Consider the following 55,386-nt stretch of genomic DNA (forward strand, 5'->3'; position numbering starts at 1 on the left):
TCTCTAACTACGCCACGCTGCCCTACGACAGGGTAGAGAAAGACGGGCGGGTGGTAGGAGTCTCCACCTACACCGGCTACAGCTACAACGAGAGGTCGATGCTCTCTTTGGCGGTAGTAGAAGAAGAACAGGCAGAGCCCGGCACACAGCTCACCCTTCTGTGGGGAGAGGAGCCCAACAGCACCAAGCCCACGGTAGAGGAGCACAGGCAAGTGGAGATAAGGGCCACCGTGCAGCCCGCTCCCCTGGTCGAGTACGCACGCACCGCCTACCGCAGATAATAAAAACGAAATCAGAGCGGCGGACGGATCTTCGCAGAGGTTCCAGTATCTCTATACAGGCGCAGCCTGCCGTCTGCCTGGTTGTCTCTCTTCCCGGTCGTCTCTACCATGAAGAGGCAGATGTCCGGCGGAACGGAAGGAGAACCGGTTGGCTGACGAGCTCGAGGCGGCGATCGAGACGGCGAGGGCGGCGGGAGAGGTGCTGCGCGCCGGCTTCGGTAGGGGAGGGAAAGTCCGGTACAAGGGTGAGGTGGATCTGGTCACGGAGACAGACGAGGAGTCGGAGCGTCTGATCAAGGAGGCCCTTCTCGGCGCTTTCCCCGCCTACGGCATGCTGGCCGAGGAGAGCGGCCAGACGGCCGGGGAGGATGAGGCGCGCTGGATCGTCGATCCTCTCGACGGGACGATCAACTTCGCCCACGACCTGCCCATCTTCGCCGTCTCCATCGCCCTGCAGAGGGGGGACGACCTCGTCCTCGGCGTCGTCTACGATCCTATGAGAGACGAGCTGTTCACCGCCCGGCGTGGCGAAGGAGCCTTCCTGAACGGCAAACCCATCACGCCCACGAAGACCGGCGAGCTCATCCACGCCCTCCTGGCCACCGGTTTTCCCTACGACAGGAGCGAGCTGCCGGAGGCTCTGGAGTTCTTCGGGCGCTTCGCCTCGCGCACGCGCAGCATCAGGAGGCTGGGCTCCGCCGCCATAGACCTCTGCTACGTGGCCTGCGGCCGGCTCGACGGCTACTACGAGCGCGGCGTCTGGCCGTGGGACGTGGCGGCCGGGGCCCTGATCCTGGAGGAGGCCGGCGGGCGGGTGACGGATTACCGCGGTGATCCACCGGACGTGGAGGACCGGGAGATACTCGCGAGCAACGGACCGCTGCACCAGGGGATGCTCGAGGTCATAGGCAACACCTCCGGATAACCCCAGCCGGCCCCCGGGCCAAAGCTGAAGCGGCCTCTCCTCCGGCGTCCCGTCTCTGGCATACCCGAAAGATATATCTGTAACATCGAACCGGTATTGGACCTTGGGTGCGTCGGTACCGCAGAATACGAACGTCGGGTGATGTGGGAGGCTCCGGTGTGTGCGCGGTATTCCGCGGGAGTGACGGATCTCACCGGGGAGGAAGGAGGATCTCATGGAGACGACCGGCGGACGAACCGCACCCTACCCCGGGTACCGGGGGCTCTGGGTCTGGCTCATGCTCGGGTGGGTGGCGAGCGGGCTCGACCGCACGATCACCGGCCCGGTCGTGAGCTACATGATCGACAACAAGGTTCCGCTCTTCCAGGGGGTGCAAAATCCCTACGCGCTCGGCGGGCTGGTCGGAAGCCTGCTCTTCGCCGGGTACGCCCTGATGCAGTTTCCCGGCGGGTATATCGGCGACAGGTTCGGGCACCGTACGGTGGTCGTCATAAGCATCGTGTGGACCGGGGTGGCCACCGTCCTGAGCGGGCTTGCGACTGCGATACTCGGTCTCGTCGCCCTGCGTGCGATCACCGGGCTCGGTACGGGGATGTTCTACTCCAACGACCGCAGCATCATAACCACCCAGACCCCGTTCGAGAAACGCAGCCTCGGCATGGGCGTGGTGATAACAGGGCTCTCCATAGGCATAACCCTTGCGTACCTCACCGTCTCTCCGCTGCTCGGCTTCGGATCTTCGGTGTTCGGGACGGGCGGGGCGTGGAGGATGCCATTCATCGTGCTCGGCGTGATCGCGCTCCTCATCGGGCTCGGGATGCACCGCTTCTTCAGCGGGCAGGGAGAACCTCACCGCTTCTCCCCGGCATACCCCTCTGCCTTCGGGGCTCTGATCGGTTACGCCGTAGCCTTCTTCGTCATCATAATAGCCACCTACTTCTTCGCCATCCGCGCCGGACTGCCGGACTGGGGGGTGGCCGTGATCATAACGGTCGTGGCCCTGGCCCTCGTGGCTCTGGTCTTCGTCCGGCTGGGCGGGCGGATAGGCCCCGTGCTCTACGACCGCTCGCTGTTCCTGATCTACCTCGCCTTCATACCGATACTGTGGAACCTCTGGTTCTTCAGCTTCTGGTCGGTCTCGATCGTCTCGCAGGCGGCCGCCGGCTCCACGTTCCTGCAGGCTGCACTGACCGCGCTCTTCTTCGGTCTCGCCGGGATAATCGGCTACCCGGCCGGAGGCTGGCTCGCCGACTACACCAAGCGGCGGGGGTGGGGGCGCAAGGGGATGCTCATCGCCTTCACCTTCATCCAGGGGGTGCTCACCCTCGCCTTCTCCGTCTACGTGGCGAAGGGCGGCGGCGCACTCGCTGCGCTCGGCGCCCTGATCTTCTTCGCCAGCCTCTTCTTCAACGCCCTCCAGCCGATGGCCCAGGCGCTCGCCGCCGACCTGACGAACCCGGCCTACCTCGGCGCGATGTTCGGGATGATGAACCTGATCGGCGAGATGGGCGCCATACTCTCCCCGTCCATCAGCGGCGCACTCCGCGACGCCACGGGCAACTGGCACGCCGCCCTCTTCCTGGACACCGCGCTCATCTTCTGCGGGTTCATCCTGCTGCTGTTCGTTCGCGAGACCCGCCGGACCCGCAGGGCACCCACGGAGGAGACCTCCAGGGTCTCCGGATACCGAACTCAGGGCTGAACGTCGCAAAGATATACGTCGGCGATATGGCCAGGTTATATGACAGGTATTTGCGCTATGACTCAGCCGGAGAGATACTGATGCCGAAAGGGGCGGAGTAGACCCGCGCGCCCTGTCGGGCTACGGAAGGAGGAGGGCATGTCTCCCGGAGTCTGGCTCCCGGTCGGGTTGGTTCGCCCGCGGTTTTGAAGGTGTGTGATTGGGTGCTGCGGTCGAGGCTGGGTGTGGACCTGCGGATGCCGGGGGCACGCGGATACGGTGAGAAAGAGAGAAAGGTGGGAGAAAGATACGCACTCAGGTAGGCATAGTAGGTGGAGGACCGGCGGGGCTTCTGCTCTCGCACCTCCTGCACCTGCAGGGGATCGAATCGGTGGTTCTCGAGCGCCGCAGCCGCAGGACGCTCGAGACCGAGATCCGGGCCGGCGTGCTCGAGCAGGGGACGGCGGACCTTCTGGAGAGGACCGGCCTCGGAGAACGCATGCGCCGGGAGGGTTCCGTCCACCGCGGGATAAACCTCCAGTTCGGAGGCCGCAGGGAGAGGGTGGACTTCGAGGATCTCGTCGGGAGATCCATCACCATCTACGGCCAGCACGAGGTGGTCAAAGACCTGATAAAAGCCCGGCTCGAGGCGGGTGGGGAGGTTTACTTCGAGGCCCCTGCCGTCTCGATCTCTGACCTCGAGAGCGAGAATCCGAAGGTCCGCTTCGAGAAGGATGGAGAGCAGGAAGAGCTCGTCTGCGACTTCGTGGTCGGGGCGGACGGCTTCCACGGGGTGAGTCGACGTTCGGTTCCGGAGGGGACTCTGCGCGAGTACGAGAGGTTCTATCCCTTCGGGTGGTTCGGGATACTCGTCGAGGCTCCGCCCTCGACGGAGGAGCTCATCTACACCAACCACGAGCGCGGCTTCGCGCTCATAAGCACCCGCTCGCCGCGGATACAGCGAATGTACTTCCAGTGCGACCCTCACGAGGACCCGGATGCATGGAGCGAGGAGAGGATCTGGGAGGAGATGCAGGCGCGGGTCGCGCTCGACGGCTGGCGGCTGGTGGAGGGCCCGATCATCGAGAAGAATGTCGTGGCGATGCGCAGCTACGTCGCCGAGCCGATGCGCCACGGCAGGCTCTTTCTCGCCGGAGACGCCGCGCACATCGTCCCGCCCACCGGGGCCAAGGGGATGAACCTGGCCGCCTCCGACGTCAGGGTGCTCGCGCGGGCCTTGGGCGAGTACTACGCCCGCGGCAGCGAGGAGCTCATCGAGCGCTACTCGGAGGTCTGCCTGCGGCGGGTATGGAAGGCGAGCCGCTTCTCGTGGTGGATGACCTCGATGCTGCACCGCTTCCCCGGGGACGATCCCTTCCAGATTAGGCTGCAGATCGCCGAGCTCGACTACGTCACGGGCTCCCGGGCCGCCTCCGAGAGCCTCGCCGAGAACTACACCGGGTTGCCCTTCGACCCGGAGTTCGAGGAGGTGCTCGGCGGGGAGGAGTACCTTTCGGAGCCGCACACGGGCAGTAGATAGATTTGCCGCCGTTTAGAGGGAAAGGAGAGCGATGATGGAAGAGCGGCAGAGGAGCACATTCTTCCGCTACGAGAACGCGGTAGTTTTGATGATGTTCTTCGTCTTCGGTTTCGTTTTTATGGAGCGTCTGAGCGTGGTCTACCTTTTCCCGTTCATCGCTCCGGATCTCAAGCTCAACAACACCGAGATAGGCCTCATCGTCTCTGTGCTGGCGGTCTGCTGGGCCATCTCGGGGTTTGTGTTTGGGTCTTTCTCGGATCTCATCGGCTCGAGGAAGAAGGTGCTTTTGCCGATCACGCTGGCGTTTTCGCTGTTCTCGTTCCTCTCGGGTCTCGCCAGGAGCTTCATCATGCTGATCGTGGTGAGAGGGCTCATGGGCGTCTCCGAGGGGCCGGTGCTGCCGATAGCGCAGGCCAGCGTGATAGCCGAGTCCTCCGAAGAGAGGCGCGGGTTCAATCTGGGCTTCGTGCAGAGCTCCACGGGGCTCATCGGTTCCACCCTCACACCGATAATCGTCACGGCCATCGCCGTGCACTACTCCTGGCACTACGCGTTCTACCTGGTCGGGGTGCCGGGGCTGGTTATGTTCTTCGTCCTCTTGAAGTACATGCGCGAGCCCGCGAGGACGGCCGGAGTGGAGGAGCACGGCCGCATCCGAAGGAGCGACTTCGGGATGGTCTTCAGAAACCGCAACGTGTGGTTCTGCGTTCTCATCTCGGCGTTCTTCATGACCTGGCTTTTCGCCTTCACCAGCTTCGCGCCGACGTTTCTCACCGAAGGGGCGCACTACTCCCCGACGGACATGGGGCTCATCATGGGTGCTGTGGGCTTCGGGACTTTCGTCTGGGGTTTCGTGGGACCTGCTATCTCCGACCGGGTGGGCCGGAAGCCCACGCTCATAGCCTTCGCCTTCATAACCACGCTCTCGCCCATATGCCTGGCGCTGATACACGCCCCGGTACAGGAGATGATGGTGATAGGCTTTCTGACGGCCCTCGGGCAGGGGGCGTTTCCCATCTTCATGGCGATAATCCCCGGTGAGTCGCTGCCCGCGGCCTACGTTGCGACGGCGGTGGGGCTCACGCAGCTCATAGGGGAGCTCGTGGGCGGGACGGTGGCTCCAACGTTGGCCGGTGTGGCTGCGGACCACTTCGGGATAGCCGCTCCTTTGTGGATAGCTGCGGGTGGTTCTTTCGTGTGTGCGCTTCTGGCCTTCGGGATAAAGGAGACCGCGCCGGTGCGGGTCGGGCGCCGGGAGGTCTCCGCCGGGAAGGTTGTGCATTGAGCCGTGGCGTGAAGAGCTCTATCGGGAGCGGGGGACTAGACTGGACCGTGCGTCCGGGAAGCTCCGCCTTGCTCGTGATCGACATGCAGAACGACTTCGTGCGCGAGGGGGGCGTGATGGAGGTCCCCCTCGCCAGGAAGTGCCTGCCGAACATCCGCCGGTTGGTCGACGCCGCGCGCGACTCGGGCATCCCGGTCGTCTTCACCCGGCACGTGCTCTACGACGCCTTCGACGTCTCGCCGCTCGAGGTCGCCCTCCAGCCCCGGCTCAGGAAGGAGGGCATGAGGGAGGGGAGCCGGGGGGCGCAGGTAGTCGAGGAGCTTCAACCCCGACCGGACGAGTTCGTGGTCAGCAAACACCGCTACGACGCCTTCTACAACACCGACCTTGAGACCATACTGCGCACCGCGTGGGGGCTGAACGCTGTAGACACCCTGATCATCACCGGCACCGTGACGAACATCTGCTGCGAGAGCACCGCCAGAAGCGCCTTCATGCGCGACTTCAAGGTCGTCTTCGCGAGCGACGCCAACGGCGGGCTGGACGAGCCCTCGCACGCCGCGACGCTCGAGAGCATCTCGCGCGCGTTCGGCCGGGTGGCCTCGACCCGGGAGATACTGCAGGAGATCGAATCCTGTATTTGAACCCGTCTGAATGCCCGAAGCAGGGGGCGGTTGCTTGGTCATCGTTGTCCTCTGAAATAACGAACCGCGACTTTTATCCCCAAGACACCAACCGATGTGCCAGAGCGAATGAAAACACGCTGGTTGTCTTATTGAGTGCCGGTTCGCTCATGGTATAAGATAATATCGTTTCTAAATGCCTTCAGTGGAGCGTGGCTTCGTTGAGATAAAAGAACATGGTGGACGAGCGAAGAGATCCCGGGCTCTATGACTTGCATATACCAACAAAATATATCTAGTAGATGTATTTTGTATTTGACCTATAGCTATGGACCAGGCAGAATACCTGCCACAGTTAGAGCGAGAGGTAGAGGGGAAGTGGGGAAATCGAGAGGTTCATGAGAAATTCGGCGAAAACGTTTAGTGAGCTGTCTTTGTCACTTTCTAGGCGTGACGCTGGGCCGCTGAGTTCGTGAGGTTACATGACATTGTTGGGTTGTCTGCAGATGGGTCTTGATAATTCTTTGTAGGTGGACACAGATACGTCGGAGGAAGGAGGAGAAAAGGTGGAGAGGATTGGCGGAGAGGTTGTTCATCCGCCGACGACGATTCGCAAGGTGGCTCTTGCGAGCTTCGTGGGATCCGTCATGGAATGGTACGACTTCTTCATTTACGGGACGGCTACTGCGCTGGTTCTCGGGAAGTTGTTTTTCCCCAATGCCAGCTCTCTCGTTGGAACGTTGGAGGCCTTTGCCACGTTTGGGGTAGGTTTTCTCTTCCGGCCTCTGGGAGGAGCGTTTTTCGGACACTTTGGTGACAAGGTGGGACGCAAGGCCATGCTGGTCATCACACTGGGAGTGATGGGGATTGCGACGGTACTTATCGGTTGTCTTCCGACGTACAGCTCAATAGGCATATGGGCTCCTGTCCTGCTTGTATTACTCCGGTGTTTGCAAGGCTTCTCCGTTGGAGGAGAGTGGGCTGGTGGAGCGCTGATGGTAATCGAGCACGCGCCCGTAGAACGTAGAGGGTTCTACGGGAGTTGGCCGCAGGTTGGGCCGTCTGCGGGAACGCTGCTTTCCACCGGTGTGTTTGCCATATTTTCAGGACTTCCTCAGGATCAGTTTCTGTCCTGGGGATGGCGAGTGCCATTCCTGCTGAGCGCTGTCGTGGTGGCGATCGGGCTCGTGATCCGGCTCAAGATCGCTGAGTCGCCGGTATTCGAGGAGATCAAAGAAGAACACCGTGAGCCGCGGACCCCTCTTCTGGAGCTTTTCCGTAGCGGTGAAGGCAGAAACGTGCTGCTCATCATGGGTATGCGACTGGCCATAAACACGACCTATTATGGGGCGACAGTCTTCGCACTCTCCTATGCAACCGATCAGCTGGGCATCTCCAATACGACGATGCTTGCCTGCATCCTCGTAACCGCCGCGCTGGGATTCGTTAGCAAGCCGATATATGGGGCGATATCCGACCGTATCGGGCGGCGTCCGATATACCTTGCGGGGGCGGTTGTAGGAGCTCTGATCATTTTCCCCTTCTTCTGGGCGCTGCAGACACGTTCGGTGATCCTTATATTCCTGGCATTCTTTTTCATCATAAACATCTCCCACGACCTCAATGATGCCGTGGAGTCGTCTTTCTTCTCTGAACTCTTCGGCTCGAAGGATCGCTACAGCGGGGTTGCGATAGGGCATCAGTTGGGAGGCGCGATCACCGGCTTCACACCACTCATCGCGGGTGCCTTGACTGCTGCGGGGGGCTGGCCGCTCGCTGCCACATACTTCGTTTTTGCCTGTCTGATCTCTTGTATATGTATCTATGTGACCAGAGAGAATTTCCGTCGTGATCTTACGGAGGCGGCGGAGCACGAGTCGCGCGGGATCACAGCCAGGCCGAGAGTTCAGTGAGGAATACCTGGAGCGGCCGGAGGCCTCCGGCCGCTCCTTCTGACATCTCTCGGGAGGTCGCATTGATGAACAGTTGCGCCGCAGCTTGACGACATAAGGGAGGACTCCAGTTGTACGAGGCCATGTACTTGACGCTTGGTGGTTGAGGCTGTGGGTTATGTTCTGAAGAAGTCGAAGGTCAGCCGTTGAAGGCTTTCGTGAAGACCGGTCGCCTCTCGGGAGAGGCTGAGGTTACGGATAGACCGATACCCACCCCGGGGGCTGGTGAGGTCTTGCTCCGGGTGGCAGCGTGTGGGATATGTGGAAGCGATCTGCACGCTTTCAGGTCTGATCCGGGGTTCGAATGGATCCAACCTCCGGTGACGCTGGGCCATGAATTCTCGGGTACCGTTGAGGCGGTTGGGCAGGATGTGCATCTCGTAAGTCCGGGTGATCGAGTCGTTCCTATCGCGATACAGGGCTGCGGTAGTTGTGACTTCTGTCGTTCCGGTGTCACGCAGCTCTGTCCGCAGCGCGAGCTCGTCGGACTATCCTGCGACGGGGGAATGGCCGAGTACGCCGTGGTGCCTGAGTGGCAGCTCGTACCCGTTCCTTCGGAACTCGACCTCGGTTTGGCCGCGCTCTGCGAGCCGCTGGCCGTGGCCGTCCATGCGGTGTTCACGCGAGCTTGTATAAAGCCGGGCCAGAAAGTGGTGGTGTCGGGACCTGGGCCCATCGGGGTGCTTTGCGGGATGTTGGCCGACCTCGGCGGGGCGGAGGTTCTTCTGACAGGGGTGGAGCGGGATTCAGCGTGGCGACTGCCTGCTGCAGAACGTGTGGGGCTGGAAACCGCAAACCTCAGCGAGGCGCCGCTGGAAGCATATTTGCGCGATGGTTTTGGAGGAAACGCTCCAGACTTCTGGATAGAAAGTTCCGGATCCGTCAGAGCGCTCGGCTCGGCGCTGGAATCTGTGCGGCCGGGAGGAAAGATAATAGTGGTCGGCCTCTATGCTGAGCAGATGTCCTTTTATCCGACTTCGGCGGTGCGCAGGGAGCTTGATGTCGTGTTCAGCTATAGTTGCAGCTATGCCGACTATCGTACCGCACTGTCTCTTTTGAGTAGTGGTGCCGTGGATCCTGGACCTCTGATCTCCAGATATCCGCTGCGGGATGCCCGGAAGGCTTTCGAGGTGACTGGTGGGGGACGGGTCGTCAAAGCGATGCTAGTTCCGTGATGCCCGATTTGTACGAGTGAACGCGGTGCGTACCGGTATGGCACCTGGGAGGAACGAATGAGGCCGAAGCGAGAGGTGGGCATGGACCATCTGACGATGCTGGATGTCTCGCCACCCGAACTTGTGGTCATCGCAGCAAAGGCCGGATTCGATTGTGTCGGTCTGCGTGTTTCTGCGGCGGGTCCGGAAGAGAAACCCTGGCCCATGAAGCAGGGGTCGCCCATGTTAGAAGAGACCCTACGTCTGCTGAAGGATACGGGCATCCGGGTTCTCGATGTCGAGGTGTTGCGTATCGGCCCCGAAACGACCCTTGACGACTACGAGCATATCCTTGAGACAGGAGCCCTTCTCGGAGCTCGGTATCTCACCGTCAACAGCGACGATCCAGACCTTGAGCGAGCCTCCGAGACGTTCGCTGTCCTGAGTTCCAACGCACGTTCCTACGGCCTGCGTCCATTGATCGAGCCGATCCCCTACACCAGAGTCTCGAACCTCAAGGATGCAATACACATAGCACGGAGATCCGGAGGTGGAGGGATACTGCTGGACTGTCTGCATTTCCAGCGCTACGGCGGCGACCTCGGAATGCTGCGTGCGCTGGATCCGCAGTTGTTCTCCTACCTGCAGTTGTGCGATGCTCCACTGTCTCCTCCCACCGGCTTGCCACGGCCTCAGAGACTTCCACGCGGACAGTCGACCGATGGTACCGATCTGCAACTTGAGAGTCGGGCTCTGCGTCTGTTGCCGGGGGAAGGTGAATTGCCATTGAGAGAGATCCTTGAGTCTCTACCTCCAGAGATGCCAGTCAGCGTCGAAGCCCCGAATATGGAGCTGCGGAAAACCTTGACCCCGGTGGAGTTCGCTCGCAGGGCATGGCAGGCAGTAGATGAGCTACTTCACCAAGGCCTGGATGTAGGTTGACGCTTAGCGCTCTGCTTCGGGTCGATCTTTGCGGGAACGACTCTTCACGTATTCGAGGATCTGATCCCGTAATCCGGCCTCGAGGGCTTGCGTTAATTTCGGAGCAGACCCGCAGATCACCATCCCCTCTGGAATCGCCACGGTGAGCATGGGGGTGCTGGTCTCCCCATGATACATGTACCCGGATCTGCCCCGGCCCTTCGTCGTGAGGATGTTGCCCAGGGAATCAGCAGACAGAGGGGTGGACCATTCGAACGGTATCACTCTCGCGAAGACCAGATATTCGGCAAAGGCGAAGTGTGCCGGCATCTCCACACTCGGGTGCGCACTCTCCCGCTCGAAGAGCCCTTCAAACCGGCTCGTGAACTCCTCTACGTTTTCGGACACCAGGCAGGCCGCCAGGCTGTGCGTGACGCGGCCGAGTGGGATGTCCGCCAGCCACAGCAAACCCAGCCTTTCCGGGAGGGGATCAGGATCCTGGTAAAGATAAGAGTTTCCTCCGAGAGACCTGGAAGGCACGACGATGAAATGCGCCGAGAGACCACTGCCATTGTCTGCAATCGTGGTCTCATATACCTGTGAGAGGTCGAGCGACGTTCCGAATCCGTACCAGTAATCCATGTCCGACGAGTATGTCATATTCCAGTCCCGCGTTTCAACGCTTTCTGTTCGTGGGGATGCGGATCTCGATAAAGGTATACTCACAGCATATGGCCAGAACATTCATTCGGTATTTGTGTTATGGCTTGTCGGCTGACAAAATGGTAAACAGAGGTGGAGAGTGGGATCTCGAAATCCACGCGAGTCGAGAGAACGACCCCGTCAGGGGTTTCTGGCGCAAGGCTGGACAGGGGGATACGCCGGGCGATCTGATACAGCTGAAAGGCAGAAACAAGGAATAATAGATTGATGGAGATTCACGGTGGATAAGATAGCAGCTCTTGGTGAAGCCATCTCCTCCCTGATCTCGGACGGGGATTCGGTCGCGCTGGAGGGGTTCACGCACCTGATACCCTTCGCCGCCGCCCACGAGATCATCCGCCAGCAAAAGAAGGACCTCACCCTGATCAGGATGACCCCCGACCTCGTCTACGACCAGATGATCGGGATGGGGTGCGCGGGGAAGCTCATCTTCAGCTGGGGCGGCAACCCCGGGGTGGGCTCGCTGCACCGCTTCCGGGACGCGGTGGAGAATGGCTGGCCCTGCCCCCTGGAGATAGAGGAGCACTCCCACGCGGGGATGGCGAACCGCTACGTGGCCGGCGCCTCCCGCCTTCCCTTCGCCGTTCTGCGGGGCTACAAGGGTACGGACCTCTCCCGGGTCACCGAGACGATAGCCCCCATAGAGTGTCCGTTCACCGGGGAAGAGCTCGTGGCGGTGCCGGCCATAAACCCGGACGTCGCCGTGATCCACGCCCAGCAGTCGGATAGAAAGGGCAACGTGGCCCTCTGGGGGATAGTCGGCATCCAGAAGGAGGCCGCGCTCTCGGCGGAGAGGGTGATCGTCACGGTGGAGGAGGTCGTCGACGAGATAGAGCCGCATCACTTCCAGACGGTGATCCCGCACGTTGCCGTAGACGCGGTGTGCGTGGTCCCGAGGGGGGCCTACCCATCCTACGCCCACGGCTACTACGACCGCGACAACACCTTCTACGAGGCGTGGGACGGGATAAGCCGTGACAGGGAGACCTTCATGGAGTGGATGGAACGCCACGTGATGGGGGTCGAAGACTACGCCTCCCACCTGAAGAGCATAGAAAAGGAGGGGATCGTCTCCCGATGAGAAGCCATCAGGAAGAAAAGTCCTCCCGGATGGACTACGCGGCGGACGAGATGATGTCCATCGCCGCCGCGAGGGAGCTCAGAGATGGGGTGCTGTGCTTCGTCGGGATAGGGCTGCCCTCCGAGGCCGCGAACCTGGCCAGGAAGACCCACGCCCCCAACTGCATGCTCATCTACGAGTCCGGGACCATAGGGGCAAAACCCGAGGTGTTGCCGCTCAGCATAGGAGACGGGGAGCTCGCCGAGCACGCGGACTCGGTGGTCACGGTGCCGGAGATCTTCAACTACTGGTTGCAGGGCGGTCGCATAGACGTGGGGTTCCTGGGCGCGGCCCAGATAGACCGCTACGCCAACATAAACACCACCGTCATAGGCGACTACCAGAAGCCCAAAGTGAGGCTGCCCGGGGCCGGGGGCGCACCCGAGATAGCCGCCTCGGCGAAAGAGGTGATCATAATCCTGAGGCACAAGAGGCGCGCCTTCGTCGAGAACCTGGACTTCCTCACCTCCGTCGGGCACTACAAGGGCGGGAAGTCCAGAGAAGGGCTCGGCTACACCGGGGCGGGCCCCACCATGGTCATAACCGACCTCGGCATCCTGAGGCCCCGGGAGGAGAGCAGGGAGCTCGAGCTCGTCGCCGTCCACCCCGGCGTGGAGGTCGATCAGGTGAGAGAGCAGACCGGCTGGGATCTCGCCGTCTCCGACGACCTGAAGACCACCGCTCCTCCCACCGAAGAGGAGCTTGGGGTCCTGCGCGAGCTCAGGAGGAAGACCGAGGCGGCGAGGAAAGAAGGAGCGGGATGAGAGAGAGGAGCCTGTAGCGGATGGCATACGGAGGAGCAAACGAAGCCTGGATCGTCGGGGCGGTGAGGACGCCCGTCGGCAGGCACGGCGGGGCCCTCTCCCCGGTACGCCCCGACGACCTCGGGGCCATAGCCCTCTCCGAGCTCATGCGGCGCACCGGCGTCCCGCCCTCCGAGGTCGAGGACGTCTACTTCGGGTGCGCCAACCAGGCCGGAGAGGACAACCGCAACGTCGCGAGGATGAGCCTGATCCTGGCGGGCTTTCCCCTGGAGGTGGCGGGGGCCACGGTGAACAGGCTGTGCGGCTCCGGGCTCGAGGCCGTGGCGCAGGCCGCCCGCGCCGTCATGCTCGGGGAGGCCGACGTCTACGTCGGCGGCGGGGTCGAGTCGATGAGCCGCGCGCCGTGGGTGATGCCGAAGCCCGAGAGGGCGTACCCCACCGGGCACACCACGATGTACGACACGACTCTGGGCTGGCGGCTCACCAACCCGAAGATGGAGGAGTGGGGCCACACCGACTCTCTGGGGATGACCGCCGAGAACCTCGTCGAGGACCTCGCCGGGAAGTACGAGATCTCGCGCGAGAGGCAGGACCGATTCGCCCTCGGCAGCCACAGGAAGGCCATCGCCGCCCAGGACGAAAAGCGGCTGCGCGAGGAGATAGTCCCCGTCACGGTGAAGACCAGAAAAGAGGAGCGTCTCGTCGAGGCCGACGAGGGGCCGAGGCGCGACACCTCCCTGGAGAAACTCGCCAGACTGAAGCCCGTCTTCAAGCCGGGAGGGACGGTCACCGCCGGGAACTCCTCACCCCTCAACGACGGGGCGGCGGCGGTGCTCGTCGTCTCGAAGGAGTACGCGAAGGCTCACGGCCTCGAGCCCCTGGCGAGGATAAGGAGCATAGGCGTCGCCGGGGTGCCGCCGCGGGTGATGGGCATCGGGCCCGTTCCCGCGACGCGGAAGGCGCTCGAGCGGGCGGGCATAACGCTGGACGACATCGACCTCGTCGAGCTGAACGAAGCGTTCGCGGCGCAGGTCCTCGCCGTGCTCTACGAGTGGGGGATGGACCCCGAGGACGAGAGGCTCAACCCCAACGGCGGAGCGATCGCGCTCGGACACCCTTTGGGATGCTCCGGGGCGCGCCTCCTCACCACGCTCGTGCACGAGATGCGGCGCAGGGAGGACGCGACGCTGGGGCTCGCGACGATGTGCATCGGGGTGGGCCAGGGTATCGCCATGGTCCTCGAGAAGGTGGACTAGAGAGGAGGCCGGAAGGACGGTGCAGCATAAACCAGCGGAGAACCGGAGCAAGATCCTCGTCCCGCAGGAGGACGAGATCGAGCAGCCGCCATACCTCTATCCCGACTACGTCGGGACGCGGCTCCGGGCGCCGAAGGAGCCCCTGATCATCCTGCCCAAGACCCTCTCGGACGTCACCGGTCCGGTCTACGGGCACCACAGGCCGGGCGAGCTCGACAACGACCTCACCCGCCAGCACGAGGGCGAGCCGCAGGGGCAGAAGATCATCGTGCACGGCCGGGTCCTCGACGGCGACGGGCGCCCGGTCAGGAACACCCTCGTCGAGATCTGGCAGGCCAACGCCGCCGGGCGCTACCGGCACAAAGTCGACCAGCACCCGGCCCCGATAGACCCGAACTTCAGCGGGGCGGGAAGGACCCTGACCGACGATGACGGCTACTACCGCTTCGTCACCATAAAGCCCGGGGCCTACCCCTGGCAGAACCACTACAACGCCTGGCGCCCGGCGCACATCCACTTCTCGCTGTTCGGGCGGGCGTTCAGGAGCCGGCTCGTGACCCAGATGTACTTCCCCGGGGATCCGCTCTTCTACCAGGATCCGATCTTCAACTCCGTGCGCGACGAGAAGGCGCGGGAGCGCATGATCTCGACCTTCGACCTCGACGCGACCATCCCGGAGGAGGCGCTCGGCTTCCGCTTCGACATCGTGCTCGAGGGCCGCTACGCCACCCCGTTCGAGAGGCCGCACGCATGACGGAGGAGAAGGTGCAAAAGCTGCGTCTCACCCCCTCGCAGACGGTCGGCCCCTACCTGAGCCTGGGTCTGCTGCGCGAGGACTGGTCGGAGCTCGTCTCCCCGGATCATCCGCAGGCCATAAGGATCGAGGGCACCCTCTACGACGGCGCGGGCGACCCCGTGACGGACGGGCTCGTCGAGATCTGGCAGGCCGCACCCTCCGGCCGCTACGACCACCCCACAGACGACCGGGAGGATCTCCCGCTCGAAGAAGGCTTCCACGGCTTCGGCCGCTCAGGTACTGTGGATGGGGGGCGCTTCTCGTTCGTCACCCTCAAGCCCGGCCCCGTTCCCGGCCCCGAAGGGACGACCCAGGCGCCGCACATCATGGTCGCGGTCTTCGCCCGGGGGCTCCTGAAGCAGCTCATAACCCGCATCTACTTCGAAGACGAGGCGGAGGCGAACGCCGGAGACCCCGTGCTCCGCTCGATAGCGGACGAGAGGATGAGGAACACCCTCATCGCCCACAGGGAGGGCGGGAACCTCTACCGCTTCGACATCCGCCTGCAGGGCGAGGGGCAGACGGCCTTCTTCAAGCTCTCCGAATGAGCGGGGAGCTCTTCGGGCCCATCTTCGTCCCCGAGCGCTTCCGCGAGGCCGTCTCCGACCGGGCGTGGCTGCAGGCGATGCTCGACGCGGAGGCGGCCCTCGCCCGCGCCGAGGCGGAGGCCGGGCTCATCGGCGAACGGGACGCCGGGGCCATAGCCGCCTGCTGCCGGGCCGAGCTCTACGACCCGCGGGTGATCGGGGAGAGGGCCGCTGCCGCCGGGAATCCCGTGCCGGCCCTGGTGAAGGAGCTCACCGCACGGGTCTCGGGGGTCTCGGAGGAGGCCGCCCGCCACGTCCACCGGGGCGCGACGAGCCAGGACATCACCGACACGGCGGCGATGCTCCTCCTCCGGCGCACCCTCGACATGCTCCTGCCCGAGGTGGACGCCGTCTGCGCAGCGTGCGCCCGGCTCGCCGGGGAGCACCGGGAGACCCTCATGCCCGCGAGGACGCTCCTGCAGCAGGCCCTCCCTACGACCTTCGGGCTCAAGGCCGCCGGCTGGCTCGCCGGGGTGCTCGAGGCGCGCCGGGCTCTGCTGGAGGTGCGCCGCACCGGGCTCGCGGCTCAGCTCGGGGGTGCGGCCGGGACGCTCGCCTCGCTCGGGGAAGCGGGGGGCGTGGTGCTCGAGAACTTCGCCCGGCTGCTCGACCTTGCGGAGCCCGCGCTCCCCTGGCACGCCGAGCGCTCGCGCATCGCCCGCACCGGCGGGACGCTCTCCCTGCTCGCGGGCGCGCTGGAGAAGATCTCCCGAGATGTCATCCTCATGGCGCAGACCGAGGTGGGGGAGGTCGCTGAGCCCGCCGGAGAGGGGCGCGGGGGCTCCTCTACGCTCCCGCACAAGCGCAACCCCATCCTCTGCGTGACCGCCGCGGCGAGCTGCCGCCGGGTGCGGGCCTTCTGTAGTACCCTGCAGGAGGCGATGGCGACCGAGCACGAGCGGCCGGCCTTCGGTTCCTGGCACGCCGAGTGGGAGGCACTCGGCGGAGCGCTCGCCCACGCCGGCGGGGCCGTGTGCGCGGTGCGCGAGGTGGTGGAGGGGCTTGAGGTCCACCCGGAGAGGATGCGGCAGAACCTGGGCGCGACCGAGGGGCTAATCCTCGCCGAGCGGGTCGTCACGGCGGCCGCGGGGCGCATCGGGCGGCTCGCGGCGCACGAGGCCGTCGAGCGGGCGGCGCGCCGGACCGCCTCTGGGGGCGGGGCCTTCCGGGAGGAGCTTCTCGCCGAGGAGGCCATCGCCGGGGCGCTCTCCGGGGAGGAGCTCGATCGGGCTCTCGACCCGGCGGGGTATCTCGGGTCTGCGAGGGCTTTCGTGGACCGGGCTCTGGAGCTATACCGCAAGGAGGTGCAGGGTTGAGCGTGGAGGTGCATTACGAGCTGGAGGGTCCCGAGGACGCGCCGGTACTGGTGCTGTCCAATTCCCTGGGCACGACGCTCGAGATGTGGGACGATCAGGCGGAGGTGCTGCGGGAGCGCTTCCGCCTCGTGCGCTACGACTACCGGGGGCACGACGGCTCCCCGGTCCCGCCGGGACCGTACACGATCGACGATCTGGGCGGGGACGTGCTCGCACTTCTGGACCGGCTCGGGATCGACCGGTTCTCCTTCTGCGGGCTCTCGATCGGGGGTATGGTCGGGATGTGGGTCGCGAGCGAGGTCCCCGGGCGCGTCGAGCGGCTCGTGCTCTGCTGCACCTCGGCGCTCCTCGGGCCGAAGGAGACCTGGACCGAGCGGGCCGAGACGGCCCGCGAGCACGGCGTCGCCGTGATGGAGGAGATGGTGCTCGAGCGCTGGTTCACCCCCCGCTTCCGCCGGGAGCACCCGGAGAAGGTCGAGAGGGTCGGTCGGATGCTGCGCGAGACCCCGGCCGAGGGGTACGCGGGCTGCTGCGAGGCGATCCGGGAGATGGATCTGCGCGGCCGCCTCGGCCGGATAAAGGCCCCGACGCTCGTCATCGCCGCGGCCGACGACCCCTCGACCCCACCGGAGCACGGCGAGGCCATCCGGGACGCCATCCCCGACGCGCGGATGATCGTGGTGGAGGATTCCGCGCACCTGGTGAACATCGAGCATCCCGAGGAGGTCACCCGGGCCATAATGGAGCACCTCACCTCGTGAGCGGAAGGGACTACGAGGAGGGGCTCAGGGTACGCCGGGAGGTGCTCGGGGACGAGCACGTCGACCGGGCGCTCGCGAGCGCGGACGACCTCACCGCGGACTTCCAGGAGTTCATCACCCGTTACGCGTGGGGCGGGATCTGGACCCGCCCCGGCCTCGACCGCAAGACCCGCCGGTGCATGACCATCACCGCGCTCGTCGCGCTCGGGCACCTCGAGGAGCTGAAGATGCACATCCGGGCCGCGCTCGAGGACGGGATGAGCCTCGCGGAGATAAAGGAGGTCCTGCTGCAGAGCGCCGTCTACTGCGGGGTGCCCGCCGCCAACGCCGCCTTCGCCGCGGCGCGCGAGGTGGTCTCCGGGATGAGGGGTCCTGACGGGAGCGGACACGTAGGTTAAACTCTCCCGCGGAGAGGTGGCAGAGCGGACTAATGCGGCGGTCTCGAAAACCGTAGCGCCGGTTATCCCGGCGCCGGGGGTTCGAATCCCCCCCTCTCCGCTTCGCTGAACGCCGCTTCTCTGGTGGCGTATGATTGCCCCGTATGATCCGGTGCCAGAGGAAACCCGCAACCCTCCTCGATGCGCTGGTGCTCGCCGCCGCCGTGGCGGCGTTCGTGCTCGGCTCGTGGGTCAACGTGCACTCCGGGGGGATGACGCTCTCCCGGATCGCCACGACCTCCATGAAGGTCCACGTGGACTTCCAGACCTTCTGGCTCTCGGCTGAGGCGGTGTGGGGTGGGGGCGACATCTACCACACGGGCGCCACCCTCCCGAACCTGAACCCGCCGTTCTGGACCCTGGTGTTCTCCCCGCTCGGCCTGCTCGAGCCGCTCGATGCCTACCGCATCTTCGTCCTGCTGACGCTGCTTCTGTTCGTCTGCTACACGGCCTGGACGGCCCACGAGCTGCGCCTGGGCGGGGGATGGGCCTCCTTCGCCGCGGGGGCACTCTTTCTCTCCTCGCCGCTGCTCGCCACGCTCGCGCTGGGACAGATATACGCGGTCGTCACCCTCGCGCTCGTCGCTTCCTGGGTCGCCGACAGGCGCGGGCGCCGGGTCCTCTCCGGCGTCGCCCTCGGCCTTGCGGTGGCGGTGAAGCCCTCGCTCGCGCCGGCGTTGTTGTGGTACGTGATGCGCGGCCGGTGGGCCTCCTTCGGGTCGGCGGTGGCGGCCGGGGCGCTGGCGACGCTGGGTGCGGCCCTCTCCCTCGGGCCGCGGAGCACCATGGAGTGGCTGCGGGTGGCGTTCGGGAACTCGGTCGACCCTTACTGGGACAACGCCTCGCTCCCGGGGACCGCGGCGAGGCTCTTCACCAGGAATCCCTACTCCCGCGCGCTCGCCGAAGCGCCGGTGATGATCTACGTGGCGTACGCCGTCGCGATCCTGCTGCTCCTGTACACCTGCTACCGGGTGTGGAAGGGCTCGGAGGCGGGTTTGTGGGCCATGGTCGCAGCCTCGCTGCTCCTCTCCCCGATCTCCTGGAACAACTACCTGATGCTCCTCACCCCGGGCATCCTGGTGCTCCTCGCCCGCCGGCGCTACGCTCCGGCGCTGCTTCTGCTGGCGTTGCAGTACATCCCGCCCGAGTGGCCGCTGCTCTGGGCCGGGAAGGGCACGGTCGCGGCCGCGCTCGCGATGGGCCTCTACCTCTACAGCCTCCTCATCCACTGGGCGGCGTTCACCTTCTCCCCGCGGGCTGAGATGGAGAAGGGGGCCTGAGCCGCCCGGGCCTACCTCCCTTCCAGGCCCTTCAGGGCGCGCTCGGCGGCGCGGCGCAGGCGGCGGTCCGAGTCGGCGTGGAAGACGGCGCGCAGGTCGCTTGTAGCGAGGTCTCTCTCGCCGAGCGCTGCGTGCGCCGAGGCCCGGTTGTAGTAGGCGATCCCGAGCTTCGGGTCGAGCTTCACCGCCCGGTCCGCGGCGTCCAGGGCGGCATGGTGGTTTCCGGCGGCGTCCAGGCAGGCGGCGAGCGCCGAGTAGTAGCGGGGCAGGGGCCTTTCCTTGAGCAGCTGTTCGTAGATCGAAGCCGCCTTCTCGTACTCCTCCCGGCGGAAAGCCCGGGCCGCCCGGCGTTCCGCCGGAGAGACCCCGAGCGCCATGAGTGCGATGATCACGACGGATCCCACCAGGTAGACGGCGAGCACCTGCATGTAGTTGGTGCCGGGGATGGCCTGCTGCATCACGAAGGGCAGGAGGACGAGGAGTACGCCCGTGGTGCAGAATGGGATGAGCCTCCAGACGAAGTCCATGTAGGCTCGGGCGCGCAGCAGGTCCCGGGACTGGCGGGCCGCGACGAGGGCGAGGAAAAACAGGATGACCAGCCCGCCGAGCGCCGGGTAGAGGAAGCTCAAGAGGTCATCTCCTCCAGAACCGCGTGTACGTTTCCCTTGAAGCGGCGTGGGAGGTCGGCCTCCAGCGAGCGGCGGAGGTCCTTTATCGCGCGGCCCTTGTGCCCGAGCCGGCGCTCGACCATCGCCCGGTTGTAGTAGGCGAGCCCGTACTCGGGGTCGCGCCTTATCGCCTCGGTGGCCGCCTCGGCCGCCTCCTCGTAGCGTTCGGTCGCCGCGAGGGCGGCGGAGAGGAAGGTGTAGTGGCGGGCGAGGGGGGCGCTCTGGACCAGGAGCCGGTACTGCTCTGCGGCGTCCTCGTAGTCCTTGCGCCGGAAGGCCCGGCTCGCGCGTCTCTCGGCTGCCGGCGAGGAGAATATGTTCGACGCTATGACCGCGACGGCGAAGACGCCGGCCCACGTCATGAGCGCCCACTGCTGCTGCACGGAGCGGATGAAGAAGAGGCTCAGCGCCATGAGGACCAGTATCGCGTAGGGGAGCAGTCTCCTCCCGAGGTAACCCCAGGCCCTGACCCGCACCAGGTCTTTGTTCGCCGTGTAGACGAGCTGCCAGCTCACGGCCAGGACGATGAGGAGGAGTATGATCGGGAGCGCCGCGCCCGAGCCCATGCTAATCTCCTTCCTCTACGAGGTGCCCACGGACGCGGGCTCGAGATCTTGCAGGACCTCGAGCGCCGGCGCCGCGAGTTCCTCGAAGTCACGCTCGTCGAGGGCGGGTGTGGCTCCTTCGATCGGGACCTGACTCTCCAGCTCCACCCAGCTCTTGCACCCGCCGTAGGATTCGCTGTAGGGGAGCTCCACCGGCTCGGGGAGCAGGTGGGTGCGCAGGACCAGCACGGTGAGCGGCTTCTTCGGGCGCCACCTGAAACGTTTCTCCGCGTACTCCCGGCTCCACATGTGGTGGGGCTCCAGCGCGGCGAGCGCTTCGGGTTCGGAGATCTCGTACGCCCCGACGACCTCGGCGAAGGAGGTGAGGACGATCGGCTCGTCGTCGCGTCGGGAGGGGCTGTCCCGCAACAGGTCGCGGTAGGCGAGTTTGAGAAGCTCGGGCCTCTGGTGCTCGTAGCTCTTGTAGAGCAAAAAGCGCGCCTCGGGGACGGCGAAGGACTTCTCCCGGATGCCGCCCTTGCGTATCAGGAGCGCCGTACGGCCCCGTTCGAGCGCCTCTATGGCCACCGCCCACTCCTTGAGCGCGTGCTTGAGGGAATCCAAAGGGCTCACCTCCCTAATATAATGCGATGCGGTTGCCCAGCGCAATTATATGACGTAGAGGCCAACAGGCTCCGCTCTTACAGGAGGGATGTATGTCGGATCAGGAGAGGGGATTCAGGATCGAGCGGGACTCGATGGGCGAGGTGAAGGTCCCGGAGGACGCGCTCTACGGCGCGCAGACCCAGCGGGCGAAGGAGAACTTCCCGATAAGCGACCTGCGTTTCCCGCGACGTTTCATCCAGGCCCTCGGCGCGATAAAACTCGAGGCGGCTAACGTCAACCACGAACTCGGGCTGCTCGACGGCAGGATCAAAGACGCGATAGTCGCCGCGGCGGAAGAGGTCGTCGAGGGCAGGCTCGACGACCAGTTTGTCCTGGACGTCTTCCAGACCGGCAGCGGCACCTCGACCAACATGAACGCCAACGAGGTCATCTCCAACCGCGCGATAGAGATCCTCGGCGGCGAACGCGGCTCCAGGGACCCTGTGCACCCCAACGACCACGTCAACAAGGGCCAGTCCTCCAACGACGTGATCCCCACCGCTATCCACCTCTCCGCCCTCCTGGCCGTGAACGAGGATCTCATCCCGGCGCTCGAGGGGCTGCAGCGTGCGCTGGAGGAGAAAGCACGCGAGTTCGACGACGTGGTGAAGACCGGACGCACCCACCTGCAGGATGCCACCCCGATCCGGCTCGGCCAGGAGTTCCAGGGCTACGCCGGGCAGATAGAGCGCGGCATCGAGCGGGTGAGGAAGGCCGCCGAAGGTCTCTCGGAGGTCGCCCTCGGCGGGACCGCCGTCGGGACCGGCGTCAACACCCACCCCGAGTTCGCGAGCAGGGTCTGCGAGCGTCTCAGCCGGCGCTTCGGGATCGAGATCAGAGAGACCGGGAACCACTTCCAGGCGCAGAGCGCGATGGACGCGGCGGTGTTCGCGAGCGGGGCGATGAAGACGGTCGCGGCCTCCCTCATGAAGATCTCGAACGACATCCGCTGGATGGGATGCGGTCCGCGGGCGGGCTTCGCCGAGATAGCGCTCCCGGAGCTGCAGCCGGGCTCCTCGATCATGCCGGGCAAGGTCAACCCGGTGATCGCCGAGAGCGTGACGATGGTCTGCGCGCAGGTCTACGGCGACGACGCCACGATAGCCCTCGCCGGACAGAGCGGCAACTTCGAGCTCAACGTCATGCTGCCGGTCATCGCCCACAACCTCCTCGAGGAGATCACGCTGCTCGCCAACGCCTCCGCGAACCTCACCACCCGCTGCGTGACCGGCATAAAGGCGACCGAACGCGGCCCCGAGCTCGTCGAGAAAGGGCTCATGCTCGCCACCGCCCTCGCCCCCGAGATCGGCTACGACAAGGCCGCCGAGATCGCCAAGGAGGCGTACAGGACCGGAAAGACCATCCGCGAGCTCGCCCGCGAGAAGACCGACCTCTCCGAAGAGAGGATCGCCGAGCTCCTCGACGCCCGCAGGATGACCGAGGTGTAGGAAGACATTCCGAAGGAGGTCGCAGCCTCCGCACGGGGTGGAGTGGGGGGCTACGGTGCCAGCGGGCGTGAGCGAACTCTTCTCGCTGGATGGCAGGGTGGCGGTGGTCACCGGGGCGACCGGTGTCCTCGGCGGGGCGATGGCCCGCGGACTCGCCCGTGCCGGGGCGAAGGTGGCCATCCTGGGCAGGCGCGAGCAGCGGGCCCGCGAGGTCGCCTTCGGGATAGAGAAGGAAGAGGGCGAGGCGATTCCCCTCCCGGCGGACGTCCTCGACGGCTCGTCTCTCGAGCGGGCGAGGGAAGAGGTGCTGCGAGAGTGGGGGCGGGTGGACATCCTCGTAAACGCCGCCGGCGGCAACGCCCCCGAGGCCATAACCTCCCCACGCAAGAGCTTCTTCGAGGTGGAGAAGGCGGCCATCGAGCAGGTCGTGGACCTCAACCTGATGGGGACGATCCTGCCCTCGAAGATCTTCGGGGAGGCGATGGTCCGCGCGGAGGAGCCCGAGGGTTCGATCGTCAATGTCTCCTCGATGGCCGCGCAGAGGCCGCTCAGCGGGGTCGCGGCCTACGCCGCGGCGAAGGCGGCGGTGGAGAACTTCACCCGCTGGCTCGCGGTGGAGCTCGCGCGCGCTTACGGGGAGGGGTTGAGGGTCAACGCGATAGCGCCCGGGTTCTTCGTCGGGGAGCAGAACAGAAGGCTGTTGCTCGACGAAGAGGGCAACCTCACCGCCAGGGGAGAGAAGATCATAGAGCACACCCCGGCGGGGCGCTTCGGGGAGCCGGATGATCTGGTCGGGACCGTGGTGTGGCTCTGCGGCCCCTCGGCCAGGTTCGTGAGCGGGGCCGTGATCCCGGTCGACGGTGGGTTCGGAGCCTTCGCGGGCGTCTGAGCTCCGGCCGCGGCGGGATAGAATAAGGTGGAGAACGTGTTCTGTGCTCCCGGCGGCGAGGAGGTATCTGAATGTCCGAGAAGGCTACGCTCGCGGGTGGGTGTTTCTGGTGTCTCGAGGCGGTCTTCGAGGAGCTGCGAGGCATCGAGAAGGTCGAATCCGGTTACTCCGGGGGGCACGTACCGAACCCCACCTACGAGCAGGTGTGCACGGGGACCACGGGGCACGCCGAGGTGGTGCAGCTTACCTATGACCCGGGCGTGATCTCCTACCGGGAGATACTGGAGGTCTTCTTCACCGTCCACGACCCGACCACGCTCAACCGCCAGGGACCGGACGTGGGGACCCAGTACCGCTCGGCGATCTTCTACCACGACGAGGAGCAGCGGCGCACCGCCGAGGAGGTCATCTCCGAGTTCGAGGAGAAGGGTGTCTGGGAGGACCCCATAGTGACCGAGGTCACGCCCTTCGAGGCGTTCTACCCGGCTGAGGAGTACCACCGCGAATATTTCCGCAACCACCCGGACCAGCCGTACTGCCGGGTCGTGATCGCACCGAAGGTGGCCAAGTTCCGCAAGCAGTACCTGGAGAGGCTCAAGGCGTAGGCTACCTGTAGCCGAAAATTTAGCTTCCCTTAACAGTACCTTAAGGTTTCGGAGGGGTGCGGGATGTAAGGTGAGGGGGGTCCGTAAAGGAGCCGGAAGGAGGCGAAAGTGGGACTCTTGCGCGCCGTTTTCGGGCTCATCGTCCTCGTCATCCTGGCACACCTCGCGCTGCTCTACGTGGGGTATACAGCCCCGCAGAACGTGGTGGTCTCCGCGATCTACCGGCTCGGGCCGCTGTTCGAATCGCCGGCGCACCGCTTCGTGACGGCCGGGTTCTACGAGACCGCCCTCGCCGCCGCCGGCGGATACTTCGTCGTCTACCTCCTGCTCGGGGCGCTGCGCCGCAGGATCTTCTAGGGGAGTATGGCGTCCTCCAGGCGCTTCGGGAAGCGCGTCAGGTTGCGGCATCCGTCGTCGGTGACGACCACGAGGTCCTCGATACGCACCCCGCCGAGCCGCGGGTCGTAGAGCCCCGGCTCGACGCTCACGACGTCGCCGGGCAAAAGCTCCTGGTCTGCGGTACCCATGCTCGGGGACTCGTGGATCTCGAGCCCCACCCCGTGTCCGGTGCCGTGGAAGAACCCTTCGGTCAGGGGCTCGCCCTCCCTGCGGTCGTGCAGCATGGTCCTGTAGCCGGCCTCGTGCAGCACCTCCGAGACCTTCGCGTGTACCTCGCGGCCGTTTATCCCGGCCCGGATCATGCCGAGCGCCTCCTCCTGTGCTGCAAGGACCGTCTCGTACATCCGGCGTAGCTCCTGTGCGGGTTCACCCTTGAAGAAGGTGCGGGTCATGTCCGCGTAGTAGCCGCTCGACTGATCCTTCGGGAAGATGTCCAGGACCACGGGTTCCCCCGCCCTCAGGGGGCCAGTGCCGCGCTCGTGCGGGTCGGCGGACTGCGAACCTCCGGCGACGATGGTCGTCCCGCCGGAGCTCGATCCATGGTGCAGGAGCTCTATCTCCATCTCCGAACGCAGGGTATCGCTGGTGAGCGTCTCGCCGCGCCAGAGGAGCGTGCCGTCGTCCGCGACCCCGGCCTCGCACAGGATCTCGACCGCGCGGGCGCAGGCCGCCTCGGTATCGCGCTGGGCCTTCTCGATGTGTGAGATCTCCTCCTCCGTCTTCTGCCGGCGGAGGGAGGCGAAGAGCCCGCCGTCGGGTTCCAGCTCCACTCCCCGGCGGCGCAGCTCGTCCGCGTGGACGACGCCCAGGTTTGGGGGGACGGCGACGGAGGAGGCTCCGAGCTTCTCGAGCAGCGCCGCTGCTGCGGCGCCGAGCGCGCTTCCTCCCTCGCCGAGTTCTCTGGCGAGTGAGGTCAACCCCAGCTCCTCGAAGGAGACGAGCTCGTCCACCCTGGCCTGTCGTTTGGCCCGGCCGTACTCCAGCGCCGAGACGGCCAGGTACTTCCTGCCGGAGACGCGGGCAAGGATCACGGGGTCGGGGGCCAGAAAGCCCGAGAGATGGTAGGCGCTGGCGTCGTGCTCCGGGGCCGAGATGACGAGCAGGTCTCTCTCCTCAGCTGCGGACTGCATCACCCTCCTTCATCGACGACTGCTACGGGCGTGTGTGGGTCATTCTACTACCCGGCGTTCCTATATAATCGCGTTGATGAGCGATCGGGGGGACATGCGTGAGAGAGTGGAGGCGGCGCTAGCCAAAGTGCGCCCGGCGATGCAGGCCGACGGGGGAGACGCCCGCGTCGTGGATTGCGACGAGGAGAGCGGGACCGTGAGCATAGAGATGATCGGCGCGTGCAGCGGGTGTCCGCTCTCCCAGCTCGACTTCGTCTACGCCATAGAGACCTTCATCCGGCGCGAGGTGCCCGAGGTGAGGGAGATACTGGCGGTCTGAGGGGCTACTGCTGCTCCTGCCGCATCGCCCTGAGTGCACCCGGTGGAAGCCCGGCGCGGGCGGCGGCGAGCGCGTCGGTAGCACGCTTGCGGCACAGACGAAGCCTGAGGCGCCTCAGGAATCCTGCCTTCTGCAGTTCCTGGTTTATGAGGTGGGTGAGCGTGATCATGTCGTTCGCGCAGTTGCGGTAGCCGAGGGCACACATCTCGATCCGCACCTCCGAGGGGGAGCCTTCGAGTCCCCGACGTATCTCGGTGGCGCGCTCTACTATTGAGTTCGAGAGCTCTTCAGGCGAGATCTGCTCTCTACCCCTCTTCGAGGGCTTCGTTATGTCCTGCGGCGAGATTCGGCCCAGCCGGATCGTCCTGTGTTTCCTGCGGTGTCCCAGGAGGAAGAACACCGGAACGAGTAGCGCGAGCGGCGCCACCAGGACCAGGGGCGAGCCTGGTATCAGGATCTGCAGGACCGAGATCACCGCTGTCTCGGCGAGAAGAACCGCGAGCAAGTACACCCTGAACATCCCTACCTCTGAGCCGTACGTGACTGAAAACTAATTTTACAGAACAATCGGCAGGGATAATCTACCCCATGTGTGGGCTGTATAATCCTCTTCCGTATGAAAGGGCACACACCTTCTCCGCAGTTCGATGCCGGCCGGCCGGTCACCGGGGCCCTGGAGGTGGTCAGGGAGGTTCTGTTCTCCCCCAGGGCATTTTACGAGGACTTCGAGGCCGGGGGGCCGCTCAGGGGGGCGGTCGTCTTCGTCTGGCTGGTGAGTCTGGTCGCCGCCGTCCTGAGTATGGCGCTCGCGGTGGTGCTGGACGTCGGCGGAGGGATAGACGTGTATCCGCTTCTCGTCCGGGCGGGCGAGGCCGCCGCCTTCGTGGTCCTCTCCCCCCTCGCGCTCGGCGTCGTGGCGGCGGTGTACATGGTGCCGGTCAGGGTCTTCGTGGGCAAGGAGGCCAGGTTCCGCCACCTCTACAGGATGCTCGCGAGCGCCTACTCGGTCATGGTGTTGGGCTGGGTGCCGGTCCTGCAGTCCTTCGCTATCGTCTACGGCATGGTGGTCCTCATGGCGCTCGCGCTGCGCTCGGTCTACAGGGTGCCGGGGCTCATGGCTCTCGTGGTCTCCGTGATAAGCCTCATCCCGATCAGCGCGGGGGCGGTGTGGCTCATCCTCGAGGCGGCGCGCCTGGTCTCGGGCTGAGAAGCTCGTATTCTTCCTGCTCTCGCGCGAGCCGTTGATGGATCTCCTCGGGTACAGAGGCGGCCCCTCCTTTCGAGAGCTCCTTCCTGCCGTAACGCCTGCCGGCGAGCTCGCGCGAGATCGTGAGGTACGCCCTGCGGGTGGCTGCCTCCGCAGCGGGGGTCATATTTCGGGGGAAGACGCCGTACGCGAGATCCTCCCTGAGGCCGAGGGCCGGGGGGGACATCCCGTGCCGCCGCCGCATCTTTAGCCGGAGCTCCCACCTGCGGCGCAGCCGGGCCATCCGCGGTGTTTCGGGGGCCACGTCGAGCGGCCCGCACTCGAAGGGATCCTCAGGGGTGAACCCGAAGGAGTCGGCGAGCAGTCGGGCGGAGCGGCCGGCGCCGCGGAGGAGCAGAAACTCGTACTCCGAGCGCAGCAGGATGAGCTGTGCGTCGTGGTAGGCGCCGAGTCCCGAGAGGGTGGGACGCCGGCCGTCGAGGCCGAGGCGCCCCAGCTCCCCCGATATGGCCCGGAATCGTCGCGCGGCCCCGGTGTATGAGAGGGCGAGGTGCCCGAGACCCAGGAGTAGACCAACGGCTACCGGTATGAGCGCGGCGAAGGGCCCGGCCCACGCGGTCCCGAAGACGGGTGCCGAGAGCAGGACCAGAGACCCCGAGACGAGCGCCGCCGTGAAGCCCGTGACCACGGCCCGGCCCTTTGCTTCCCCGGCCTTCGCGAAGGCTCTGCCGATGGCGTACCAGAGTTCTAGGGCCTCCTCTCCTCCGTGCGGCCCGTCGTTTCGTTCTTGCATGTGCTAGATTCTACCCCCGACGATGCCTCAGCTTCCCGCCAGGACCGACCCCGCTCTGCCAGCGATCTTCACCAACGTCCTGAACCCCTTCGTGGTCTTCAGCGTGCTCTACGCGCTGGTCGCGGTGGAGGCGGGGGCACCGCGCTTCGTAGCGGCGGAGCTGGCGGCCGCGGGTCTAGTCGCCGGGTTCGTGCTCGCGCTGCGGCGCGGTTCGCGGGTGGGGGATTTCTGGCTCTCGAGCCGGGCCGAGCGCCTGCTCCCGGCGGTGGTGCTGCTGGCGGCCTTCGTGGGGTTGCTCGTGGTGCTCCACCTGTTCGGCGCACCCGGTGAGCTCTCCGGGACGACGCTCTCGATGGGCGTCGCTGCCACGGTGGCCGCCGGGATCACCCTCTTCTGGAAGATAAGCGCACACTCCGCCGTCGCGGGGCACGCGGCGGCGGCAGGGCTCCTGCTGCTCGGGGCCGGTGGGCTGCCGTTTCTGCTCGTATTGCCCCTGGTGCTCTGGGCCCGCGTGTCGGCCGGAGCGCACACCCCCTCCCAGGCCCTCGCCGGGGCCGGGCTCGGGGCCGTGTGCGCCGGGCTTTTTCTGGCGGGATGAGAGAGGCCCGCAGGAGGTGCGCCTCCTGCGGGCCTCCGCACGTGACCCCACCGGGATTCGAACCCGGGTTTTCGCCGTGAGAGGGCGATGTCCTTGGCCGCTAGACGATGGGGCCAGATCCAGGCAGGGCAAGAGTTTAGCCCATTACGGCCGGTTCGTCAAAGCAGGTCGCGGGCGCGCAGCTTCTGCAGCACGTTGTCCATGCGCCGCAGGCAGCGCTCTCTGCCTATGAGCTCCATCGTCTCGAAGAGCCCGGCGCTCACGGTGCGACCGGTGGTGGCGAAGCGCAGCGGGTGGATCAGGTGCCGCGCCCCCTTCTCCTTCTCCGCCGCGAGCCCCCGGACGCAGCGCTCTATCTCGTCGGCGGTCCACTCCGTGAGCGCGGCGAGACGGTCTCGCAGCTCGGGCAGATTCTCCCGGACGAACTCCTTCCCGAACTGCTTCTCGAACTCGTCCGGTGCGTACTCCAGGGTGCCGCCGTAGAAGTAGCCGATGGCATCCGGGATCTCGGTGGTGAGGCTGATGCGCTCCCTGAGCAACTCCATGATCCTGGTGAGGCGCTCCATGTCGCGCTCGAGCTCCTCTTTTGTCGCCACGCCGCGTTCTGCGAGGAGGGGGGCGGCCATCATCGCCAGCTCCTCCGGGCTCTTGCGCCGGAGGTAGACGGCGTTTATCGCGGTGAGCTTCTGCACGTCGAAGATCGCCGGGTTGCCGCTCACCTTCTCCAGCCGGAAGCGCTCGGCGAGCTCCTGGGGTGAGAAGATCTCCTCGTCCGCGGCGTAGCCGGCCCCGAGGAGCGCCAGGTAGTTGAAGAGCGCTTCGGGGAGGTAGCCCTGCTCGGCGAAGTCCTCGACGCTCGCCGCCCCGTGGCGCTTGGACAGTTTCTTTCTGTCCGGCCCGAGGACCTGAGGGACGTGGGCGAAGGCCGGCAGCTCGTGCCCGAGCGCCCGGTAGATCAGGATCTGACGCGGCGTGTTGGAGAGGTGGTCGTCGCCCCTTATGACGTGGCTGATCTCCATCGCCGCGTCGTCTACCGCGGCCGCGAAGTTGTAGGTGGGCGTGCCGGTGGACTTCATGAGCACGAAGTCCTCGATGTTCTCGTTCTCGAAGGTTACCGGCCCGCGGATCACGTCCTCGACGATCGTCTGTCCCTCGCGCGGGGTCTTGAACCGGATCGTATGCGGCTCCCCGGAGCGTACCCTCCTCAAGGCCTCCTCGGGGTCCATCTCGCGGTACTCGCCGCCGGTGTAGATGGGGCTCCTGCCCTCGGCCCTGGCCCGCTCGCGGAAGCGGGCCAGCTCCTCGGTGGTCGCGAAGTCGTAGTAGGCCGCGCCCTTCTCAAGCAGCCGCTGCGCGGCTGCCCGGTAGACCTCCAGCCGCTCGGTCTGGCGGTAGGGACCGTAGGGGCCGCCGACCTCGGGCCCCTCGTCCCAGTCAAGCCCGATCCAGCGCAGCGAGCGCTCGAGCTGCTCGACCGACTCCTCGGTCGAGCGCTCGAGGTCGGTGTCCTCGATCCTGAGCACGAACGTACCGCCGTGCTTGCGGGCGAAGAGCCAGTTGAAGAGCGCCGTCCTCACCCCGCCGACGTGGAGCTTCCCGGTGGGGCTCGGCGCGTAGCGTACCCTTACCTCTCTTTTCTCCATGAACCTAAACTTAGCATACGGCCGGCGGCGCTGCCCCTACCGGCGGCAGACGAGTACCTCGAGCGTCCTGGGGCCGTGGACGCCCTCGACCCGGTCGAGCTCGATGTCGGAGGTGGCCGAGGGCCCGGAGACGAAGACGATGGATCTCCCCTCCCGCACGCCCCCTTCGAGCCTCCTTACCGCCTCGGGGACGAGCTCCACTATCTGATCTTCGTAGATCACGCACAGGTGGTAGTCGGGGAGCAGCGTGAGCGCCCGCCTTCCCTGCATCCTGCCGCCGTCGAGGACGACGGTGCCGCTCTGGGCTATCCCCAGGGCGCAGCCGGAGAGGACCCCGTCGCTCGCGTCGAGCTCCTCGCTCGTGAGCGGTCTTCCGCCCTCCCCGTCGCGCAGCGCCTCCACACCCTCCGGGATCCACCCATCCGGCACCCCCGGCGCGACGACGAGCCTCCGCGCGCCGCGTCGCGCGAGGGCCTCCCTTATCGCTTCCGGCAGCTCCTCCTCCCCGACCCGCCGCACGCTCGCCCGGTACTCGGAGACGTTCTCGACGAAGCGCCCCACGACCTCTTCGTGCGGAGAGACGCTCTCGACGCGGTAGCTCCTCTCGACGGAAACGTCCTCCGGGCTCTCCTCCTGCGGCACGTCGCGGGTGGCGAGGCGGATGCGGCGCAGGATCTCCTCCCTCGCCTGGCTCATCCGCGCTCCCTCCTCCACCACTCGCGGAAGGTCTTGCGCGGGACGGCCTCCAGGTCGCGCACGGCGGTCCACCCGGAGAGGGGGCCAGGGAGGCGGCGTATCCTCCCGCCCCGCGCGAGCGGCCACTGCCCGGCGCGGGCGAGCTTTTGCGCGGCCTCGTAGAGGCGGCGGTCGGCGAAGGTGCGCGCCAGAGTGCGCATCGCCGCGCCCTCCGGGTCGAGCTTCGCGGCCGGGGAGCCCGAGTCCTGGCGGTTTCTCACGACCCTTCCGCGCAGGTGGATCAGGACCTCCGGGATGTTTATCTTCACCGGGCAGACCTCGTAGCACGCCCCGCACAGCGACGAGGCGTAGGGGAGCGAATCCGGGCCCTTCCTCCCGAGCCCGGTGAGCTGGGGGGTTAAGATCGCGCCGATCGGACCCGGGTAGACCGAGCCGTAGGAGTGGCCTCCCACCCGCTCGTAGACCGGGCAGACGTTCAGGCACGCCGAGCAGCGGATGCACCTCAAGGCCTGTCTTCCCTTCGGGTCGGAGAGCGCCTGTGTCCTGCCGTTGTCGAGCAGCACCAGGTGGAACTCCCGCGGCCCCTCCCCGGAGGAGGTCCCGCTCCAGAACGAGGTGTAGGGGTTCATCCGCTCTGCGGTGGAGGAGCGTGGGAGGAGCTGCATGAAGACCTCGAGGTCACGCCAGGTCGGGACGACCTTCTCTATCCCCATCACCGTGACGAGAACCTCGGGGAGGGTCGTGCACATCCTGCCGTTCCCCTCCGACTCGACCACGCAGATGGTCCCCGTCTCGGCGACGGCGAAGTTGGCCCCGCTGATGCCGACCTTCGCCGCGAGGAACCGCTCGCGCAGGTAGCGCCGGGCGGTCTCGGTGAGGTCGCGCGGGTCGTCCGAGAGGTCCTTCGCGCCGAGCTTTTCGCGGAAGAGCTCCCGGATCTCGGCGCGGTTCTTGTGGATCGCCGGGACCAGGATGTGCGAAGACTCCTCGCCGGCGAGCTGGATGATGAGCTCTGCGAGGTCGGTCTCGACCGCCTCGATTCCTTCCTTCTCCAGGTGATCGTTGAGCCTGATCTCGTCTGTCGCTATCGACTTGACCTTGACGACCTCGCGCGCCCCGTGCCCCTTTGCGATGCCCGCGACGATCCTGTTCGCCTCCCGCGCGTCGCGCGCCCAGTGGACCTCTCCTCCGGCCTTCGTTACGGACTCTTCGAGCCGCACCAGGTACTCGTCCAGGTGCCTCAAGGTGCGCTCTTTGATCGCCGCGCCCGCCTCCCGCAGCTCCTCCCAGTCCGGCAGCTCCGAGACGGCGGCCGCTCGCTTTTTGCGGATCGTCGCGGTCGCGTGCCCCAGGTTCCTCCTGAGCTGGCTGTCGGCGAGCGCCTCGCGCGCGAGCGCCTGGAACGGTCTCTCCGAAACCTTCATCTCTCCTCCTCGCTCGCCAGTATCTCGGCGAGGTGCACGGTCCTCACCCCGGTCCTCTGCCGCGAGAGCGCGCCCCCGATGTGCATCAGGCAGGAGTTGTCCGAGGCGCAGCAGACCTCCGCCCCACTCGAGAGGACGTTCGCGACCTTGTCCGCGAGCATCGCCGCCGAGGTGTCGGCGTTCTTGACTGCGAAGGTCCCCCCGAACCCGCAGCACTCCTCCGCCTCGGGGAGCTCGACGAGGTCGATGCCGCGCACCGCCTCGAGCAGCCTCAGCGGGGCGTCCCCGACCTTTATCATCCTCAGGGAGTGGCAGGTCGGGTGGTAGGTGACCCGGTGTGGGTAGTAGGCCCCGACGTCGGTGGTCCCGAGCTTCTTTACGAGAAACTCCGAGAGCTCGAAGACGCGAGGAGCCAGGGCCTCGACCTCGCGGGCGAGGGCGGCGTCCCCGGCGAGCCCGGCGGCCATCGGGTAGAGCTCCCTCACCATCCCGACGCACGAGCCGGAGGGTGCGACGATGACCTCGTAGGGGGAGAAGACCTCGACGAAGCGGCGCACCAGCGGGATCGCCTCGCGCTGGTAGCCGGTGTTGAAGTGCATCTGACCGCAGCAGGTCTGCTCCCGGGGAAAGTCGACCTCGACCCCGAGGCGCTCGAGGACCTTCACGGTCGCGATCCCGGTCTCCGGGAAGAGGGTGTCGTTGAAGCAGGTTATGAAGAGGGCCGCCCGCACCACCGACCTCAGTTCGCCCGGGCGAGCTCGTCCTCGTCGGTCTCGGCCACGACGACCTCGACCCCGGCGAGCTCTATCTCGCGCAGCATCTCAGGGGAGGCTCCGGAGTCCGTGATCAGGACGTCCACCTCCTTGAGGGAGGCTATCTTCGCCAGAGCGACGACCCCGAGCTTGGTGTTGTCCGCGACGACGATGACCTTCTGCGCTGCCTCGACGAGGCAGCGGTCGGTCTCGGCCTCGGCGATGTTGGGGGTGGTGAGCCCGGCCTCGGGGTGGATGCCGTGCACCCCGAGAAAGAGGATGTCGGCGTTGAGCGTGCGCAGCGTCCGCTCGGCGAAGGGCCCTACCAACGCGTCGGAGGGGGTGCGGAAGATGCCGCCTGAGAGCACTATCTGCTCCCAGCCGTTCTCCTGCAGCGTGAGCGCGATGTTCGTCGAGTTGGTGATGAAGGTCAGCTCCCGGGAGGCCCGCCGCAGGAGGCTCGCGATGTGCCAGGTGGTGGTGCCGGCGCTCAGCGCGACGGTGTCCCCGTCCTCTATCATCGGCAGTGCCGCCCGCGCGATGGCCGCCTTCTCCGCCCGGTTGAGCCTGCGTTTGTACTCGAAGTGCGGCTCCCTGGCCGTCTTGGGTACGGGGACGGCCCCGCCGTGCACCTTCTTGAGGAGCCTCTTCTTCGAGAGCGCCTCGAGGTCTCGCCTTATGGTCATGTCCGAGACCCCGAGCTTCTCCGAGAGGTCCATCACCGAGACGCTGCCCCGCTCCTCGAGTTCTCTGAGTATCGCCTCCCGCCTCTGCTCCGCGAGCATGTTATCTTCCACCTTTCGAGGACCCTCCGACACACCAGCACGCCAATAATATACGCCCGCTTCAAAATGCGGCAACGAGGCCGTACTTTATGGTTGGATTTTGTCTTCCACGAAGGAGGAGCGGATGCCGGTCGGTCGCTGCAGGTGCAAAAGGATCCGGATAGAGACGGAAGGCGATCCGGGGGAGGTGATCTACTGCCACTGCCGGGACTGCCGGCGCTCGAGCGGGCCCCGGTCTCGCTGTTCTGCGGCTACAGGCGAGAGAGGGCGCGGGTGTACGGGGAGCCTGCCGCCTACGAATCCTCCCCGGGGGTCTACCACTCGTTCTGCGCGACCTGCGGCAGCCCCATCTCCTACGGGGACGAGAGGCTGCCGCAGATGGTCTACTTCCCGATAGGCGTCTTCGACGAGCCGGAGCGTCTCCCGCCCCGGGTGCACGAGTGGACCTCCCGGCGGCTGCCCTTCTTCGAGGTCGCGGACGACCTGCCGCGCCACGCGGAGGGCTGCGTCCCCCGCTGACCCGCTACCGGGCGAACTTCGGGACCGAGGTGTCCACGGCGACGTCGACTAGGTACGGCCCCTCTGCTTCGAGCGCCCGTCCGAGAGCCCCTTCGAGGTCCTCGGGCCTCTCGACCGCCTCGCCGTCCGCGCCGAGCCCGCGGGCCACCTGCACCAGGTCTATCCCCGGCATGTCGAGCCCGGGCACGCTATCGGAGATCCCGAGCGCGTTCCGGTAGCTCTTGAGGATCGTGTAGCCGCGGTTGTTTATGACGATCGTGGGGATCGCGAGGCCGTTCCGGGCTGCGGTCCACAGCGACTGGATCGAGTACATCGCAGACCCGTCCCCGATGACGCAGACCACCGGCCTTTCGGGCATCGCGAGCTTGAGCCCCACCGAGGCCGGCATGCAGAAGCCGAGACCACCGGCCGCCGAGGTGTGGTACCCGACCGGGTCGTTCGTCCTGACGTACCTGTGCAGGACGACCTTGCTCGAGGTGGACTCGTCGGCGACGACCGCGTCCTCCGGCAGCGCGCGGGCTATCTGCCACATCACGTAGTCCACGCTCATCGGCACCGTGGCCCCGGGCTCCGGCGGCTCCTCCCACGCCGGGGGGGCCGGACGGTCGGCCTCCGGCAGCAGCTCCGCGAGGCCCGCCGCGGCGAGCGCGACGTCGCCGAAGATGCTCCTCCCGAGCGGGGCGCGGGCGGCCTCCTCGGGATCGTCGGTGATCTGGACGACCTCCGTCCCCTCGCGCACGACCTCCCCGGGGACGTACGGGTAGTAGGGGAAGACCGCGGAGCCCAGAACCAGCACGGCGTCGTGTGGAGCCAGGATCTCCGAGACCCCCTTCTGGGCGAGCGGCAAAAAGCCCATGAAAAGAGGATGCCCCTGCGGGAATCCGGCGAGGGCGACGATCCCTTCCTGCCACACCGGCGCCTTGATCCTCTCGGCGAGCGCCACCACCTCGTCGAAGCTGCGCGAGCGGGCGACCCCGGGCCCGACCACGATCGCCGGGCTGTGTGCCCCGCGCAGGACTTCTGCCGCCCGCTCGATCGCCGCCGGGTCCGGCGCGACCCGGTGCGAGACCTCGTGGGAGTGGGGCATCTCGCACTCCGCGTCCCAGTCGTCCATCGGCACCGAGACGAAGACGGGCCCGCGCGGCGGCTGCATCGCGGTGTGGTAGGCGCGCAGGATCTCGGAGGGCACCTCCTGCGGGCGCCGGGGCTCATGGCTGCGTTTGACGTAAGGCCTCGCCAGCTCCACGAGCCTGCCGGTAAGGAGCGGCTCGAGGTTTATGTGCCTCCGGTCCTGCTGACCTGCGGTCACGACGAGCGGGGTCCGGTTGTGCCAGGCGGTTACCAGCGCGCCCATCGCGTTCCCCAGACCCGGCGCGGTGTGCAGATTGACGAGCGCGGCGTTCCCGGTACCCTGCGCGTAGCCGGTCGCCATTCCGAGGGCGCTCGCCTCCTGCAGCGCGAGCACGTAGCGGAAGTCTTCCGGGAAGTCCTCGAGGAAGGTGAGCTCGGTCGAGCCCGGGTTGCCGAAGATGGTCGTCATCCCGAGCCTCCTCAGAAGCTCGTGCGTGACCTCGCGGACCGTCGCCATCGCCCTACCCCTTTCGGAACGAAACACCCTGTCCCGGCAAATATAGCAGAGCTTCCGCGGAGTCCGGACAGGCAGGACGGGCACCCGTGCCCGGGAGCCGGAGCTCCTGGCTGAGAGGTCGAACGCCGGCTTGGGACTGTAGTCGTCGTGCAGGAGCCGGAACTGGTGGAAGATATCCGGGTTGGAGCTGTCGGCGTCGTGCAGGTCGAAGAGCTCGTAACGGGTGACGTTTGTAGTCGTCCCGGCACTCGTGGACAGTGCGGATTGTCTTCTCCAGCACCGCCGCCCGCTGCTTATAGGAGCGATCGCGGCCGGTAGGCCAGCCGTTCTCGTGATGTGGATGGGTACTGAAGCGGAGATGCCGGCCGTGGCATCCAGGACTCTCGCAGCGTCCGCAGCACGCTCGCGACCATGTCCTTCAGGTTCCCCGGCTGCCCGTCAGGCGCAACGGGCCGGAACACGCCGGGGAAAAGTCCAGCCCTACGTATTCCAGAGCCGCGATGAACTACCGTCCACCGAGCCTGCCTGTGGCGCTCCAGAAGGCGTCTTGCGGGCCGACGGTCGGCACCGCGTTGAAACCGATCTTGAGGTGGCCGTAGCCGAGACGGCACGCTTCATCCTTAGCGGGGATCACACCCCGCACCAGGGCCTCCCGCACGTTCGGGAACGCGCCGTCCAGGATGGGGAGGGTGGTAAGGTTCGGCTCCTGGGTGAGCCGGATGTCATCCGGGAGCGCCCCGCAACGCCGCACCTGCTCCCGCACGAAGCTCACTTACCCGTCCACGTCGCCGCTTTTTGGAACAGCACAACCAGATCCAGCCGGCGGCCGTCTCCGGCGTACTGCTCGACGTCTTCGTGGGTGCTGGTAGTGACCGCCCCGTTCGCCGGCGAGTCGTGGAAGGGCACGTAGCTCCGGACGACAAACTTCCTTCCCGCCCCGCAAGGTCAACGGGGGCGCGTCCCCGGACCCCACATCAGACGACCATCCCCCGGATGCCCTGCGCCACGCTTCTTTCATGATCCCCCCTGGCGGCCCGGCAACGGCGTGACTAGCCCCGCACAGATCCCGGCGATGGTCGCCGGACCGTGGATGTCGTGGAGGATCGCGAGCGAGAACTCGCCCAGCAGAACGATCACCCCCGTGTAAAGAGCGAGCTGACGCTCCGAACCTTTTCTTCTGAGGAGCACGCCGGTCGGAACTCCGAATAGCACGCAGATCCCGGCGGCGAGGCCGGGGCCACCGGCGGCGTAGCCAGCCACGGCTGCGACCCAGTACACGATGAACAACGAGGTGATCGGGGGAACCCGCGCTCCTCCCCGAAAGAGCAGCACGGACAAACCTCCCACGAGCCCGAAAACCGCGACGGAGTTGCCGGCGCCGTGCGGCTGCCAGGCGTAACCGGCGAGCTCACCCGCCATGCCGCCCGCTAGGTACAGAGCGAACCAGCGACGGCTGCCGAATAAACGCTCGGCCGCTCCGCCGACGACCACGAGGGCGACGCCGTTGGAGGCGAACTGCCACCACCCGTCCGACTGGACCAGAAGCGGCGAAAGAAGCCGCCACCACTGACCCGCGAGGAGCGCTCCGGGGTCCCGGCGGAGTGTGTCCAGCACCACCGGGTAGAGGATGCCGATGATGCTCACTGCCGAGGTGATGACGAGCACCGATATCGTCGCTGCCGGCAAGCGTCGCCGGCTGACGCTTCCCGTCAGGGGCGTTACAGCCCTCTGCTTCCGATGCTCGTCGAGTTGCATGCCGTCTCCCAGCCTCGCTTCCCTGCACCGCATCCAACGTTAACACAGTCAGTATAAATTTACAATCACTATAAATTTAGAGTTGGTATACTGAAGATGTCATGAGCGTGGACAGGGAACCGGGTCTACGGGAACGCAAGAAGGAGAGGACACGGCGGGCTATCTCGGACGTGGCGATGAGGTTGTTCGCCGATAGGGGTTTTGACAACGTGACGGTAGCGGAGGTGGCGGAGGCGGCGGAGGTCTCTCTGAGCACGGTCTTCAACTACTTCCCCACGAAGGAGGATATCTTCTTCGATCGGCAGGAGGATGTCGAGCAGGAGTGGGGTGAGGTCGTGAGGGGGCGCAAGCCGGGGGAGTCTGCCGTGGCGGCGCTGCGACGCCACTACTTCGAAGCATTGGAGCGCCGCGAGCCGCGCTCCGGCATTGCTGAGGGTCTGGTCACCTTTCACCGTATGATCGAGGAGAGCCCGGCGCTGAGGGCGCGGGAGCGGGAGATAGGCGAGCGCGGCGTGGAGGCTCTGGCCCGCACCCTGGCGGAGGAAGCGGGCGCGGATCCGGACGACATAACTCCCCGGGTGGTCGCGAACCAGGTGGCGGGCGTCTACGGCGCCCTGTATAACGAGGGCCGCCGGCGGCTTCTGGCGGGCCAGAGCGTCGAGGAGGCTTACCCGTTCCTTCTGCGTGCCGCGCGGCGCGCGTTCGACCTGCTGGAAAACGGCGTCGGCGACTACTGCATCCGGCCTGGCTGACCGGAACTCCCGCGGATCGTTGCCGTACAATGTTTTGGTGGTTTCTCTGGAAGAGGGAGGGCGCACTTGAAGGCTGTTAGGGTGAAGGAGCACGGCGGCCCGGAGATCCTTGGCTACGAGGATGTTCCCGAGCCCGAGCCGAAAGCTGGCGAGGCGCTCGTGCGGGTCGCCGCCGCCGGGGTCAACTACATAGACACCTACCACCGCTCGGGTCTCTACCCGACGGAACCCCCTTTCACCCTCGGGCTCGAGGGTGCGGGAGAGGTAGTCGCTGTCGGGGAGGGTGTGGAGGAGGTGAAGCCCGGCGACTACGTGGCCTGGGCGAGCGTTCCCGGCTCCTACGCCGAGTACGTCGCCGCCCCGGTGGATAAGCTCGTCCCGGTGAACGTGACGCTCGTCGAGGCGCGGGTCGCCGCCGCGGCGATGCTGCAGGGGATGACCGCCCACTACCTGACCCACAGCGCCTTCCCGCTCGAGGAGGGGCAGACCGCGCTCGTGCACGCCGCCGCGGGTGGCGTGGGGCTGCTCTTGGTGCAGATGGCGAAGATGCGCGGGGCGCGCGTCATCGGCACTGCCGGGACGGAGGAGAAGGCCAACCTCGCGAAGGGCTCCGGCGCGGACGAGGTCATCGTCTACACCAGGGAGGATTTCGTCGAGAGGACTAAAGAGCTGACCGGCGGCGAGGGGGTCCACGTCGTCTACGACGGGGTCGGGAAGGCCACCTTCGACGGGGACCTCGACGTGCTCAGGCTGCGGGGGTACCTGGTCCTCTTCGGTCAGTCGAGCGGGCCGGTGCCGCCGGTGGACCTGCAGGTTCTGAACCAGAAGGGCGGGCTCTTCGTCACCCGGCCCTCGCTCGCCCACTACACCGCGACCCGTGAGGAGCTTATGTGGCGGGCCGAGAGCGTCCTCTCCTGGATCGGGCAGAACAACCTCCAGGTGCGCATCGGCGCGACCTACCCGCTCGCCGAGGCGGCGCAGGCCCACCGCGACCTCGAAGGCCGCAGGACGACCGGCAAGCTCATCCTGGTGCCGTGATGAGGATGGATGCGAACCTCGGGGTGGAGGGAACCCCGCTGCGCGAGATGCAGAGGACGGCGGCCGCGGCCGAGGAGCTCGGATTCTCCGGGCTCTGGAGCACCGAGACCAAGCACGACGGGTTCCTGCCGCTCGCGCTCGCCGCCTCCGGGACCGAAAGGATAGAGCTCGGCAGCGCGGTCGCGATCGCCTTCTCCCGCTCGCCGATGGTCACCGCCCAGCTCGCCTGGGACATCCAGGCCCTCTCCGGAGGCCGCCTCATCCTCGGGCTCGGCACCCAGGTCAAGGCGCACGTCGAGAAGCGCTTTTCGATGCCCTGGAGCCGTCCGGCGGCGAGGATGCGCGAGTACGTCCTGGCGCTGCGTGCGATCTGGCACACCTTCCAGACCGGAGACGAGCTGAACTTCCGCGGCGAGTTCTACCGCCACACGCTCATGACGCCCTTCTTCAACCCCGGCCCGATAGAGCACCCCGGGATTCCGGTCTACATCGCCGGGGTGAACACCCGCCTCGCCCGGGTGGCGGGAGAGGTCTGCGACGGCTTCCACGTCCACCCCTTCCACAGCCCCGAGTACGTCAGGAAGGTCGTCCTGCCCGCGATCTCCGAGGGCGCCCGCGCGGCGGGACGCGACCCCCGGGAGATAAAGCTCGCCACGAGTGCCTTCGTTATCACCGGACGCGACGAGGAGGAACGCTCCCGGAGGCGGGAGGAGATGCGCTCCCAGATCGCCTTCTACGCCTCGACCCCGACCTACCGCACCGTGTTCGAGGCCCACGGCTGGCAGGAGGTGGGGGAGGAGCTCTCGAGGCTCGCTCGCCGCAAACGGTGGGAGGAGATGCCGCGCCTCGTCACCGACGAGATGCTCTCCGCCTTCGCGCTCGAGGCCGCCCCGGACGAGGTCGGACCGGCACTGCGGGAGCGCTACGAAGGCCTCATAGACCGCGTCGCCCTCTACGCGCCCTTCGTACCCGGCGAACGAGACGACTTCTGGCGGAGACTCGCCGGTTCGGCCGGCTAGACCACACCACCCCGGTACTCCGTGACGGAGCCCCTGACCGGGGCTCCACATCTTTTCCCCCGCGTTCGTACGACATTCTGCTTGACGTTCGGGATATAAAGACATATCTTATAATGCAAAGATATGTCTATGAATCAAGAGGAGAAAGCGATGGCTGCGAGGGGCATGCGTGGTGGCGGGGGATTCTTCCCTGGGCCGTTCGGGACCGGCGGAGGGGGTCCGTTCAGGGATTTTCCCGGGAGGATGTTCGAGGGTGGCCACAGGAGGATGGGCCAGGGGGAGGTGAGGGCTGCGATCCTGGTGTTGCTGGAGGAGCGGCCGATGCACGGGTATCAGATCATCCGGGAGATCACAGAGCGTAGCGGGGGGATGTGGCGGCCGAGTCCGGGATCGGTATATCCGGCTCTGCAGCAGCTCGAGGATGAGGGGCTTGTCAGGATCGAACAGGAGGAGGGGCGAAAAGTCGTACATCTCACGGAGGAGGGGCGGAGGTATGTGGCCGGGCATCGAGAGGAGCTTGGTGCGCCTTGGGAGGCGGCGAGCAAGAACTTCAGCGAGGAGTTTCTTGAAATGCGCGGGCTCGTCGAGCAGGTGGCTGTGGCCGCGATGCAGGTGGTGCAGGCGGGCTCCGGTGAGCAGGTAGCCGAAGCACGACGTCTCCTGACGGAGACCCGTCGGCAGCTGTACCGGGTTCTGGCGGGCGAGTAGGAAGGTACGACGGGTGTTGAGGTGGTTTGCCGCCGGGATCGCCAGCTGCACCACCTCCCCCCGGCTCACCACCTGCCACGCCCTTGTTGCCGGCGTGGGATGGTGGAGCGGACGGGTCCCGGTCCGGCTGGCGCCAAATAATCGTCGCTTGATCAGGGTTCGTCATTTGCGCCGATACCACGTTCCGCGGTCGAAACTGGCGGCGTATCCAGCCTGCACGGCGTGCGCGTGGGCACTCGTGTTCGCCGGCGCGAGCTTCTACTGGGCCCCCGGAGGGACCGCGGCCACAGGCACCTTGAGTCCCGGGATCGTGGCGTCCTCCGGCGCCCCGTACTTCACTGCGCTCGTGTGAGCGACCGGCGCCTTGAAGGCCCTCGCCGGGCTCGCCGTGCTGGCGCTCGTCCAGCCGTGGAGCCCGGCGAGGCTCCGCCGACCGCTGCTTGTCTTCACCTGGGTCGCGGGGGCGCTGCTCGCCCTCTACGGCGGCGCGAACCTGCTCGTCCGTGGGCTTATGGCCGCCAGCGTCATCGGCACACCCCCCTCCATGCACTCGCCAGCCGCCTTCTGACACCTGGTGCTCTGGGACCCGTGGTTCCTGCTCGGCGGAGTGCTCTTTCTGGCAGCGGCCTGGCAGGCCGGCCGCGGATCCGGGCAGCGGGGTTGAATGCCGCACAACGTCAAACTATCATCTAGATGTCATGTCCAGTACGGAGTACAGTGTACGGGTGGAGGTCGTCGAGGACTACGGGGCGATGAGCCGGGCGGCGGCGCGGGTGGTGGCGGCGCGGCTGCGGGAGAATCCTGAGGCGGTGATGCTCCTTCCCACGGGTTCGACGCCGCTCGGGATGTACGGGGAACTGGTGAAGATGCATCGGGAGGAGGGGCTTTCGTTCGCGAGGGCGACGTTCTTCAACCTGGACGAGTATCTGGGGCTTCCGGCGGGGCATCCGGCGAGCTACCACGAGTACATGTGGAGGAACCTCTTCGGGCTGGTGGATGTGGATCCAGGGAGGGTGCACGTTCCGGACGGGACGGCGGGAGACCCGGAAGATGAGTGCGAGCGGTACGAGGTGGGGATCCGGGAATCCGGGGGGGTGGATCTGTGTGTGCTCGGGATCGGACGCAACGGGCACATAGGGTTCAACGAGCCGGGTTCCTCTTTCGCCTCGCGCACCCGCGTCGTCGAGCTCTCCCGCTCCACCCGTCGGGCGAATGCGGGGGATTTCAGCGAGGGAGCGGTGCCAGAGCAGGCGATCACGGTCGGGATGCGCACGATCTTCGGGTCGAGGGAGATAGTGCTCCTCGCGTCCGGCAAGAACAAGGCCGGAGCGGTCGCGGAGGCGCTGAAGGGTCCGGTCACCGAGGAGGTTCCGGCCTCGATGCTGCAGAAGCACCCGCGGGCGCTCTTCCTGCTCGACCGCGAGGCCGCCTCTTCGTTGCGGAGAAGGGTCGCTTGAGCACGCTGGCCCTCCGCGGGCGGGTCGTCTCCGGGAGGAAGGTGCTCGAGGACGCCTGGGCGCTCGTCGAGGGCGGCGTCATCCGGGCGTTGGGAGGAGGGCCGTTCGAGGCCGACGAGACGGTAGAGGTTCCCGATTGTTTTCTCGTGCCCGGCTTCGTGGACCTGCAGGTCAACGGTGCCTTCGGGGTGGACGTCGCGACAGAGCCGGAGAGGCTCGGGGAGCTCTCTGCGAAGCTCCTTCCCACCGGGACGACCTCCTACCTCCCGACGGTGGTCTCACGGCCGCTCGGGGAGTATGCCGCGCTCCTCTCCCGGCTCACCCTCGGGAGGGATGGGGCGGAGCCGCTCGGGGTGCACCTGGAAGGACCGTTTTTGAACCCGCAGAAGCGGGGGGCGCACCCGGAGGAGAACCTCTCGGCCCCCGATGCGGCGGCCCTCTCGGAGATGCTCGAGGCGGCCCCGGTGCGGCTGATCACGCTCGCACCGGAGCTTCCCGGGGCCGACGCTCTCGTGGAGCTCGCCGTGGAGCGTGGGGTTACGGTCTCTTTGGGGCACTCGGACGCGGACTACGAGACGGCCCGGAGGGCCTTCGACCTCGGAGCGCGCGGTGCGACACACCTGTTCAACACGATGAGCCCGCTGCACCACCGGCGTCCCGGGCTGCCGGGGGCCGCAATCTCCAACGCGCGGGTGGTGTGCACCATCATCGCCGACGGGCGGCACGTCCACCCGGACGTTCTCGACCTCGTCTGCGCGAAGCTCGGTCCGCGGAGGATGGCGCTCATCACCGACGCCATCTCCGCCGCCGGGATGGGGGAGGGGGAGTACACCCTTGCGGGCCGGCGGGTCTACCTGCGCGACGGGGTGCCGGAGCTCGCGGACGGGACGCTTGCGGGGAGCGTGCTCACGATGGACGAGGCGCTCAGGAACATAATCACGTTCACCGGATGTACCCTCCCCGAGGCGGTAATGATGGCCTCCACCACCCCCGCCCGGCTCGTCGGCGCGCGCGGGAAAGGCGTGCTCTCTCCCGGAGCCGACGCGGACATCGTGGCTCTCTCGCCGGAGCTCGAGGTCGTCGCGGTCTGGAAGGGCGGCGCGCTGCGCTACGGCAGCCCCTGATCCACAGCCTCCAGCAGAGCCCGCGCCACCGCCCGCCGCTGCGGGTTGATGCTCTCCCCCTCACGGGTGGGATGCACCCGGTTGGTGAGCAGGATGACGAACGCGCGGCGCCTCGGGTCGATGACGAGCGAGGTCCCGGTGAAGCCGGTGTGCCCCGCCGTCTGCGGGGAGGCGAGGTCGTCCATGTACCACTCCCGGTCGAGCTCGAACCCGAGCCCCTGGGCGCAGCCGGGGAGGTGCGGTGTCTGGTCGGAGAGCATCTCCCGCACCGAGCTCTCCTTCAGGATGCCTCCGCCGCCGTCGAGCAGAGACTGCGCCAGCGCCGCAAGGTCCCGGGCCGTGGAGAAGAGCCCGGCGTGCCCCGCCACGCCCCCGAGGGCGTGGGCGTTCTCGTCGTGCGCGATGCCGCGCACCATCCCGCGGTCCGGTTTGTACTCGGTGGCGGCGATGCGTGGGCGCATGCTCTCCGGTGGGTTATAGAAGGTGTCGGTCATGCCGAGCTGCGCGGTGATGTTCGCCCTGACGTAGTTATCGAGCGGCATCCCCGAGACGCGCTCGACGAGCCAGCCCGCCAGGATCATGTTCGGGTCCCCGTAGAGGTGGCGGGTGCCGGGCTTTGCGAGAAGCGGCACCCCGTAGACCGCGGATACCCGCTCTTCGTGGGTGGAAAGCTCCTCCAGGTCGACCAGCGCGGGAAGCCCGGAGGTGTGGGTGAGGAGGTGGCGCGGCGTGATCCTCTCCTTCCCCCTCCCGGAGAGGCGCGGGAGGTATCCTGCCACCGGCTCGTCGAGGTCGAGGTGGCCGCGCTCGGCGAGCTGCACCGCGGCCATGGCGGTGAAGAGCTTGGTGAGGGAGGCGAGGTCGAAGATGGTGTCCTCCTGCATCGGGACGCGCTCATCCTCGGGGAGCAGCCTCCGCCGGTCGCGGTAGAGGACGGCGTGTCCGAAAGCGCGATGGATGAATATCAGGCCGTCTTTTGCAGCGAGCACCACCGCGCCGGGGTAGCGCGAGATCTCCACACCGCGCCTCGCCGCCCGGCATATCCCGGCCGCCGCGTCCGGTGCGACCCCGACCTCCTCCGGCGCCGCGTGGCGGAGCCTCAGTGCGGCGGCCTCCAGACCCTGTCTCCCGGGGTGAGGGTGGCGGTGATCCTGTAGCGGTCCCCCCGGTAGGTGCTCCTGACGTACTCGAAGGGCCTCCCTCCCGCATCGTAGGTGACCCTCTCGATCAGGAGCGCCGCACTCCCCGGTTCGACCCCGAGGAGGGCCGCCTCCTCCTCGCTCACCGGCACCGCCTCGTAGCTCTGCTCGGCGCGTGAGATCTCAACCCCCGCCGCGCTCAGCTCCTCGTAGAGCGAGCGCCCGGCGAGGTCCCTCCCCAGAACCCCCTTCGCAACCTCGTAGAGGAGGTGGCTCGTCTCGAGCGCCATCGGTTCTCCGTCGGCGAGCCTGAGCCTCCTGAGCCTTATGACCCGCTCCCCCTCCTCCACCCCGAGCCTCCGTGCTGCCAGGGGCCCTGCTCCCTCCACCTCCACCTCCAACACCTCGCTTGAGGGCTCCATTCCTCTCTCGCGCATGTCCTGGGTGAAGCTCGTCAGCCTCGCCGTCGGCTGCTGCACCTTGCGCGCCGCCACGAACGTCCCGCGCCCCTGCTCCCGGTAGAGTACCCCCTCGTTGACCAGCTCCATCACCGCCTGACGCACGGTCATACGGCTGATCCCGAACCTCTCGCACAGCTCCCGCTCAGAGGGGATCATCTCCCCCTCCTTCAGCTCTTCCTGCTCCACCATCTCCCTTATGATCTCCTTGAGCTGATGGTACTTCGGGATCGGACTGCTCTTGTCTATCCTCACCTCCACCTCCTCTTGCGGTACGGACCATTGTACATGCGAACCACCTCCCGGTATTGCTCGTGTACAGCCCCTTATCTATAATGTGGTCTATACATCATAATGAGAGTGGGGGTAGTTGAAGTGAGAGGAGTGGGGAGAAGGCTGGTCTACATATTCGCGGCGGCGCTCGTGGTGGCCTGCGGGTGTCTCGCGGGGCCGCTGGTGGCGTCTGGGAAGGACTGGTCTGCCGGGGGTGAGAGGGCTCATCTGCGTCAGGTGGTGTCGGGGATGAGCCTGAGGGAGAAGGTGGGACAGCTGTTCGTCACCTACGTCTACGGGTCGAGCTCTAGGACGGAGGACCCGCAGGCGGTGCGGCAGAACCGCAAGCTCTACGGGGTGGACAACGGGGCGCAGCTCGTCCGGAGGTATCATCTCGGTGGGATCATCTACTTCAACTGGACCGACAACGAGAACAACCCGCGTCAGATCGCCCGCCTCTCCAACGGGTTGCAGCGGGCGGCGGTGGGTAGCGGAGCCCGCGTGCCGCTGCTCATCGGGACCGACCAGGAACAGGGGCTGGTAAGGCGGGTCGGGCCTCCGGCGACCCAGTTCCCGGGCAACATGGCGCTCGGAGCGACGCGCAGCGTCCGGGATGCGAGGGTGGCTGCGGCCATAACCGGCGAGGAGCTCCGGGCTATGGGGATAAACCAGGACTACGCGCCGGTGGTGGACGTCAACACCAACCCTTTGAACCAGGCCGACGGGGTGCGCTCCTTCGGAGATCGGCCGGCGCTGGTCTCGCGGATGACCCGGGCGCAGGTCGCAGGGTACCAGGAGAACGGAAGGGTCGCGGCGACCGCCAAGCACTTCCCCGGGCTCGGGGACACCACGATCAATACCGACAACGGTGTGGCGGTCACCCACCAGAGCCGGCGTCGGATCTTCCGGACCGATCTGCCGCCCTTCCGTGCCGCTGTCAGCTCGGGGATAGACTCGATCATGGCGGCGCACATCATCGCCCCCGCGCTGGATGCGTCCCGCCTGCCGGCGAGCCTGAGCCGCCCCATCGTCACCGGCATCCTGCGTGAGAAGCTGGGATACGACGGCGTCGTCGTGACCGATGCCCTTAGCGCCGGGGCGCTCGCCGGCTACGACCAGTCGCGCATTCCCATCATGGCCATAAAGGCCGGAGACGACCAGCTCCTCATGCCCACGAATCTCAAAGAGGCGATCGACTCGGTAGTGAGCGCCGTAAAGAGGGGGAAGATCAGCGAGCAGAGGATAGACCGCTCCGTCCTCCGTATCCTGCTTCTCAAGTACAAACTCGGTCTCTTCAAAGACCCCTACGTGAACGTGAACCGGGTGAGCGAGAAGGTCGGGACGCCGCAGCATCTCAGAGAAGCTGCGAGGATAGCGAACCGGACGATTACGCTGGTCAAGAACGAAAATAACCTGCTGCCGCTCGCGAAGAACAGCGGCGAGCGCACGTTCGTCGTCGGGTGGAGCGACCCGGCGACCGGGAGCCTCTCGACCCTCTCGCATCAGGTCCGCGAGCGCGGCCTCAAGACCACGACGCTCGCCACGGGTTACGAGCCCACCGACGCCCAGATACAGAAGGCGAGGGCAGAGGCGAGAAAGAGCGACATTGTAATTGTAGCTACGAACAATGCGGAGTTCTACCCGCAGCAGCAGGAGCTCGTGAAAGCTCTCCTCGGGACGGGGAGGCCCGTCGTGGTCGCCGCTTTGGGCAATCCCTACGACATAGCGTACTTCAGGCGGGCTCCGGTCTACGTCGCTGCCTACGGCTACCGGGCGGTCTCCGAGAGTGCGCTCGTGCGGGTGCTCTTCGGCGAGATCGACCCCTCCGGGAGGCTCCCGGTGACGATAGGGTCGGCGAGCAAGCCTCACAGGGTTCTCTACCCCTTTGGCTGGGGGCTGCACTATACGGGGAGATAGGGAGATGGCGAAGGAACGCGTCCGGCGAGGCGGAGGTTAGGAGGAGATGGACGGCACCATAGTAATGGCGATAATCCTTGCGGCCTTCGGGTTCTTCAGCATCTGGGAGAACCTGAACCTGCTCTTCTTCCAGTTCGGCAGGCCGCTCATGACCGGGACCGTGACCGGCATCCTGGTCGGGGATCTCAAGACCGGGCTCGCGATAGGGGCGACGCTCGAGCTTGCGGCCCTGGGAGTCTACACCTACGGGGGAGCTTCGATCCCGGACTACGCCTCCGGGGCCATCCTGGGCACATATTTTGCGAGCCAGGCCAGTTTGAGCCCGCAGGCGGCGATCGGACTCGCCGTTCCGATAGCGCTGCTTCTGACCCAGCTGGACATCCTGGCGCGGATGGCGAACCTCTTCTTCCAGCACCGGGCCGACGCCTACGTGAAGAGCGTGGATCTCAGGCGCGTCGGGCTTATGAACATGCTCGGCACCCTCTCCTGGGGGCTGAGCCGGGCTATCCCGATCTTCTTCGGTGTCTGGCTCGGGTCCGGGCCGGTGAAGGCCGCGGTGAACGAGAGCCCGCAGTGGCTGCTCGACGGGCTGCAGACGGCGGGCGGGATCCTTCCGGCTTTGGGTATCGCGATGCTCCTCCGGCTGCTCCCACTGCGGCAGTACTGGCCTTTTCTCGTCGTAGGGTTCATCGTCGCCGCCTACCTCAAGGTCAACCTGGTCGGCGTCGCGCTGCTCGGGCTCGCGATGGCCGCGCTCGTCTACCGGTACGCCGGTGGTGAGGAGGCGGCGAACGTGGCGGCCGCTGCGGAGGAAGAGCCCGCGGCGGAGGGCAGGATCACGCGGCGAGATCTGCGGCGGGTCTTCCTGAGATACCTGCTGTGGTTCCAGTCCGGGTGGAACTACGAGCGGATGCAGGGGCTCGGCTACGCGCACGTCATCTCCCCGGTCATGGAGAAGCTCTACCCCGATGAGGGGGTGCGCCGACAGGCGCTCACCACCCACCTGCAGTTCTTCAACACCAACCCGCTCATGGCCGCTCCCATACTCGGGGCGAACATCGCGGTGGAAGAGAAGAACGAGGAGCCCGGGTTCCCCGAGCGGAGCGTGACCGGGCTCAAGACCGGCATGATGGGACCTTTCGCCGGGATCGGCGACTCGTTCTTCTTCGCGATCTGCAACACGATCGTCTTCAGCGTCGGGGCCAGCCTGGCGCTCAAAGGGAGCATCGTCGGGCCGGTGATCGTGTTCCTGTACACGATCATCTTCTTCACCGCCTTCCGGTGGTGGAGCTTCGTCGCGGCCTACCGACGGGGGGTGCGGCTCGTGGGGCAGCTCGCCGGGGGCATGCTCCGCCGCCTCACCGACGCCGCCTCCATCCTGGGGCTCGCAGTCGTCGGCGGTCTGATCCCGACGATAATCAACACCAAAGTCGCCTACGTCTTCCACTCCGGGAGGGTCAAGCTCAACCTGCAGGACCAGCTCGACAACATCCTCCCGGCGCTGGTCCCGGTGCTCATCGTCGCGCTGGTCTACTTCGCGCTCTCGCGCAGGGTCAGGCCGACGTGGGCGATACTCGGGCTCTTGGTGCTGGGGGTGGTGCTCTCGGTCGCTGGCATCCTGAAGTATCCTGGCTGAGATGGCAGCGAAAGGGAGGCAGGAAGAAGTATGCCCATAAGACACGTGCGCATCGACGAGCGTCTGATCCACGGTCAGGTGACCGTGCGCTGGACGCGGGAGGTGGGGGCCGACCTCATCCTGGTCGCCAACGACGAGGTCGCCGCCGACGAGATGCAGAAGATGCTCCTCCCCCTCTCCGCCCCGAGCGGGGTGAAGACCGAGATCGTGACCGTGGAGGAGGCGGCGGAGTCCCTGAAGAACGGTGAGGCCTCGCGCAGACGCACCTTCCTCATCGTCAAACGTCCCGCGGACGTGATCCGGCTTCTGGACTCCGGGGTGCAGATCGAAGAGATCAACGTCGGCAACATGAGCCACCGCGAGGGCTCGAAGCAGGTCAAGCGCTCGGTCTCGGTCACCCCGGAGGATGTGGAGGCGTTCCGCGAGCTGGACCGCCGGGGCGTGCGGATGACGGCCCGCATGATGCCCGAGGAGGGCTTCAAGAGCTTCATGGAGTACCTGCCGGGGGTCGCCGGCTGATGCATCCCGGAACCGGCATCGAGGCCTACCTCTCCCGCGTGCGCCGGGCGCACCAGGAGATCGAATGCGAAAGACCCAGCCTCGTGCAGGCGGCCCGGCTCCTCGCGGACTCCCTGGAGGGGGAGCCGGACCGCGTGATCCACGTCTTCGGAACCGGCCACTCGCACCTTCTGGTCGAGGAGGCCTTCTGGCGCGCCGGGGGTCTCGTCCCGGTAAACCCCATCCTGGACCCCAACCTGACGGCCTTCGGCGGAAGCCGCGCCTCCGCGCTGGAGCGTCTGGAGGGCTACGCGGAGGTCCTGCTCTCGGGTGAGGAGGTGCGCGAGGGGGAGGCGATGGTCATCTTCTCCAACTCCGGGATAAACGCCGTGCCGGTCGAGATGGCGCTCGGCGCCCGCGAGCGGGGGCTCGGCATCGTCGCGATCACCTCGCTCGCCCACAGCCGGAGCGTGGAGAGCCGCCACCCCTCCGGACGCAAGCTCTTCGAGCTCGCCGACGTGACGATAGACACCCACGTCCCGCCCGGCGACGCTGCCGTGGAGCTCTCCGGTGTGCTCGGCGACGGCGCCGACGGCCTGCGGGCCGGACCGCTCTCCACCGTGGTCGGGGCGGCGCTGCTGAACGCGCTCGCGGTCGAGGTGGCCTGCCTCAGGGCCGCCTCGGGGGCCGAGCCCCCGGTCTTCGTCTCGCAGAACCTCCCCGGCGTCGAGGAGCGCAACGAGACGCTCCTCGACCGCTACCGCCCGCGAAGCCGCTTCTACCGCTGATGGTCGGTCTGGTAGTTGTGGCCCACGGAGGTCTCTCCGCCTCGCTGCTCGAGAGCGCCGCCCTGATCGCGGGCGAGCCCGAGCGCGCCGCGGCGGTGGGCTTCGGTATGGAGGAGGGCCCGGACGCGCTGCGCGAGAAGGTGCTTGCCGAGGTGGAGCGGCTCGGCGGGGAGGTGCTCTTTCTCGTCGACCTCCCCGGCGGGACACCCTCGAACGTCTGCGCCCGCATCGCCCTCGAACGCAACCTCCGGGTCGTCTCCGGGGTGAACCTGCCGATGCTCGTCGAGTTGCTCCTCGTCGAGGAAGGAGAGACGCTCGACGGCGCGGCGAGGGTGGCGCTCGAAGCCGGCCGGGATGGGGTGCTCGACGTAACGGACATGATCCGGGACCAGGGAGGCTGAGTGTCGTCCGGGGCCGGATGTGCAAAGAGGGGCGTCCTCCTTTTCGGCCGGAGCCGGAATCCCGGAAGGGGAATGATTTGAGCGATCTCCCCGAGACCGAGCGCCGCAACCCGGAGAGCACCCACCTCGACGCCCTCGACACCTCTGCCGTGCTGCGCCTGATGAACGAAGCCGACCGCACGGTGCCCGGGGCGGTCGCGCGGGCGCTGCCCCAGATAGCACGGGCCGTGGAGCTTTTGGTCGGAAGCTGGCGGCGGGGCGGGCGCTGGGTCTACGTCGGGGCCGGGACGAGCGGACGCCTCGCCGCGCTCGACGCCGCCGAGCTCCCCCCGACCTTCGGGGTGGACCCGGAGCGTGTGGTGGCGCTCCTCGCAGGCGGGGAGCAGGCCCTGCTGCACCCCATCGAGGGCGCCGAGGACGATGTGGAGGCCGCCGGGCGGGACCTCGATGAGATCGGGCTTTCCAGGCGCGACGTCGTGGTCGGGGTGGCCGCGAGCGGGAGCACCCCCTACACGGTGGCCGCGGTGCGCCGGGCCGCGGAGGCCGGCTGCGCCACGGTGGGTATAAGCTGCGTCCCCGGCTCGGAGCTCGGCAGAGCCGCGGATGTTGGTATAGAGGTCGTGACCGGACCCGAGATCCTCACCGGCTCCACCCGCCTCAAGGCGGGTACGGCGCAGAAGATGGTCCTCAACATGCTCTCCACGGCCTCCTTCGTCAGGCTCGGGAGGGTGTATGAGAACCTGATGGTCGACGTGCAGGCGACCAACGAAAAGCTGCGCCGCCGGGCCCGCAGGATCGTCGGAGAGGCCGCGGGCGTCTCAGACGAAGAGGCCGGAAGGCTCCTGCGCGAGGCGGACGGATCGGCCAAGCTTGCCGTCGTGATGGCGCTCTGCGATGTCGGCCGGGAGGAGGCGGCTGCTCTCCTGCGGGAGTCCTGCGGGATGGTGCGGCGCGCCGTCGAGAGACACCGCACCTCCTGACTCACCCCTCGGAAGCGAGAAGCTCCCGCTCGATGCGCTCCCGGATCCTGTCCCGCACCTCCCGAAAGACCGCAAGCCTCTCCTCCTCACCACCCCGCGCCGCGGAAGGGTCCGGGAAGGACCAGTGCAGCAGCTTCCCGGCCCCCGGAAAGACCGGACACGCCTCGTTCGCCTGATCGCAGACGGTTATCACGTAGTCGAAGGGCTCTCCGAGATAGCGCTCCAGCGTCTTCGACTCCTGGCGCGAGATGTCCACCCCGACCTCCCGCATCACCTCCACCGCCTCCGGCCTCACCTCCGTGGCCTCCGTCCCCGCGCTCATGGCCTCGAACCTCTCCCCCGCCAGATGCCGTAGAAACCCCTCGGCCATCTGGCTGCGCGCCGAGTTGTGGGTGCACACGAACAGAGCTCGCTTCTTCTTCATCGCTACCTCCTTGACACTCCCGGATGACGAGACTATAAATTTCAAAGAAAATTGAATCAACTGAAAACGAAGTATATGGAAGGATGGGGGAGATGACAACCGAGCCGGCTTCGCGGCGAGAGAGTCCGGAGGCCGTTGCCGCGTGGTTGAAGGTACTGGCCGATCCCAGGCGGTTGAGGATCTTCGACCTGTTGATGCAGGGTGTGCAGTGCAACTGCGAGATCGGGGATGCGCTGGAGATGGCGCCGAACCTCATCAGCCACCACCTCGGTGTCTTGCGCCGGGCGGGTCTGGTGGAGGTGGAGCGGGACCCCACCGATGCCCGCTGGGTCTACTACTCCGTGAACCGGGAGGCGCTCGAAGAGTTGAACGAGCTCTTCGGCAGCTTCTTCGACCCGCAGCGCATCCGACCCAGGCAGCCCAACTGCGGTCCCCACGCCGCCAGCGCCGGCTGAGCGGTACACGCAAGCAGGGGATGCTGCTCTTCCATACCCGATAGTTCAACGTAGATTGATCTTATTTGCAGGAGCGCGGCGCTCCGGCGTGTGTAGAAGAGAGGGGGTAGGTTTGTTTCTGGCGCTGATCATATTCATCGGGACGCTGGTGCTCGTCATCTGGCAACCGAGGGGGATCGGGATAGGATGGAGTGCCTCTGCGGGGGCGCTTGCGGCGCTGGCCACGGGGGTGGTCTCGCTCTCGGACGTACCCGAGGTGATCGGGATCGTCTGGAACGCCACGCTGGCGTTCGTGGCGGTGATCCTGATAAGCCTCGTTCTGGATGAAGCCGGGTTCTTCGAGTGGGCTGCGCTGCACGTTGCGCGGTGGGGGAGGGGCAGCGGATACCGGCTGTTCGCCCTGATCGTCCTGCTCGGGGCGGCCATCGCCGCGCTCTTCGCCAACGATGGGGCTGCTCTGATCCTCACGCCGATCGTGATAGCGATGCTTCTGGCGTTGGGGTTCGGTGCTGGATCGACCCTGGCCTTCGTGATGGCGACCGGGTTCATCGCCGACACCGCGAGCCTTCCGTTGGTCGTCTCCAACCTGGTCAACATCGTCTCCGCCGACTTCTTCGACATCGGGTTCGGGCGGTATGCGAGCGTGATGGTGGTGGTGGACTTCGCCTCGATCCTGGCGAGCCTCGCGGTGCTCTTCCTCTTTTACCGCAGGGACGTGCCGGGGCGTTACGATGTGGAGCAACTCAGGCGTCCTGCGGAGGCGATAAGAGACCCGCTGACTTTCAGGGCTGGCTGGTGGGTTCTGGTTTTGCTGCTCCTCGGGTACTTCCTCGGGGATCCTCTGGGGGTGCCGGTGAGCGTGACGGCCGGGGCGGGAGCCATCGCTTTGCTCCTCATCGCCGAGCGCAAGAAGATCATCCCTACCCGCAGGGTGGTGCGCGAGGCCCCCTGGCAGATAGTCGTGTTCTCGCTGGGGATGTATATAGTGGTCTTCGGTCTCAACGACGCCGGGCTCACCGGCTACCTCAAGAATCTCTTCTGGTTCTTCTCCGGAGGAGGGGTTTGGGCGACGGCTCTGGGGACCGGATTTACGACGGCTTTCCTCTCCTCGATCATGAACAACATGCCCACGGTGATGATAGGGGCTCTCTCGATAAACTCCGTCCCGGTGGCGGGCCTCGCGAAGGAGGCCATGGTCTACGCCAACGTCATCGGCTGCGACCTGGGACCCAAGATCACACCCATAGGCAGCCTCGCCACGCTCCTCTGGCTGCACGTTCTGCAGCGCAAAGGTGTGAAAGTGGGCTGGGGATACTACTTCAAGGTGGGGATCAGGATCACCCTGCCGGTCCTCTTCGTGACGCTCTCCGCCCTGGCGCTCTGGCTGAAACTCTTCACATGAGAGGAGGTATGGGAAAGGGATGAAGCAACGCAGAGATCTCGTTACGCCCGTGTGCGAGCGTACGGACGGCAAAGGCGGCTGCGCGGAGGCGGGGCCCTGTGCGATCGTCTTCGAGGCGGGCACCATCGAAGAGCTGGGACGTGCGGTCGCCCGGTGGGCCGGAGAGCATCCGGACCACTTCCTCGTGTCCTTCAGCCACACCGCCGAGAGCAGGCTCGAGGCCACCCCGGGCCTCGCGGGACCGCGTGGGGGCAGAGTCTACACGGGATTGCTCCTGACCCACCGCGTGCGCTACGGGTCCGTTGGCGGCGCGGGTCTTCCCGGGCGTTTGGCTGGGGAGCAGACCGGGTCCCGTCCGTAGAACCGCAGCCTTCCCCGAGATTGAACGGAGGCAGCCGTCTACGGTATGATCCTTTGGCCTTACTTCCGTTAGAACCTGGAAGGAGTCGTGTCAGGTTGGCCGTCGCAAGAGATCCCCTGCCCTTCGACCTGGTGGCCTTCGATCTGGACGGAACCGTGCTCAGGCGGGACCTCGAGATCACGGACCGTACCGTCAGCGTCGTGGGCAGGTTGCGGGAGGCGGGGGTGAGGGTCATCGTCGCCACCGGGCGCCACTTCGAGGGGGCCAGCGAGCATGCGGCCAGGCTCGGTCTGGACGAGCACGAGCCTATCATCTGCTACGGTGGCTCGATGGTGCGGCGGATGGACGCCTCGGAGACCCTGCTTCTGCGCACTGTGCCCACCGGGTCTGCACTTGATGCCCTGAGGTGGGCAGCCGAAAGAGGTCTTCACGCCCGCGTCTTCCTCGACGGCAGGATCGTGACCGGCCCCGAGACCCCGGCCGTGGTGCGCTACATGCGCCGCCGCGACGAGCCGAACGTGGAGGTCGTCGAGGATCTCTCCTCCTGGCTCGTACAGAGTGGCGAGAGGCCGCTCAAGCTCGTCTTCGTCGACGGCCCGGAGGAGGTGGAGCGCTGGCTCGGAGAGGCGCGGGATGCGCTCTCCGGAGAGCTCTTCGTCACCCGCAGCCTGCCACACTACGTGGAGCTCGGCAACCCAGAGGGGACGAAGGCCGCGGCCCTCGGT

59 protein-coding genes, 2 tRNA genes and 2 pseudogenes (1 of these 63 only partly in view) are annotated in these 55,386 nt (G+C 66.4%); 44 read left to right on the forward strand and 19 right to left on the reverse strand.

Annotated elements, in window-relative coordinates; genetic code table 11:
* From PJB24_RS01785 to PJB24_RS01825, 9 genes and pseudogenes are all read left to right on the forward strand, one after another.
* Positions 1–281 (forward strand): annotated as a pseudogene (locus tag PJB24_RS01785) (aminomethyl transferase family protein); the annotation flags it as partial.
* Positions 282–429: 148 nt separating this feature from the next.
* On the forward strand, positions 430–1,206 hold the full coding sequence (locus tag PJB24_RS01790) for an inositol monophosphatase family protein (protein WP_273842053.1): 777 nt from the start codon (positions 430–432) through the stop codon (positions 1,204–1,206).
* Positions 1,207–1,420: 214 nt separating this feature from the next.
* Positions 1,421–2,908, forward strand: coding sequence for an MFS transporter (locus tag PJB24_RS01795; protein WP_273842054.1), 1,488 nt, complete (start codon positions 1,421–1,423; stop codon positions 2,906–2,908).
* Between the two features lie 286 nt (positions 2,909–3,194).
* The gene (gene pobA / locus PJB24_RS01800) at positions 3,195–4,427 is read left to right on the forward strand and encodes a 4-hydroxybenzoate 3-monooxygenase (protein WP_273842539.1); all 1,233 of its coding nucleotides are present in this window, start codon (positions 3,195–3,197) and stop codon (positions 4,425–4,427) included.
* A 34-nt stretch (positions 4,428–4,461) separates the two neighbouring features.
* Positions 4,462–5,712, forward strand: coding sequence for an MFS transporter (locus PJB24_RS01805; RefSeq protein ID WP_273842057.1), 1,251 nt, complete (start codon positions 4,462–4,464; stop codon positions 5,710–5,712).
* Entirely contained in the window at positions 5,709–6,356 is a 648-nt protein-coding gene (locus PJB24_RS01810; protein WP_273842059.1) for an isochorismatase family protein, read from the forward strand. The genes PJB24_RS01805 and PJB24_RS01810 overlap by 4 nt, the downstream gene beginning before the upstream one ends.
* A gap of 545 nt (positions 6,357–6,901) precedes the next feature.
* Positions 6,902–8,248, forward strand: coding sequence for an MFS transporter (locus PJB24_RS01815; RefSeq protein WP_273842060.1), 1,347 nt, complete (start codon positions 6,902–6,904; stop codon positions 8,246–8,248).
* Between the two features lie 197 nt (positions 8,249–8,445).
* On the forward strand, positions 8,446–9,462 hold the full coding sequence (locus PJB24_RS01820; protein WP_273842541.1) for a zinc-binding dehydrogenase: 1,017 nt from the start codon (positions 8,446–8,448) through the stop codon (positions 9,460–9,462).
* Between the two features lie 81 nt (positions 9,463–9,543).
* The gene (locus tag PJB24_RS01825; protein ID WP_273842062.1) at positions 9,544–10,383 is read left to right on the forward strand and encodes a sugar phosphate isomerase/epimerase family protein; all 840 of its coding nucleotides are present in this window, start codon (positions 9,544–9,546) and stop codon (positions 10,381–10,383) included.
* A 3-nt stretch (positions 10,384–10,386) separates the two neighbouring features.
* Here the strand turns inward: PJB24_RS01825 and PJB24_RS01830 are convergent, their stop codons facing one another.
* Positions 10,387–11,004: a hypothetical protein gene (locus PJB24_RS01830; protein ID WP_273842065.1), complete on the reverse strand. Its 618-nt coding sequence runs from the start codon at positions 11,002–11,004 to the stop codon at positions 10,387–10,389.
* A gap of 301 nt (positions 11,005–11,305) precedes the next feature.
* Here PJB24_RS01830 and PJB24_RS01835 point away from each other — a divergent pair, with 301 nt between their 5' ends.
* The 10 genes from PJB24_RS01835 to PJB24_RS01880 all read left to right on the forward strand — a co-directional run bounded on the left by PJB24_RS01835 (position 11,306) and on the right by PJB24_RS01880 (position 19,402).
* Positions 11,306–12,166, forward strand: coding sequence for a CoA transferase subunit A (locus PJB24_RS01835; RefSeq protein ID WP_273842066.1), 861 nt, complete (start codon positions 11,306–11,308; stop codon positions 12,164–12,166).
* Positions 12,163–12,969 carry a CoA-transferase subunit beta gene (locus PJB24_RS01840; protein WP_273842068.1) on the forward strand — a complete coding sequence of 269 codons (807 nt, stop codon included), beginning with the start codon at positions 12,163–12,165 and terminating at the stop codon, positions 12,967–12,969. The genes PJB24_RS01835 and PJB24_RS01840 overlap by 4 nt, the downstream gene beginning before the upstream one ends.
* Before the next feature lie 20 nt (positions 12,970–12,989).
* A complete protein-coding gene (locus PJB24_RS01845) occupies positions 12,990–14,225 on the forward strand; it encodes a thiolase family protein (RefSeq protein WP_273842070.1) in 1,236 nt (411 codons plus the stop codon).
* A gap of 52 nt (positions 14,226–14,277) precedes the next feature.
* Positions 14,278–14,979, forward strand: a complete 702-nt coding sequence (gene pcaH, locus PJB24_RS01850) for a protocatechuate 3,4-dioxygenase subunit beta (RefSeq protein ID WP_420541868.1) — start codon at positions 14,278–14,280, stop codon at positions 14,977–14,979.
* On the forward strand, positions 14,976–15,569 hold the full coding sequence (gene pcaG / locus PJB24_RS01855; RefSeq protein ID WP_273842073.1) for a protocatechuate 3,4-dioxygenase subunit alpha: 594 nt from the start codon (positions 14,976–14,978) through the stop codon (positions 15,567–15,569). Before pcaH ends, pcaG begins: the two co-directional genes overlap by 4 nt.
* Entirely contained in the window at positions 15,566–16,924 is a 1,359-nt protein-coding gene (gene pcaB, locus PJB24_RS01860; protein ID WP_273842075.1) for a 3-carboxy-cis,cis-muconate cycloisomerase, read from the forward strand. Before pcaG ends, pcaB begins: the two co-directional genes overlap by 4 nt.
* Before the next feature lie 2 nt (positions 16,925–16,926).
* Entirely contained in the window at positions 16,927–17,685 is a 759-nt protein-coding gene (gene pcaD / locus PJB24_RS01865; RefSeq protein WP_273842543.1) for a 3-oxoadipate enol-lactonase, read from the forward strand.
* Positions 17,682–18,083 carry a 4-carboxymuconolactone decarboxylase gene (pcaC, locus tag PJB24_RS01870; protein WP_273842076.1) on the forward strand — a complete coding sequence of 134 codons (402 nt, stop codon included), beginning with the start codon at positions 17,682–17,684 and terminating at the stop codon, positions 18,081–18,083. Before pcaD ends, pcaC begins: the two co-directional genes overlap by 4 nt.
* A 10-nt stretch (positions 18,084–18,093) precedes the next feature.
* Positions 18,094–18,183, forward strand: a tRNA-Ser gene (locus PJB24_RS01875).
* 43 nt (positions 18,184–18,226) lie between these two features.
* On the forward strand, positions 18,227–19,402 hold the full coding sequence (locus PJB24_RS01880; RefSeq protein WP_273842078.1) for a glycosyltransferase family 87 protein: 1,176 nt from the start codon (positions 18,227–18,229) through the stop codon (positions 19,400–19,402).
* An 11-nt stretch (positions 19,403–19,413) separates the two neighbouring features.
* On the opposite strand, the gene PJB24_RS01885 is transcribed toward PJB24_RS01880, so the two are convergent.
* From PJB24_RS01885 to PJB24_RS01895, 3 genes are read right to left on the reverse strand one after another with little or no spacing between them, the layout of a single operon-like run.
* Positions 19,414–20,031, reverse strand: a complete 618-nt coding sequence (locus PJB24_RS01885) for a tetratricopeptide repeat protein (RefSeq protein WP_273842082.1) — start codon at positions 20,029–20,031, stop codon at positions 19,414–19,416.
* On the reverse strand, positions 20,028–20,636 hold the full coding sequence (locus tag PJB24_RS01890; protein WP_273842084.1) for a tetratricopeptide repeat protein: 609 nt from the start codon (positions 20,634–20,636) through the stop codon (positions 20,028–20,030). The genes PJB24_RS01885 and PJB24_RS01890 overlap by 4 nt, the downstream gene beginning before the upstream one ends.
* Positions 20,637–20,651: 15 nt before the next feature.
* Positions 20,652–21,239, reverse strand: a complete 588-nt coding sequence (locus tag PJB24_RS01895; protein ID WP_273842086.1) for a DUF1802 family protein — start codon at positions 21,237–21,239, stop codon at positions 20,652–20,654.
* Positions 21,240–21,331: 92 nt separating this feature from the next.
* On the opposite strand from PJB24_RS01895, the gene PJB24_RS01900 reads away from it, so the two are divergent.
* The 4 genes from PJB24_RS01900 (at position 21,332) to PJB24_RS01915 (ending at position 24,580) form a co-directional block, all read left to right on the forward strand.
* The gene (locus PJB24_RS01900) at positions 21,332–22,729 is read left to right on the forward strand and encodes a class II fumarate hydratase (RefSeq protein ID WP_273842088.1); all 1,398 of its coding nucleotides are present in this window, start codon (positions 21,332–21,334) and stop codon (positions 22,727–22,729) included.
* A 55-nt stretch (positions 22,730–22,784) separates the two neighbouring features.
* Positions 22,785–23,618 (forward strand): SDR family oxidoreductase, encoded by an 834-nt coding sequence (locus tag PJB24_RS01905; protein WP_273842090.1) that lies wholly within the window; start codon positions 22,785–22,787, stop codon positions 23,616–23,618.
* A 71-nt stretch (positions 23,619–23,689) separates the two neighbouring features.
* Complete coding sequence (gene msrA / locus PJB24_RS01910) at positions 23,690–24,223, forward strand: peptide-methionine (S)-S-oxide reductase MsrA (protein WP_273842092.1); 534 nt, start codon at positions 23,690–23,692, stop codon at positions 24,221–24,223.
* A gap of 108 nt (positions 24,224–24,331) precedes the next feature.
* Complete coding sequence (locus PJB24_RS01915) at positions 24,332–24,580, forward strand: hypothetical protein (RefSeq protein WP_273842095.1); 249 nt, start codon at positions 24,332–24,334, stop codon at positions 24,578–24,580.
* Here the strand turns inward: PJB24_RS01915 and PJB24_RS01920 are convergent.
* Positions 24,577–25,752 carry a M24 family metallopeptidase gene (locus tag PJB24_RS01920; protein ID WP_273842098.1) on the reverse strand — a complete coding sequence of 392 codons (1,176 nt, stop codon included), beginning with the start codon at positions 25,750–25,752 and terminating at the stop codon, positions 24,577–24,579. The two genes, PJB24_RS01915 and PJB24_RS01920, sit on opposite strands and share 4 nt — an antisense overlap.
* A 94-nt stretch (positions 25,753–25,846) precedes the next feature.
* On the opposite strand from PJB24_RS01920, the gene PJB24_RS01925 reads away from it, so the two are divergent.
* A complete protein-coding gene (locus PJB24_RS01925) occupies positions 25,847–26,071 on the forward strand; it encodes a NifU family protein (RefSeq protein ID WP_273842099.1) in 225 nt (74 codons plus the stop codon).
* Positions 26,072–26,075: 4 nt separating this feature from the next.
* On the opposite strand, the gene PJB24_RS01930 is transcribed toward PJB24_RS01925, so the two are convergent.
* Positions 26,076–26,591 carry a hypothetical protein gene (locus tag PJB24_RS01930; protein WP_273842101.1) on the reverse strand — a complete coding sequence of 172 codons (516 nt, stop codon included), beginning with the start codon at positions 26,589–26,591 and terminating at the stop codon, positions 26,076–26,078.
* A gap of 72 nt (positions 26,592–26,663) precedes the next feature.
* Between PJB24_RS01930 and PJB24_RS01935 the strand changes: the two genes are divergently transcribed.
* Entirely contained in the window at positions 26,664–27,278 is a 615-nt protein-coding gene (locus PJB24_RS01935) for a hypothetical protein (protein ID WP_273842103.1), read from the forward strand.
* Here the strand turns inward: PJB24_RS01935 and PJB24_RS01940 are convergent.
* A complete protein-coding gene (locus PJB24_RS01940; protein WP_273842105.1) occupies positions 27,244–28,071 on the reverse strand; it encodes a hypothetical protein in 828 nt (275 codons plus the stop codon). The genes PJB24_RS01935 and PJB24_RS01940 overlap by 35 nt on opposite strands.
* A 22-nt stretch (positions 28,072–28,093) precedes the next feature.
* Here PJB24_RS01940 and PJB24_RS01945 point away from each other — a divergent pair, with 22 nt between their 5' ends.
* The gene (locus PJB24_RS01945) at positions 28,094–28,669 is read left to right on the forward strand and encodes a hypothetical protein (RefSeq protein WP_273842106.1); all 576 of its coding nucleotides are present in this window, start codon (positions 28,094–28,096) and stop codon (positions 28,667–28,669) included.
* 42 nt (positions 28,670–28,711) lie between these two features.
* Here PJB24_RS01945 and PJB24_RS01950 read toward each other — a convergent pair.
* The 6 genes from PJB24_RS01950 to PJB24_RS01975 all read right to left on the reverse strand — a co-directional run bounded on the left by PJB24_RS01950 (position 28,712) and on the right by PJB24_RS01975 (position 33,981).
* Positions 28,712–28,784, reverse strand: a tRNA-Glu gene (locus PJB24_RS01950).
* Positions 28,785–28,827: 43 nt separating this feature from the next.
* Entirely contained in the window at positions 28,828–30,312 is a 1,485-nt protein-coding gene (gene gltX / locus PJB24_RS01955) for a glutamate--tRNA ligase (protein ID WP_273842107.1), read from the reverse strand.
* A gap of 36 nt (positions 30,313–30,348) precedes the next feature.
* Positions 30,349–31,008: a LutC/YkgG family protein gene (locus tag PJB24_RS01960; RefSeq protein ID WP_273842108.1), complete on the reverse strand. Its 660-nt coding sequence runs from the start codon at positions 31,006–31,008 to the stop codon at positions 30,349–30,351.
* Complete coding sequence (locus tag PJB24_RS01965) at positions 31,005–32,432, reverse strand: LutB/LldF family L-lactate oxidation iron-sulfur protein (protein WP_273842110.1); 1,428 nt, start codon at positions 32,430–32,432, stop codon at positions 31,005–31,007. The genes PJB24_RS01960 and PJB24_RS01965 overlap by 4 nt, the downstream gene beginning before the upstream one ends.
* Positions 32,429–33,163 carry a (Fe-S)-binding protein gene (locus PJB24_RS01970; protein WP_273842112.1) on the reverse strand — a complete coding sequence of 245 codons (735 nt, stop codon included), beginning with the start codon at positions 33,161–33,163 and terminating at the stop codon, positions 32,429–32,431. The genes PJB24_RS01965 and PJB24_RS01970 overlap by 4 nt, the downstream gene beginning before the upstream one ends.
* A gap of 8 nt (positions 33,164–33,171) precedes the next feature.
* Positions 33,172–33,981, reverse strand: a complete 810-nt coding sequence (locus tag PJB24_RS01975; protein WP_273842113.1) for a DeoR/GlpR family DNA-binding transcription regulator — start codon at positions 33,979–33,981, stop codon at positions 33,172–33,174.
* A gap of 112 nt (positions 33,982–34,093) precedes the next feature.
* Here PJB24_RS01975 and PJB24_RS01980 point away from each other — a divergent pair.
* A pseudogene (locus PJB24_RS01980) lies at positions 34,094–34,488 on the forward strand (GFA family protein).
* 4 nt (positions 34,489–34,492) lie between these two features.
* Here the strand turns inward: PJB24_RS01980 and mdlC are convergent.
* From mdlC to PJB24_RS01995, 3 genes are all read right to left on the reverse strand, one after another.
* Positions 34,493–36,076 (reverse strand): benzoylformate decarboxylase, encoded by a 1,584-nt coding sequence (gene mdlC, locus PJB24_RS01985; protein ID WP_273842117.1) that lies wholly within the window; start codon positions 36,074–36,076, stop codon positions 34,493–34,495.
* A 505-nt stretch (positions 36,077–36,581) separates the two neighbouring features.
* On the reverse strand, positions 36,582–36,848 hold the full coding sequence (locus PJB24_RS01990; RefSeq protein ID WP_273842119.1) for a hypothetical protein: 267 nt from the start codon (positions 36,846–36,848) through the stop codon (positions 36,582–36,584).
* Between the two features lie 242 nt (positions 36,849–37,090).
* Positions 37,091–37,762, reverse strand: a complete 672-nt coding sequence (locus PJB24_RS01995) for a rhomboid family intramembrane serine protease (protein ID WP_273842121.1) — start codon at positions 37,760–37,762, stop codon at positions 37,091–37,093.
* 170 nt (positions 37,763–37,932) lie between these two features.
* Between PJB24_RS01995 and PJB24_RS02000 the strand changes: the two genes are divergently transcribed.
* The 7 genes from PJB24_RS02000 to nagA all read left to right on the forward strand — a co-directional run bounded on the left by PJB24_RS02000 (position 37,933) and on the right by nagA (position 43,929).
* A complete protein-coding gene (locus PJB24_RS02000; protein ID WP_273842124.1) occupies positions 37,933–38,583 on the forward strand; it encodes a TetR family transcriptional regulator in 651 nt (216 codons plus the stop codon).
* Between the two features lie 66 nt (positions 38,584–38,649).
* On the forward strand, positions 38,650–39,621 hold the full coding sequence (locus PJB24_RS02005) for a quinone oxidoreductase family protein (protein ID WP_273842126.1): 972 nt from the start codon (positions 38,650–38,652) through the stop codon (positions 39,619–39,621).
* 5 nt (positions 39,622–39,626) lie between these two features.
* Positions 39,627–40,640, forward strand: coding sequence for an LLM class F420-dependent oxidoreductase (locus tag PJB24_RS02010; protein ID WP_273842128.1), 1,014 nt, complete (start codon positions 39,627–39,629; stop codon positions 40,638–40,640).
* A gap of 150 nt (positions 40,641–40,790) precedes the next feature.
* Positions 40,791–41,348, forward strand: a complete 558-nt coding sequence (locus PJB24_RS02015) for a PadR family transcriptional regulator (RefSeq protein WP_273842130.1) — start codon at positions 40,791–40,793, stop codon at positions 41,346–41,348.
* 364 nt (positions 41,349–41,712) lie between these two features.
* The gene (locus PJB24_RS02020; RefSeq protein ID WP_273842132.1) at positions 41,713–41,916 is read left to right on the forward strand and encodes a hypothetical protein; all 204 of its coding nucleotides are present in this window, start codon (positions 41,713–41,715) and stop codon (positions 41,914–41,916) included.
* A 130-nt stretch (positions 41,917–42,046) separates the two neighbouring features.
* Positions 42,047–42,805 carry a glucosamine-6-phosphate deaminase gene (gene nagB / locus PJB24_RS02025; protein WP_273842134.1) on the forward strand — a complete coding sequence of 253 codons (759 nt, stop codon included), beginning with the start codon at positions 42,047–42,049 and terminating at the stop codon, positions 42,803–42,805.
* Positions 42,802–43,929, forward strand: coding sequence for an N-acetylglucosamine-6-phosphate deacetylase (nagA, locus tag PJB24_RS02030; protein ID WP_273842136.1), 1,128 nt, complete (start codon positions 42,802–42,804; stop codon positions 43,927–43,929). The genes nagB and nagA overlap by 4 nt, the downstream gene beginning before the upstream one ends.
* Here the strand turns inward: nagA and PJB24_RS02035 are convergent.
* Positions 43,914–44,948 (reverse strand): serine hydrolase domain-containing protein, encoded by a 1,035-nt coding sequence (locus PJB24_RS02035; protein WP_337958997.1) that lies wholly within the window; start codon positions 44,946–44,948, stop codon positions 43,914–43,916. The genes nagA and PJB24_RS02035 overlap by 16 nt on opposite strands.
* Before the next feature lie 80 nt (positions 44,949–45,028).
* Positions 45,029–45,781 (reverse strand): GntR family transcriptional regulator, encoded by a 753-nt coding sequence (locus tag PJB24_RS02040; protein WP_273842138.1) that lies wholly within the window; start codon positions 45,779–45,781, stop codon positions 45,029–45,031.
* A gap of 129 nt (positions 45,782–45,910) precedes the next feature.
* Between PJB24_RS02040 and PJB24_RS02045 the strand changes: the two genes are divergently transcribed.
* The 6 genes from PJB24_RS02045 (at position 45,911) to murQ (ending at position 52,019) form a co-directional block, all read left to right on the forward strand.
* Complete coding sequence (locus PJB24_RS02045; RefSeq protein WP_273842140.1) at positions 45,911–47,716, forward strand: glycoside hydrolase family 3 protein; 1,806 nt, start codon at positions 45,911–45,913, stop codon at positions 47,714–47,716.
* A gap of 46 nt (positions 47,717–47,762) precedes the next feature.
* Positions 47,763–49,352, forward strand: coding sequence for a PTS system mannose/fructose/sorbose family transporter subunit IID (locus tag PJB24_RS02050; RefSeq protein ID WP_273842144.1), 1,590 nt, complete (start codon positions 47,763–47,765; stop codon positions 49,350–49,352).
* 30 nt (positions 49,353–49,382) lie between these two features.
* A complete protein-coding gene (locus tag PJB24_RS02055; protein WP_273842145.1) occupies positions 49,383–49,871 on the forward strand; it encodes a PTS sugar transporter subunit IIB in 489 nt (162 codons plus the stop codon).
* Positions 49,871–50,638 (forward strand): SIS domain-containing protein, encoded by a 768-nt coding sequence (locus tag PJB24_RS02060; RefSeq protein ID WP_273842148.1) that lies wholly within the window; start codon positions 49,871–49,873, stop codon positions 50,636–50,638. Before PJB24_RS02055 ends, PJB24_RS02060 begins: the two co-directional genes overlap by 1 nt.
* Entirely contained in the window at positions 50,638–51,039 is a 402-nt protein-coding gene (locus PJB24_RS02065; RefSeq protein ID WP_273842150.1) for a PTS sugar transporter subunit IIA, read from the forward strand. Before PJB24_RS02060 ends, PJB24_RS02065 begins: the two co-directional genes overlap by 1 nt.
* Before the next feature lie 77 nt (positions 51,040–51,116).
* Positions 51,117–52,019: an N-acetylmuramic acid 6-phosphate etherase gene (murQ, locus tag PJB24_RS02070; RefSeq protein WP_273842152.1), complete on the forward strand. Its 903-nt coding sequence runs from the start codon at positions 51,117–51,119 to the stop codon at positions 52,017–52,019.
* Position 52,020: 1 nt separating this feature from the next.
* Here murQ and PJB24_RS02075 read toward each other — a convergent pair whose 3' ends face one another.
* Positions 52,021–52,443 carry an arsenate reductase ArsC gene (locus PJB24_RS02075; RefSeq protein WP_273842154.1) on the reverse strand — a complete coding sequence of 141 codons (423 nt, stop codon included), beginning with the start codon at positions 52,441–52,443 and terminating at the stop codon, positions 52,021–52,023.
* A 92-nt stretch (positions 52,444–52,535) separates the two neighbouring features.
* Between PJB24_RS02075 and PJB24_RS02080 the strand changes: the two genes are divergently transcribed.
* From PJB24_RS02080 to PJB24_RS02095, 4 genes are all read left to right on the forward strand, one after another.
* Positions 52,536–52,898 carry an ArsR/SmtB family transcription factor gene (locus PJB24_RS02080; RefSeq protein ID WP_273842156.1) on the forward strand — a complete coding sequence of 121 codons (363 nt, stop codon included), beginning with the start codon at positions 52,536–52,538 and terminating at the stop codon, positions 52,896–52,898.
* A 112-nt stretch (positions 52,899–53,010) separates the two neighbouring features.
* On the forward strand, positions 53,011–54,300 hold the full coding sequence (locus tag PJB24_RS02085; protein WP_420541869.1) for an arsenic transporter: 1,290 nt from the start codon (positions 53,011–53,013) through the stop codon (positions 54,298–54,300).
* A 19-nt stretch (positions 54,301–54,319) separates the two neighbouring features.
* On the forward strand, positions 54,320–54,661 hold the full coding sequence (locus PJB24_RS02090; protein WP_273842159.1) for a hypothetical protein: 342 nt from the start codon (positions 54,320–54,322) through the stop codon (positions 54,659–54,661).
* A gap of 95 nt (positions 54,662–54,756) precedes the next feature.
* Positions 54,757–55,386, forward strand: partial view of a Cof-type HAD-IIB family hydrolase gene (locus tag PJB24_RS02095; RefSeq protein ID WP_273842160.1) — the 5' portion only. It continues 201 nt past the right edge of the window; only the first 630 of its 831 coding nucleotides appear in the window; the start codon lies at positions 54,757–54,759; its stop codon lies off the right edge, out of view.

Origin of the sequence: Rubrobacter calidifluminis, assembly GCF_028617075.1 — a bacterium.
In the GTDB taxonomy this organism is placed as follows: Bacteria; Actinomycetota; Rubrobacteria; order Rubrobacterales; family Rubrobacteraceae; genus Rubrobacter_E; species Rubrobacter_E calidifluminis.

Bases quoted from the DNA above. Each gene is read 5' to 3' on its own strand.
- PJB24_RS01795 (WP_273842054.1), top strand. From the start codon at position 1,421: ATGGAGACGACCGGCGGACGAACCGCACCCTACCCCGGGTACCGGGGG.
- PJB24_RS01805 (WP_273842057.1), top strand. From the start codon at position 4,462: ATGGAAGAGCGGCAGAGGAGCACATTCTTCCGCTACGAGAACGCGGTA.
- PJB24_RS01825 (WP_273842062.1), top strand. From the start codon at position 9,544: ATGGACCATCTGACGATGCTGGATGTCTCGCCACCCGAACTTGTGGTC.
- PJB24_RS01830 (WP_273842065.1), bottom strand. From the start codon at position 11,004: ATGGATTACTGGTACGGATTCGGAACGTCGCTCGACCTCTCACAGGTA.
- PJB24_RS01840 (WP_273842068.1), top strand. From the start codon at position 12,163: ATGAGAAGCCATCAGGAAGAAAAGTCCTCCCGGATGGACTACGCGGCG.
- PJB24_RS01845 (WP_273842070.1), top strand. From the start codon at position 12,990: ATGGCATACGGAGGAGCAAACGAAGCCTGGATCGTCGGGGCGGTGAGG.
- pcaG (WP_273842073.1), top strand. From the start codon at position 14,976: ATGACGGAGGAGAAGGTGCAAAAGCTGCGTCTCACCCCCTCGCAGACG.
- pcaB (WP_273842075.1), top strand. From the start codon at position 15,566: ATGAGCGGGGAGCTCTTCGGGCCCATCTTCGTCCCCGAGCGCTTCCGC.
- PJB24_RS01880 (WP_273842078.1), top strand. From the start codon at position 18,227: ATGATCCGGTGCCAGAGGAAACCCGCAACCCTCCTCGATGCGCTGGTG.
- PJB24_RS01890 (WP_273842084.1), bottom strand. From the start codon at position 20,636: ATGGGCTCGGGCGCGGCGCTCCCGATCATACTCCTCCTCATCGTCCTG.
- PJB24_RS01900 (WP_273842088.1), top strand. From the start codon at position 21,332: ATGTCGGATCAGGAGAGGGGATTCAGGATCGAGCGGGACTCGATGGGC.
- msrA (WP_273842092.1), top strand. From the start codon at position 23,690: ATGTCCGAGAAGGCTACGCTCGCGGGTGGGTGTTTCTGGTGTCTCGAG.
- PJB24_RS01920 (WP_273842098.1), bottom strand. From the start codon at position 25,752: ATGCAGTCCGCAGCTGAGGAGAGAGACCTGCTCGTCATCTCGGCCCCG.
- PJB24_RS01925 (WP_273842099.1), top strand. From the start codon at position 25,847: ATGCGTGAGAGAGTGGAGGCGGCGCTAGCCAAAGTGCGCCCGGCGATG.
- PJB24_RS01930 (WP_273842101.1), bottom strand. From the start codon at position 26,591: ATGTTCAGGGTGTACTTGCTCGCGGTTCTTCTCGCCGAGACAGCGGTG.
- PJB24_RS01940 (WP_273842105.1), bottom strand. From the start codon at position 28,071: ATGCAAGAACGAAACGACGGGCCGCACGGAGGAGAGGAGGCCCTAGAA.
- PJB24_RS01945 (WP_273842106.1), top strand. From the start codon at position 28,094: ATGCCTCAGCTTCCCGCCAGGACCGACCCCGCTCTGCCAGCGATCTTC.
- gltX (WP_273842107.1), bottom strand. From the start codon at position 30,312: ATGGAGAAAAGAGAGGTAAGGGTACGCTACGCGCCGAGCCCCACCGGG.
- PJB24_RS01960 (WP_273842108.1), bottom strand. From the start codon at position 31,008: ATGAGCCAGGCGAGGGAGGAGATCCTGCGCCGCATCCGCCTCGCCACC.
- PJB24_RS01965 (WP_273842110.1), bottom strand. From the start codon at position 32,432: ATGAAGGTTTCGGAGAGACCGTTCCAGGCGCTCGCGCGCGAGGCGCTC.
- mdlC (WP_273842117.1), bottom strand. From the start codon at position 36,076: ATGGCGACGGTCCGCGAGGTCACGCACGAGCTTCTGAGGAGGCTCGGG.
- PJB24_RS02000 (WP_273842124.1), top strand. From the start codon at position 37,933: ATGAGCGTGGACAGGGAACCGGGTCTACGGGAACGCAAGAAGGAGAGG.
- PJB24_RS02010 (WP_273842128.1), top strand. From the start codon at position 39,627: ATGGATGCGAACCTCGGGGTGGAGGGAACCCCGCTGCGCGAGATGCAG.
- PJB24_RS02015 (WP_273842130.1), top strand. From the start codon at position 40,791: ATGGCTGCGAGGGGCATGCGTGGTGGCGGGGGATTCTTCCCTGGGCCG.
- nagB (WP_273842134.1), top strand. From the start codon at position 42,047: ATGTCCAGTACGGAGTACAGTGTACGGGTGGAGGTCGTCGAGGACTAC.
- PJB24_RS02050 (WP_273842144.1), top strand. From the start codon at position 47,763: ATGGACGGCACCATAGTAATGGCGATAATCCTTGCGGCCTTCGGGTTC.
- PJB24_RS02055 (WP_273842145.1), top strand. From the start codon at position 49,383: ATGCCCATAAGACACGTGCGCATCGACGAGCGTCTGATCCACGGTCAG.
- PJB24_RS02060 (WP_273842148.1), top strand. From the start codon at position 49,871: ATGCATCCCGGAACCGGCATCGAGGCCTACCTCTCCCGCGTGCGCCGG.
- PJB24_RS02065 (WP_273842150.1), top strand. From the start codon at position 50,638: ATGGTCGGTCTGGTAGTTGTGGCCCACGGAGGTCTCTCCGCCTCGCTG.
- PJB24_RS02075 (WP_273842154.1), bottom strand. From the start codon at position 52,443: ATGAAGAAGAAGCGAGCTCTGTTCGTGTGCACCCACAACTCGGCGCGC.
- PJB24_RS02080 (WP_273842156.1), top strand. From the start codon at position 52,536: ATGACAACCGAGCCGGCTTCGCGGCGAGAGAGTCCGGAGGCCGTTGCC.
- PJB24_RS02090 (WP_273842159.1), top strand. From the start codon at position 54,320: ATGAAGCAACGCAGAGATCTCGTTACGCCCGTGTGCGAGCGTACGGAC.